The organism is Arenibacter certesii DSM 19833 (genome assembly GCF_000429545.1).
In the GTDB taxonomy this organism is placed as follows: Bacteria; Bacteroidota; Bacteroidia; order Flavobacteriales; family Flavobacteriaceae; genus Arenibacter; species Arenibacter certesii.
Genome location: NZ_AUCB01000035.1, coordinates 1 through 55,982, shown reverse-complemented (window position 1 = coordinate 55,982; position 55,982 = coordinate 1). Strand labels below are relative to the sequence as shown.

At 35.6% G+C, this 55,982-nt stretch carries 39 protein-coding genes and 1 pseudogene; all 40 read right to left on the bottom strand.

All coding sequences use genetic code 11. The features are described 5' to 3' along the window. Positions 1 to 75: 75 nt before the first annotated feature. Positions 76 to 216: pseudogene (locus G466_RS23560) on the bottom strand (transposase); the annotation flags it as partial. 275 nt (positions 217 to 491) lie between these two features. After that, positions 492 to 1,490, bottom strand: a complete 999-nt coding sequence (locus G466_RS0115510; RefSeq protein WP_034235903.1) for a metallophosphoesterase — start codon at positions 1,488 to 1,490, stop codon at positions 492 to 494. A 187-nt stretch (positions 1,491 to 1,677) separates the two neighbouring features. Next, a complete protein-coding gene (locus tag G466_RS0115500) occupies positions 1,678 to 2,214 on the bottom strand; it encodes an NUDIX hydrolase (protein WP_034235900.1) in 537 nt (178 codons plus the stop codon). Positions 2,215 to 2,227: 13 nt separating this feature from the next. Beyond that, the gene (locus G466_RS22280; protein WP_051315719.1) at positions 2,228 to 2,815 is read right to left on the bottom strand and encodes an RbsD/FucU domain-containing protein; all 588 of its coding nucleotides are present in this window, start codon (positions 2,813 to 2,815) and stop codon (positions 2,228 to 2,230) included. 1 nt (position 2,816) lies between these two features. After that, the gene (locus G466_RS0115490; RefSeq protein ID WP_026814475.1) at positions 2,817 to 3,776 is read right to left on the bottom strand and encodes a metallophosphoesterase family protein; all 960 of its coding nucleotides are present in this window, start codon (positions 3,774 to 3,776) and stop codon (positions 2,817 to 2,819) included. 1 nt (position 3,777) lies between these two features. Next, positions 3,778 to 4,794, bottom strand: a complete 1,017-nt coding sequence (locus G466_RS0115485) for a metallophosphoesterase family protein (RefSeq protein WP_026814474.1) — start codon at positions 4,792 to 4,794, stop codon at positions 3,778 to 3,780. A gap of 44 nt (positions 4,795 to 4,838) precedes the next feature. Further along, positions 4,839 to 7,556: a GH116 family glycosyl-hydrolase gene (locus G466_RS23275; RefSeq protein ID WP_051315718.1), complete on the bottom strand. Its 2,718-nt coding sequence runs from the start codon at positions 7,554 to 7,556 to the stop codon at positions 4,839 to 4,841. Between the two features lie 9 nt (positions 7,557 to 7,565). Beyond that, a complete protein-coding gene (locus tag G466_RS0115475; protein ID WP_026814473.1) occupies positions 7,566 to 7,934 on the bottom strand; it encodes a hypothetical protein in 369 nt (122 codons plus the stop codon). A gap of 101 nt (positions 7,935 to 8,035) precedes the next feature. Further along, complete coding sequence (locus G466_RS0115470) at positions 8,036 to 8,932, bottom strand: endonuclease/exonuclease/phosphatase family protein (RefSeq protein ID WP_026814472.1); 897 nt, start codon at positions 8,930 to 8,932, stop codon at positions 8,036 to 8,038. A 76-nt stretch (positions 8,933 to 9,008) separates the two neighbouring features. After that, positions 9,009 to 9,905: an endonuclease/exonuclease/phosphatase family protein gene (locus G466_RS0115465; protein ID WP_026814471.1), complete on the bottom strand. Its 897-nt coding sequence runs from the start codon at positions 9,903 to 9,905 to the stop codon at positions 9,009 to 9,011. Further along, positions 9,902 to 10,825, bottom strand: a complete 924-nt coding sequence (locus G466_RS0115460; protein ID WP_169720762.1) for an endonuclease/exonuclease/phosphatase family protein — start codon at positions 10,823 to 10,825, stop codon at positions 9,902 to 9,904. Before G466_RS0115460 ends, G466_RS0115465 begins: the two co-directional genes overlap by 4 nt. Before the next feature lie 120 nt (positions 10,826 to 10,945). Continuing rightward, complete coding sequence (locus G466_RS23270; protein WP_026814469.1) at positions 10,946 to 12,529, bottom strand: endonuclease/exonuclease/phosphatase family protein; 1,584 nt, start codon at positions 12,527 to 12,529, stop codon at positions 10,946 to 10,948. Positions 12,530 to 12,534: 5 nt separating this feature from the next. After that, complete coding sequence (locus G466_RS22265; protein WP_051315717.1) at positions 12,535 to 13,479, bottom strand: alkaline phosphatase; 945 nt, start codon at positions 13,477 to 13,479, stop codon at positions 12,535 to 12,537. After that, positions 13,476 to 15,965: an outer membrane protein assembly factor BamB family protein gene (locus G466_RS0115445; RefSeq protein WP_026814468.1), complete on the bottom strand. Its 2,490-nt coding sequence runs from the start codon at positions 15,963 to 15,965 to the stop codon at positions 13,476 to 13,478. Before G466_RS0115445 ends, G466_RS22265 begins: the two co-directional genes overlap by 4 nt. 81 nt (positions 15,966 to 16,046) lie before the next feature. Then, the gene (locus G466_RS0115440) at positions 16,047 to 17,714 is read right to left on the bottom strand and encodes an alkaline phosphatase family protein (protein WP_051315716.1); all 1,668 of its coding nucleotides are present in this window, start codon (positions 17,712 to 17,714) and stop codon (positions 16,047 to 16,049) included. An 83-nt stretch (positions 17,715 to 17,797) separates the two neighbouring features. After that, positions 17,798 to 18,844 (bottom strand): alkaline phosphatase family protein, encoded by a 1,047-nt coding sequence (locus G466_RS0115435; RefSeq protein WP_157373924.1) that lies wholly within the window; start codon positions 18,842 to 18,844, stop codon positions 17,798 to 17,800. Positions 18,845 to 19,031: 187 nt separating this feature from the next. Continuing rightward, the gene (locus G466_RS24735; RefSeq protein WP_169720761.1) at positions 19,032 to 19,202 is read right to left on the bottom strand and encodes a transposase; all 171 of its coding nucleotides are present in this window, start codon (positions 19,200 to 19,202) and stop codon (positions 19,032 to 19,034) included. A gap of 350 nt (positions 19,203 to 19,552) precedes the next feature. Continuing rightward, entirely contained in the window at positions 19,553 to 21,319 is a 1,767-nt protein-coding gene (locus tag G466_RS0115430) for a RagB/SusD family nutrient uptake outer membrane protein (RefSeq protein WP_026814465.1), read from the bottom strand. Between the two features lie 17 nt (positions 21,320 to 21,336). Next, positions 21,337 to 24,813 carry a TonB-dependent receptor gene (locus G466_RS0115425; protein WP_034235898.1) on the bottom strand — a complete coding sequence of 1,159 codons (3,477 nt, stop codon included), beginning with the start codon at positions 24,811 to 24,813 and terminating at the stop codon, positions 21,337 to 21,339. A 153-nt stretch (positions 24,814 to 24,966) separates the two neighbouring features. Next, positions 24,967 to 26,121 carry a FecR family protein gene (locus G466_RS22260; RefSeq protein ID WP_051315715.1) on the bottom strand — a complete coding sequence of 385 codons (1,155 nt, stop codon included), beginning with the start codon at positions 26,119 to 26,121 and terminating at the stop codon, positions 24,967 to 24,969. 342 nt (positions 26,122 to 26,463) lie between these two features. Further along, a complete protein-coding gene (locus tag G466_RS22255) occupies positions 26,464 to 27,066 on the bottom strand; it encodes an RNA polymerase sigma-70 factor (protein WP_051315714.1) in 603 nt (200 codons plus the stop codon). Positions 27,067 to 27,685: 619 nt separating this feature from the next. After that, on the bottom strand, positions 27,686 to 29,332 hold the full coding sequence (locus G466_RS0115405; protein WP_026814463.1) for a DUF4091 domain-containing protein: 1,647 nt from the start codon (positions 29,330 to 29,332) through the stop codon (positions 27,686 to 27,688). Positions 29,333 to 29,410: 78 nt separating this feature from the next. Beyond that, on the bottom strand, positions 29,411 to 31,189 hold the full coding sequence (locus G466_RS0115400) for a DUF4091 domain-containing protein (protein ID WP_026814462.1): 1,779 nt from the start codon (positions 31,187 to 31,189) through the stop codon (positions 29,411 to 29,413). A 1,003-nt stretch (positions 31,190 to 32,192) separates the two neighbouring features. Then, a complete protein-coding gene (locus tag G466_RS0115395; RefSeq protein ID WP_026814461.1) occupies positions 32,193 to 32,750 on the bottom strand; it encodes a helix-turn-helix domain-containing protein in 558 nt (185 codons plus the stop codon). A 482-nt stretch (positions 32,751 to 33,232) separates the two neighbouring features. Continuing rightward, complete coding sequence (locus tag G466_RS0115385; protein WP_169720760.1) at positions 33,233 to 34,453, bottom strand: NAD(P)/FAD-dependent oxidoreductase; 1,221 nt, start codon at positions 34,451 to 34,453, stop codon at positions 33,233 to 33,235. A gap of 77 nt (positions 34,454 to 34,530) precedes the next feature. Further along, on the bottom strand, positions 34,531 to 35,796 hold the full coding sequence (locus G466_RS0115380) for an MFS transporter (protein ID WP_026814458.1): 1,266 nt from the start codon (positions 35,794 to 35,796) through the stop codon (positions 34,531 to 34,533). 291 nt (positions 35,797 to 36,087) lie between these two features. Next, entirely contained in the window at positions 36,088 to 37,194 is a 1,107-nt protein-coding gene (locus tag G466_RS0115375) for a 2-aminoethylphosphonate aminotransferase (protein ID WP_026814457.1), read from the bottom strand. A gap of 55 nt (positions 37,195 to 37,249) precedes the next feature. Then, positions 37,250 to 38,677, bottom strand: coding sequence for an aldehyde dehydrogenase family protein (locus tag G466_RS0115370; RefSeq protein ID WP_034235895.1), 1,428 nt, complete (start codon positions 38,675 to 38,677; stop codon positions 37,250 to 37,252). A 9-nt stretch (positions 38,678 to 38,686) separates the two neighbouring features. Beyond that, the gene (gene phnA, locus G466_RS22250) at positions 38,687 to 39,913 is read right to left on the bottom strand and encodes a phosphonoacetate hydrolase (protein WP_051315713.1); all 1,227 of its coding nucleotides are present in this window, start codon (positions 39,911 to 39,913) and stop codon (positions 38,687 to 38,689) included. An 88-nt stretch (positions 39,914 to 40,001) separates the two neighbouring features. Further along, the gene (locus G466_RS0115360) at positions 40,002 to 40,961 is read right to left on the bottom strand and encodes an alkaline phosphatase family protein (protein WP_051315712.1); all 960 of its coding nucleotides are present in this window, start codon (positions 40,959 to 40,961) and stop codon (positions 40,002 to 40,004) included. Positions 40,962 to 41,045: 84 nt separating this feature from the next. Continuing rightward, on the bottom strand, positions 41,046 to 42,545 hold the full coding sequence (locus G466_RS0115355) for a SusD/RagB family nutrient-binding outer membrane lipoprotein (protein WP_169720759.1): 1,500 nt from the start codon (positions 42,543 to 42,545) through the stop codon (positions 41,046 to 41,048). A gap of 10 nt (positions 42,546 to 42,555) precedes the next feature. Then, positions 42,556 to 45,780 carry a SusC/RagA family TonB-linked outer membrane protein gene (locus G466_RS0115350; protein WP_026814453.1) on the bottom strand — a complete coding sequence of 1,075 codons (3,225 nt, stop codon included), beginning with the start codon at positions 45,778 to 45,780 and terminating at the stop codon, positions 42,556 to 42,558. Between the two features lie 491 nt (positions 45,781 to 46,271). Beyond that, positions 46,272 to 46,493: a phospholipase D-like domain-containing protein gene (locus tag G466_RS24730; RefSeq protein ID WP_394331702.1), complete on the bottom strand. Its 222-nt coding sequence runs from the start codon at positions 46,491 to 46,493 to the stop codon at positions 46,272 to 46,274. A 165-nt stretch (positions 46,494 to 46,658) separates the two neighbouring features. Further along, the gene (locus G466_RS0115340) at positions 46,659 to 47,864 is read right to left on the bottom strand and encodes an FN3 domain-containing metallophosphoesterase family protein (RefSeq protein ID WP_026814452.1); all 1,206 of its coding nucleotides are present in this window, start codon (positions 47,862 to 47,864) and stop codon (positions 46,659 to 46,661) included. A 37-nt stretch (positions 47,865 to 47,901) separates the two neighbouring features. Next, positions 47,902 to 50,382 (bottom strand): alpha-amylase family protein, encoded by a 2,481-nt coding sequence (locus G466_RS0115335; RefSeq protein WP_026814451.1) that lies wholly within the window; start codon positions 50,380 to 50,382, stop codon positions 47,902 to 47,904. A 260-nt stretch (positions 50,383 to 50,642) separates the two neighbouring features. Further along, positions 50,643 to 51,086: a DUF5110 domain-containing protein gene (locus G466_RS24725; RefSeq protein ID WP_051315710.1), complete on the bottom strand. Its 444-nt coding sequence runs from the start codon at positions 51,084 to 51,086 to the stop codon at positions 50,643 to 50,645. 3 nt (positions 51,087 to 51,089) lie between these two features. Beyond that, positions 51,090 to 52,796 (bottom strand): TIM-barrel domain-containing protein, encoded by a 1,707-nt coding sequence (locus G466_RS22240; RefSeq protein WP_051315709.1) that lies wholly within the window; start codon positions 52,794 to 52,796, stop codon positions 51,090 to 51,092. Between the two features lie 18 nt (positions 52,797 to 52,814). Then, positions 52,815 to 53,027 (bottom strand): peptidase associated/transthyretin-like domain-containing protein, encoded by a 213-nt coding sequence (locus G466_RS0115320; RefSeq protein WP_026814450.1) that lies wholly within the window; start codon positions 53,025 to 53,027, stop codon positions 52,815 to 52,817. Between the two features lie 677 nt (positions 53,028 to 53,704). After that, positions 53,705 to 55,588, bottom strand: coding sequence for a two-component regulator propeller domain-containing protein (locus tag G466_RS0115315; protein ID WP_026814449.1), 1,884 nt, complete (start codon positions 55,586 to 55,588; stop codon positions 53,705 to 53,707). A 164-nt stretch (positions 55,589 to 55,752) separates the two neighbouring features. Further along, positions 55,753 to 55,982: ATP-binding protein (locus G466_RS22235; protein WP_026814198.1), on the bottom strand; the 230-nt coding region annotated here is incomplete at its 5' end.

The following is a 55,982-nucleotide window of genomic DNA, read 5'->3' as shown; positions in this document are numbered from 1 at the left end:
ATCAAGCGGATCATGACCAATTGTTGTGTTTATACAAAAATCGGGATCAAGTCCAATTTCTGGGTATTTGAATATTTATGCAAATAGTTGAGTTAACCTAAAGAGGAAGAATTTCGTATTTCTTACGCCTCTGAACTGTGCCCTAAAAGCTTTTATTTTTGCGTTAAAGGATTCTGCCGATGCATTTGTACTCCTATTTATAAAATAGTTCAGAATCGACCTATTTAACGTGAACGGAAATAAAAGACGAAAGGCTTCCTATAAAGAGCTTCTGCTCTCGCCTATATACCGTTATAACATGCTACAAGTGGTTCCCAAAGGTCTAATAATTCGATTTGTATTTGTTTACCCTAAATTTACTTTAGGGAAGCATGAGAAACTAAAAGTGAAACTAGATATACTGAATGGTGATAGGGATGTGGCATTCAGAATAAAATAATATCTCCTAAATCAAACATTTATAAATAATGAATTTAGTAGAAATATCATCATTATATTTTCATTTTAAATCCTGAAATAGTTGGTACAATTGGCTCATGAGGATGAGATTTAGGCATTCCCAATTCATCGGGGCCAGGGCCAACAAACTCCGTTTTTCTTGGTTCGATTATTATTCTATTGTTCTTTATCGTCATAAATGTAAATAAGGATTCTTTATATGGAACCGTATACTTTATCCAGGGATGAGTTTTATCAACAGCCTCACTAAAACGTACTGTTTTATAATCATCACCCACCCAATAATAAGATGCACTATTAATTTGAACGTAATATATATCATTGATTTGCGTCATAAAATCGGTGTGATGATGTCCACTCAAGCAACATAACACTTTTTTGAATCCAGCGTTATTATTCGCATTTTCAAAAATATCCTGAATCTCTTTAAAATTAGCAACGCCTCCAGTTTCTTCTAGCTCTAATGTTTGATGACTAAATACAATAGTTGGTTTGTTTGTTTTTTCCAAATCTTTTATCAACCATTGTTTTTGAGCGTCGCCTATATAGCGCTTATATCCACTCCATGGTTTAGGATTTTGGTCATTACCATCCAAAACAATAAAGTGTACTCCTTTCTTATCAAATGAATAATATTTTTTAGGCATTCCCCAATAAGCCATAGTTTGTTCTTTACTAAAGCCGTGGTCCATGTCATGATTTCCAAGAATATGGTACTTCTCTCCTTGATAGTTATTCCACCGCGTCATAAAACCTTTATTATGGTCGTGGGGAACACAAAAATCTCCCATTTGCATAATAAAATCTGGATTACGTCTATTTGCAGCATCTAAAAAGGCTTGCAATCGTTCTTCCCCATCGTGCATAACATCCTGATGTATATCAGCGATTAAACCAATTTCTATTTTCTCTCTTCCTAGGTTAACACCAAGTACATCAACTGGTAACACCATTGCTGCTCCAGCCAAGGTTGATGCTTTTAAAAAATTTCTTCTACTATATTCTGATTTTTGAATACTTTTAGATTCCATATCGAATTTGATTTATTATTATATTTTTCAAGTACACTTTGTTTTAAACCAGCTTAGATCTGTTATAGGATAAATGTTATTATTAAAATCAAATAATATTGATGTAGTATTTAAGAATAGCACATTACTATTTCCTTCTTTATTCACTACCATTATGAAACTAATTTCTAATGAACTATGAGGGAAATTAAATTGCATTAAAAACCATGTCAAAATAATCTAAACCATACGGAACAAACTGAAATTCATCAATATCACAAATTAAGACTTCTTTTAATATGGAGATTGAAATTAATTTTAATTGAGAAACTTCCTCTGCCTGTAACGACAATTCTTCTATGGGTTTAATCAACTTCACTATATATACATGATGGTATTCTCTATCAATAAGAGACTGATTATGTATTATATCTGTTGCATAGTTTCCAATAAACTTTAGATCATTTATTTGAATATTGAGACCAATTTCTTCCAATACTTCTCTTTGAGCAGCTTCCAAAAAACTTTCTCCTGCTCTAACATGACCAGCAACGGAAACATCCCAAGCATTCGGAAAAGTTTCCTTAGTAGCTGTTCTCTTCTGAATTAGTAGATCACCATCTTTTGTGTAGAGCCACACATGAACACAAGGATGCCAATAGCCATTTTTGTGAGCTTCCGATTTCAGACAAGATTCCCCCGTCCTCTTTCCTTCACAATCAAGTATATCTACAAATTCATCCATGATATAAATAGCCTTAATTATTATTCATAGCTTCTCTCAATTCATTTTCGGAATCTGAATTCCAATAACCACATTCCAGTTGAAAGAAGACCGAGGTATATGGAATTGCTAGATTTGTTTTAAGAATTAGCACATTAAATAATTTTGCTGATGCATCTAGTTCACGAATAATATCTTCATGCATTATCGTTTTTACAGGTTTTCCTTCTAAAATGGAAAATAAATTGTTTCTATAGTCTGTAATTCCTTTGGCATTTTTTTCTGGAACAAAAGTCATTTCCTTATCCACAAAAATATTAGCATCTACATGGATGGATTTTGATATTAACTCACTAACATATTCTACAGTCTCAAGCTGGGAGGCATTAATTGTAATGGTCTCAACAGCTGGATTACTTTGTTGTGGGTAGGCAGCATCGGCAATAACTATCCAGTTTCGATGTCCATATAATTTCAATTTAGCCTCTAAATCTGTTTTCCAATTTGAGGTCTCCTTAACTTCTTCTATTAAGATTGTTTCCCTTTCAGGTCCTTTTCCCATATTGCAGGCACACATAAGCGCCAGGATAGTAATTGCTTTAACTATTTTTATATTCTTCATTTTAATATTTAATATTTCGTTCCGTAATAGTCGAAGTTATTTTGCCTTCATCATCTAAACCTGCCTCTTTAGGTGATGGAGAAATATATACAGTTGAACACCCTTCAATATGTATAGTATGATCTTCTGGATCAATGGTCAACATAGTATATAATGGGTCTCTGTACGGAAATGTTAGCTTTAAAATAGGATGTGCATGTTCTATATGCTTTGGAAAACGAATATTTGAATATTTACCATCACCTAAGGATTTATATGACATACTATTGATTTGTATGTAAGGAATAGTATTAATAACCCTTACATAATCTTCATGATGATGCCCACTTAAACAAGCAATAACCTTTGCTTTATTATCATCCATATTTGCTTGTCCAATAATCGATCTAATTTGATCCCCATTGGTCACTCCCCAATCATGTTCTCTTTCTAAACTTTGGTGACAAACTATAATCGTTGGACTTTTTGTACCTGCTAAATCTTGTTTTAGCCATTCTTGCTGTTCTTCATCAATATAGCCTATCCATGGAGCACCTTTTTTATTACCATCCAAAACCACAAAATGAAATCCATTACTATCAAAAGAATAATAACGTTCTTTCATTCCCCACCAAGCCATAGTTTCTTCCTTTGTAAATCCATCATCCATATCATGGTTACCCAGTACATGATAGGTAGGGTGTTTATAACTATTCCAGATGTCTAAAAATGGTTCATTATACTTATGAGGAAGGGCAAAATCTCCCAATTGAATTAAAAAATCAGGTTGGCGTTCATTCATATCATCCATAAAATACTTTAGGCGCTCATAGCCATCATGTATAGTATCTTGATGCACATCTGCAACCAAACCTATTCTTAGCTTTTTATGACCATTTGATTGAAACGCAGATAAGGGTAATGGAATAGACAATGCAATACCTGTTTGAATCGTGTTTTGTAAGAATTTCCGGCGTTCCATTCTACCTCTTTTTAAATTTTATTTTATAATCTGACATTTTAGCTGAATAAACCATCCCATCAATTCCTTTCTCCATACCCATATCATAAGGAGAAGGTGACATCCATGTACTTTTTACTCCTTCTATCTCCATTGTACCCTTTGCATTTAGTGTTGCAAATGCGTATAATGGATCTTTATAAGCACCTATTTGGGGAAGATTGCCGTATTGGTCATAAAACTCTTTTGGAAAACGCTGAGTACTTTTATATTTGGCTGACAACCATTGATACGACATACTATTAATTTCTATATAATCAATTCCATTTTGATGATGATGATAATCCAAATGATTATGACCGTTTAGGCAACAAATCACCTTTTCTTTATGAGCTTCCATTATTTTCTGAAGCGTTAAACGGTTTTTAACCCCCCATTGGTAGTGCCATAAACTTTGATGTGAAAACACTATGGTAGGGAGTTTTGTAGCCTCTAAATCTGCTTTAAACCATTCTATTTGTTCATTATCTATAAAGGTTCTAGCACTATCATCTACATAGAAATTGGCATTTTTATAGTCGATGAACTTCCCGTCTTGATATATAAAATTGGCATCTAATACTATAAAATGATAACCCCAAAAATCATATGAATAATAGGTTTTAGGCATCTCCCAGAAATCCAACATTTCTTCTTTCGAATTTCTATCCATATCATGATTGCCTAAAACATGATATTTTGGGCCTTTAAACTGTTCCCAAATATTTAAAAAACCTTTATTTTTTGTTTCTGCGAAACAGAAGTCGCCCATTTGAATTATAAAATCTACTTTCTTATCAATCGCCTTGTTAATAAAGATTTCTAAACGTTCATCGGCATCTGGCATTAAGTCCTTATGTACATCCGATACAATACCAATTTTCACTTGCCTTGCCCGTTTTTCAGAAAAAAGTGCTGGTGTAAATGATAATAATGTTGAAGGCATCAATGAAGCTGTTGCCCCTATCCCTACTCGATTAATAAATTCACGTCGTTTCATTTGTTTTCATGTATTGTTATTCAATGGTCATCTACAACCATAAATTAAATTTTAATGGTAATTATATCTCCAGCAACCAGGTTAAGGGTTTCAAATTCAATGGATAGTTTTCCTGCTTTATTTTTTGAAGTAACCTTAATGTCTTCTCCATTAATGGTTACACTTACCTCATCTTGAATCTCTCTTTCTAATGTTAAAATGATTTGTGAAAGGTTTAGTTTTCCGTATTTCAGAGTTATAGTATTTATTTGAGTGCTTCCATCTCGATTTTGAGAAAAATTACCCCAACCTTCTGCAGTAGAAAAGAATGATGTGTGATTTTCTGGTTTCCATTTTGGGTCAAATCCAATTATTTGCTCCGGTCCATTGTACTCAAAACCCTGAGCGTTTAATAGAACTGACCAAATAGAGAGCGCCCTTCCGTAAAACTGACCACATTCATCATCACCGAAAGGATTTCCGCTAAACCCAAAATTACCCCAGTCTCCTATATAACCTGTTCTTAATTTTCCATCATAACGGTTATAACCGGACCGTAAAATAGTTAGCGCATCTCGGATTTTATTATATTTAATTAAGGAGGCCCCTATGGTATATTCAAAAGTGGACCACACCTCACTAGAATACCCCGACGCGTATTCAGTTCTATCTTTGTTTGGCCACGTACTCACTACCATTCCCGCTTCCTCAGGTAAGGCAAAGGTTCTATGGCCTTGATCGTGATTTTTTAAATTACTTTTAAAATTATACTTTAAAATTGCCTCGTTTGCTGACTTAATTTTATAATCGGGATACAAACTTCCTAAAGCCAATTGATCTGCCCACCATTGCCCCAATAACTGATCAGAATGACAGGCATTTTCATAATCAGTTGCACGTATTGCACCAGGTATTTGGTAAAAATACTCTCCGTTCCACAGCTTTTCTGATTGTAATTTAGCTGAGTTATCGGCTATATTTTTCCATTCTTCTGCCTGATTGTTATCTCCCATTATAATTGCCATTTTTTCACTAGCTCTTAAAGCTGCTAAGTATAAAGAGCTTAAAAAGGACGGATTCCCTGACATTGAAGCATCGTATGTTGTGTGTTTGGCTGTATCGGATAGCCATCCATCTTTATCTTCATCATACCCATTCACCAGATAGTTCATCGCTTTTTTAATTGCAGGGTATTGGCTTTTAAGCCAAGTGTTATCTGGAGACAATAAATGCTCTCTATAAGCTCCTAATATATCCCCACATTGCCCATCAAACGCTACACTACCCGCAGGTTGGCGATATGGTATTTCACCGTTCTCCTTTATACTGTTAAAGGTTTGATTTCTGATCGATCTTCCCAACTCTGGGAATAGCCTTGCATGCGATTGGGCATAATGCCAAACATGATTACAATTTCCTGAACAAGAACCATCTACTCCCCCAGTTCCTTCCCATAGCCCTACATATCCATTTTTATCGTGAAAAATAGTTCGACTTTTAAGGATAGCCAACTGATTACTAATACGTTCAACTAACCAATACGGTAAGTTTGTTTCAAAAAACGAATTTGTAAAATTTCGGGTTCTACGGGTCAATATTTCATGGTTTTCTTTTAAATAATTAGTGAGTTCTTTGATACTTTTCCAATGATTCGCATAAAAATTACCATCACCTTCCCAATCACCGTTTCCCCAAGCATCCCACTTATCCGCTTTACCACCATTTCTCCCATTAGGAAAATACCAAACTAATGCCATTTTAACCGTACGAACTTCTCCAGGTTTCAATGTTAATGAGGTATTTAAAGCACCAGTAAATGTGCTACCTTCATCACTACTTTTAGCAATCAAATCGCCTTTTAATTTGCCGAACTTTTCAAATATGGAGTAGAGTTCTATTTCATTATTCCAACTAGCAATCCCTTTTGTTGTCCCTTCCTTATCAAAAACAACCATTGCCATTTCCCCAAAATGTTCACTATCACTGGGATCATTACCTTCCATTAACAAAATTTCGGCTCCTTTTTCAGAAACTATTGAGTTTGTATTCCCCTTGTAATACTCAAAATTATTACCGGTTACTGGCCTACGACTAATACTATAGTTAAAATTATCGGCAAATGATTTCTCGTGATTTACAAGTGGTAATTTTGAAAACCCCACTGCATTTTGTTGTGAAGCCAAAAGATTCACCGACACTTTATCACTTGATATATTGTTTATGGTGAACTCATAAAAAACAGCAGGAATACCAGATTCTTTACTATTAGTTGGTATAAATGGATTGAAGATTTCCATCGTAACTTTTACAGGAAGATCATCATCAAAAATATATTCTAAAAATGGAAACCTACCAATAGCTTCTAAAGATTTCATTGGTTTAAAAGAACCAACTTCTTTGGTTTGCAATGCTCTTACCTTAATCTTTTGTTTTTGTTTTGTGCGAATTGCAAAAAAACTATTTGGGATGAAATCATGCCCCATATTATTGAAAATTTGCCAATATCGTGGTACAGCCTGTCCATCGTATTGAATACTCCCTGTGCCAATACCCCCTACTGGGAATTGGATTGCGGTTAAATTTTCGTCTTTATACACTGTCTGGGAACCGCGCGTTAGAAGTCCAGCCTCATTGCTCAACTTATAGTAGTCCTTTAAAAGAGCATCTTTATTTTCTAAAGTATTGTTTATTACTGATTTGACCTTTAATTCTTCGGCAACCTGAGCCTGTAAACTGATACTTAAAGCCCCTATAACGATTAAAAAAAATAATTTCTGCGACATATTTTATTATTATTTAATTTCAAACTCAAGTTTATCACCTTTTATAATCGAAATAGGTTTAAATGATACCATTACTTCATTGTTTTTATTCTTCAACTTTGCTTTTACTTTTTCACCATTTAAAGTCACCATCACGTGCTTTGAGTCCGACAATTCATCCAAACTAACTTCTTTTAGTTTTAATGCACCATATTCAATCTCTAATCTAGCTCTCTGCTGTCCGTTCTTTACATTTTGAGAAAATGTACCCCAACTACTTCCAGTAATAAAAGCTGACCTAAAATTTTCAGGGGTGATTTTAGGGGCAAACCCTATTTTTCCATTCGGTTCATTTAATGTAAATCCAGAGGCTGTAATAAATGCACCATAACTAGACATTGCACGTGTATAATGATTGCCGTATTCAATTTCATTATATGGATTTCTTTTACTAGGTGCATAGCGGTCATATATAGCTTAGATCATTGTCATTCCCTCATCTACCATACAAATTCAGCTAAAATTGGATAATGGTCAGATAAATAGTAAGTTTCTTTTTTATTAAGCACCGTTGCGTTTACACACCTCTTTGCTAAAAAAGGGGAGCTTAAAATATAATCTATACGAGTAGAGTTTTTATTAGGGCCTTCTCCCTTTTCGGTTTCAAATACCTGTGTGGGACAGCTCAATCTATCCTCCCATGTGGTAGTAAACCTTTGAACAACATCAATTAAAGGATAGCCTAAAAGAGACCCAATTACACCGTATTCCAATTCATCATCTAATAAGTTTCTAACATGGTCGTGTTCTTTTTCCGAAGCTCTTTTCTCCTCCAAAAGCCATGTTTTATCCTTATATAGGTCGGCATCAAAAGGTGACAAAGCATTGAAATCCCCTAAAACCAAATACTTGTCTTGCCCAGTGGTAAATTTGGATAACTTGTCCAATATAATTTTCGCCTCTTCCCGTCTTTTTTGATGGCTAAATGGTGAAAAATGAATTATAAAAACATCAATACCATAAACCTTACAATGTAAGGCCCCGTGATGCATATCATCCAATATCCTTTCTTTTACTTCTATTGGTTCCTTAGATGTAATCCCAACCGGATACCCAGAAGTTTTTAAAATTTCCGCATAGTTATGCCCCCATTTCTTAGCATCCTCCAACAGTTTTTCCTGTGAATAGCCACACAATTCCTGCAGGGCAAATACATCTGGATTTTGGGCGTTTACCCAATCTATAAACTCCTTTTTTCGATCAGAATCTTTACCCCAATCAAAGCCGTTCCAAATGTTATAACTAATCACCTTTACCGATTTGGTACCTTGTGCGTTGACCAAGTGAACACTCAAAAATGATATAATCACAATCATTCCTATAATTGTTTTCCTCATTGATAGATATCTTTTAATTAGAATTTTTAAATCAATTTTTTTAATTCACAATGGTGTCCTCTAAAAACGTTAACGGTTATTCAATTACAAAATCGACCACTACCCCATTATGGTCTAATAAATTAATAGATTCCCACAGATTGCGTTTTGCAAAAGCATACGTTGGTTTTAAACCATTCCCTTTAAAATAAACTTGGTCAACACGTTTAATATAATCGTCTTGTCCAGGACAGGTTACTCCATTACCTTTTTTATTGTTATTCGGAAGAAACACCCAAGCATCATTAAATTTGGCATCAATTAAAAATTGTGTGGTTTGGGAACTATACGTGTAATCATCAATTTTTTTGGACGAATTAGGAAACTCTGCAGCAGGTGGACTATTGAAATCACCAGCGAATATAACCATATCGTTGACTGTCACCTTCTTGATAAAAGGCAATGCTACTCTACTAATTTCCTCATCAGTAGTATGGTTCCCAATATTTAAATGGGTGTTGAATATAAATAACGGCTTATCATTAACTCTTATTTTAATACCTAATAAACCCTTTCCCATCCTTTTTTCAGTTGTTTGTTGCGTCGTAAAGGTTTCTTCAATTGGAAATTTGCTGAATATAGCTAATGGATAACCACTATTTGTAGAATTAGGAACATAACCCGTAGTCCCGTTAGGTTTGTAAAAGGCAGAATAAATATATCCTTTCTTAAAAAGTTTATTTTTAATACTGTTGTAAGATTGATGATGAGGTGGTTTTTCCAAAGTTACTTCCTGGAACAATAAAACATCAGCATTATCTTCTGTAACGTAAGTTACCAATTTATCAACTGGGTAACCATTAGCGTGTTTTTCCCAAAATGGGATATCAGCAGGATCCCAAATATTAAAGGTTAATATCCGTAAGTTTTCTTGTGAAAAAACAATACTCGTAATACCAAACAAAAAGATTAAAATAGGATATCTTAAATTCATTTATTTTGATTTATTTGAAAAGTCGTTAATACCGCACCGTGATCGGATGGGAATTCTGGAAAACTCCTGTTTAAATTAGAACTATGATGGACAATGGTTTTAGAATTAATGGGGATTATATTTTCGCCGGTGCTATATATAAAATCTATTCTAGCAAAAGGATTTCTGTATTCAGGTTCAGGATGTGTATCCGTTTTAATGGGTACAAAGCCCAAGTCAGATTCATAAGTAAATTCCAACCCTACAGTAGTCCAAGTATATCCCAAAGTTTCTTGAGTAATTTTAGGGTTAGTTGATCTATATGTATCGGTAAAACCGGCCTTGTCCATAGCTATGGAAGTTTTATTGGCAACCAGCCTATTAAAATTGAGCCCACTAGCTTTTGTTTCCTCCGTGAAATCCAAATGAGAAACACAGTTGAAATCTCCAGCAACAATTAATGGAATCTGATCTTTATTTGCCAAATCCTTTTTAAAGTCCTCATGTTGAAGTAGCTGCTGAATATGTTGGTAACGATTTTCATCACCATCATTAAATTCAGCATCGGAGAGGTTATTATCTTTAATAGCTACAATATGCCTTCCTCCACTGGTTAGCCATAGGTTATAAACCCTAATTTTCTGATTACTTGGTAAAATAGCAGTCGCAACAATAAAGGAAAAAGGAGATAAACCGTTTACATTTCCAAAATCCTCTAAAGGATATCTGCTAAGAATGGTCAGGTTAGCATCTGGTGAAGGGGTATAATAGTAATAGTCCAATGCCTTTGATATGGCTTGTGCAGAACCATACGTTTCGGTCATGGTAATAATATCCGCACCACTATCTTTAATAATTTCAACAACCCGCTGTCGGGATGTTTTACCTTCCATGGTATAGCGTGGCTCCAAATTATATTCCCCCCAAATGTTCCAGGTCATTACTTTTAATGAAGAAAACTTGGAATTGTCTAAGGTATTAGACTTGTTTTTGCAACCTAAACATAGTAGTAACAATAAAATCGTCGCAATTTGAATATTATTTTTAAAGCTTTTTCTCATTTATTTCAATTGAAAAATAGTTAAAAAGGCGGCATGGTCAGATGGAAACATAATAGGGTGATAGTTCACTACTTTAGATTCTAAGGCTCTAATGTTTCTTCCTTTATAGAAAATATAATCTATTCTGCTTTCCACATAGCGCTGCCCAAAACGCCTACTGTATGGCCATGCAGAATACCCTGGATCAGTTAAGGGATTTGGGTTTAACTCTCTATAACTATCGGTAAATCCATGGTTATGCATAACCTTAGTTACGGGCCATTCCACCACATAACCTAAATGGGCGTCTTTGGTTGCTTCTGTCCAATCTAAATGTGAGTTGGTGTTAAAATCACCAGCCATAATAATTGGTGTTTTATCCGCATTGTCCAAAATCGGTTTTATTTCCTTTAATATCTGATTTATTTCATTTAATCGGGTGTCGGCCTCTTCTTTTACTAGTTCTTCCGAAGTTATCTCTCCTTTTATAATATTGCTATGGTAATCTGGCAAATAATGTAACCAGGTGTCTAAGACCACAACTTCTTTGTCTTGATCTACTTGTAATACAACCCCTCCAAAATTGAACGATTTAAATGCTTTTATTGTTTTCTTAATAGGAAAACGACTCATAATCGAAAGATTGGAACTTATTAGATAAAAATGATATCCTAGAGCGTCTGCAATTTCTTCACCAGAACCATAAGTTTCAATAAGTGTCACTACATCCGGGTTGGCATCTTTAATGATATTTATTACCCGATTTAAACCTACCTCTTTCCCAAATCGTTTTCCCCCTTGCCAAATATTCCACGTAAATAATTTTAGTTCATTTATTGGATATATGGGCTTATTTTGCTGAAAATACTTCTGATAGTTTTCAGATATTTTTGCTGTAGGTAGCACCGTTTCCCAAACAGAAATGTTATCCATAAACCCATTAAAGGCTTCCCATTGCCCAAAATATTCCCACCGTCCTGAAGTTCCAACAAAAGTAGTCTCTAGATCACTTTTTAAATCTTTTAGTCCACTTGCATTATAGATCGCTACGTTAACACCGTCAAAATACATCCATATTTCTTCATTAACCCTATCAATAGAAAAGGCTATTTGATGCCATTTACCATCATTAATTTTTTGACGCTTTATCGTGGGATTGTAAATATGTTGTTGCTTACCATCGCTAACCAAGAGTGACCAACTACCATCTTCTTCGGCATAAATTAACCAACCCTTATTTTCTGTGTTTTTATCCTTCTTATTTCCTGCAATAGGAGTCCCTTGCCCTGCATCTGCTTTGGTCTTTACCCATAATTCTACCGTTAAAGAAGTATCGGCATGGTATTCCAGTTCTACTTCTGGTTTCAGTTTTAAGGGCATTCTAATAGTACCGTCCTCAGAAAAATCTATAGCTCTACCTTCCAAACCTTCAGAAAATGAATGTTGTTGTGCAGCAAATAGATGCTCTGGGGTTTCAGGAATACTAATTCCTTGATATTGATTATCATGAATATCAAAATCAATTTGAACAACAGGTTCTTGAGCACGAATTATAATCGAAAATAGCAATGTAAACATTACCATAATCCTATTCCTTAAATGCATAGATCTTAGTTTTTTAAAGCTTCTAGGACAGGTTTTCCAGTCCATTGAATTGGAATGTGTTTATCTGCATCCAACAGCCGTAAAATCGTTGCAGGCGTATCATAGGTATTAATCGGTTGCTTAATGGTATGTCCTCTGTTCACATTTGGGCCAACCAAAATCCATGGAATGATTATTTCGTCCATTGTACTTCCACCGTGACTGGTGCCAACACCCCCGTGGTCTGATGTTACCAATATATTTACAACAGTACCTTCTTCTTTATTTAGCTTTTTCAGCTTTTCAAAAAACGAACCAAGTGCATTATCTATCATTTCAATTTCTTGATAATATTCGGTTGAACCGTGACCGAATGTATGACCGGCTCCGTCAACAGCATCTAAATGGATAAAGACAAATTTGGGACGCTCCTCTTTATAATACGCAAAAGCCTTATCCAAAGATTCATTCATATCACCGGTTTTTTCAATATGGTGCAAAACTTTGGTATTGAATAAATCTTTAATGGTTCCCCATTCATGAAATACGGCTAGTTTTGCTTTTGAATCCTCTTTTTTAATAATATCGAAAACCGACGGGAAAAATCCATCCTCATCTTTTATAGTAGCTTCAATGCTATATTCATTAACTCGCCAACCATTACTGGTTATACCATGTTGTTCAGGACCTGCACCCAAAAGCATGGAACCCCAATTTGGACCACTACTAGTTGGCATAACACCTCGTGCTTTTAAAGAACTGGCTCCCATTTTCATAAACATATCCAAAGTAGGCGTGTTAGCCTTCGTAAGTCCATCAACACTCAAACCATCAACACCAATAAAAAATACCGTTGAAGGTGATTCCTCTAATTTTTGTCCCTTTATAAATTTGGAATTTGATTGAGCAAAAGTTGAAACTCCCTGTAATAGAATAAACAATCCTAATAAATTTTTAATAATTCTTTTCATTTTTGGTCTGATTTAAAAAAGTAAATATTTCCGGCAAAGTCACATATAAAAAACCCTTTCTTAATTATTGCCGCCGAGGTAATCACCGGGGCTCCTAAAGAGGTTTTCCACACAAGCTGCCCCGTATCTGCCCGTAACACATATATTTTACCGTCCATTGCCCCAAAAATTAGGTTCTCTCCTACCAATATAGGCGTGGTTTCTACACTCTGTTGCTGATCTGAAAAATAGGAAGGAGTATAAAATAAGGCAGGATCTACTTGAAACTCCCAATTTTTATTTCCCGTCTTTAAGTCGAACGAGGCTATACCTGGATGAGACCCAGAGAGGATGGCCTTGTCTTGCAATACTATAGGTGCCGAGGTTCCGGTATGCTGCATTCCAGTTATAAAACTATGGACTGTCTTCCCTGTTTTTAGATCTAGTTGATGAAACTTGTCTTGTTCGGCAACCCAAAGAGACTTATCTTTATAACTTAAAACACCATCCCTAAAACGAAGACCTTCATCACTTCTAGACCATAATAATTCTCCCGTAAACCTATTGTGGGCATAAATAGCTCCCCAATGACGTGATGCAATAATCACATCGTCTGCAATGGTCATTGTGGGTGTAGTACCCTCCCCTCCACTCCAAGCAGTATTTCGCCATAAAACTTTTCCAGTATTTACATCCAATGCGGAAAGAGATTCAGAAAATCCAGTGTATACAATTTTCCCGTCGGTGACTAAGCCAGTAATAAACCCGGGAGCTCTGTTATATTTTAAATCATTCTCCCAAGCCAATTCTCCTGAAGCGATATCTATGGCATAGGTATGGCCGATCATATCCGTAGCTATCACTTTTTCTTGAGCGATGACCATCTGATTCTTAACACCATTTTTAGTCTTATACCTCCATAGCTCTTCGCCTGAAGTAGTATTCCAACAAACAATAAAGCAGTTCTCCGCATTACTATCATCAAATCCTGCTGTTAATACATAATTATCCATAATTACAGGTGAACTCATATAGATATTGCTCCCTACATTAGCTGTCCATTCCATGGTATAAGGAGCTTGCTGTTTAATATCTACCACAGGATGATGCTCCTTATTCCCCGCCATATTTGACCATATACCATTAGATGTTTCGTTAAAACTCTTGTCATCTATTCTAAAGTTTTGCTTTCTATGCAGTACTTCACCACTTTTCAAATATGCATCCACGACCAACTCAAAGTCCCTTCTATCGTTTGGGAAATAAGTTGCTCTCCAGTTCCAATCGGAAGTTTTGGTCATCAACTTCCACTTTGACTTATACAACAGGTTATCCCAATTAAATTCGTCCTTGCCCCATACACTATAACGAACACTATCTATAGCAGAACCACTGTCATAAACATTAACAGATATCTCTATATTCCCACTATCATTTAATCTCAGCTGGTTTTTTTGTGGGCTTACTATTTCAATTTCCCTTTCCAAATGGCTCCAAATTAACTCAGATTTGTGATTGCCATTTTTATCTACATCAATCACTCTAAAACTTGACGGCGAGTGGTCTATCCCCCCCTTCGCTAGGGTAGCAGTACTATAGGATACTACCCCTGAATTCCCATGGGTTTTCACCATGTTAATATGCCAATGCCCATATAACCAGGCTTTTAAATTATAGTCTTCCAAAACTATTGACTCATTTTTATTCTTCTTAAAAACAAAACTATCACCATTCGTCAATAGATCATGGTTAAAAAACATTTTAGGCTGATTCTTATCGTAAGCCTTCAATAAATTTTGAAGCCAACCACCAATATCCTCATGATTAAACCCAGGGGGAAAGTCACCACCCATCATAGGGGTAATAACAAATAAAGTATTGCCTTCCTCAAAGGCGTACCATGCAGGTCCAAATTTTTCTTCAAAAAACTGCTCTCCATAATCACCTTTTACTAAGTCATGGTTACCAAGACAATAATAAACCGGGATACCCATATCTTTTTCCGTTAAATTATCTGCATGCCATTCCATACCCGCCCTATAACAGATATCCCCGGTATGCACTACAAAATCCGGTTTATGGACCTTCACATATTTCTTTAGGTTATCTACCCAATCCCCATATTCATACGTTTCGGTATCGGAAATCTGTACGAATTTCACCTCTTCTTTCTTTATCTTAGGCTCAACTGGAAAATCATATGATTTTGATTTACCAGTAATGGGAATAAACCGCTTCTCCGATTTAAAATCGCCACTTGGATAAATCGTTATAAATCGTTGTTTTTCCCATCCCGGCAGTTGATAATTTCCATTTTTGTCAGTTCGTACTACATGATAACCATCAGAAACAACTGCATTTTGCACTCCTTTCTCAGAGGCTTCCTTTTTGCCATTATCGTTGTGGTCAATAAAAACTTTACCTTTCAATTGGCCGTAACCCCAAAAATTTACTCCTAATAGAAGAATTCCCGCAACAACAAGTTTTATATTTAATAAACAGTTCATGAATTATATTTTTAAAGTCATTTAAATCTACAGGCTCATTGCCTTTTACCAAAACAGTTAAATTTAATTTTATGAAATAAATTATTTTAAATACAAGCGATCCGAAGACAATACTTGTTTAGGAATCCCTGGCCCCTCAAAGTATGTATACAACCCATAACCTCCTCCACTATTATACCATTGAACTTCCAATTTATGCTTCCCCTTCGCTAGCATTATTCTTCCGTTTTTTTCTTTTACACCATGGTTTCCATCATTATCTACAACTATTTTATCATTGACATATAGCTTGCTCCCATCATCGGATGATATATAAAATGTGTAATTACCTGGAACTTCTACTTTAAAATAGGTCGTGAATACCATGGCTAACTGATCTACCCCTCTTGGAAATCTAAGGTCCTCCGAGGTTATCTCAAAAGTTTTAAAAGTTTCCCCAACTTGAGTCAATTTTCCAAAGTCTGGTAATTTTTTTAAATTTTCACCATAATAGTATTTAGCCCAAATCCCTCTACCTTCTGGATCATCCAACACCCGGAAATACGCTGTCTTACTATTACTGACTTCTTTATCTCCTATAAACTTACTAGCCTTTACCACTACTGAGTTACCAACTCGAAATGGAACCGTATAGATACTTGACCCTGCATGAGGTTCACTGCCATCTATAGTATACCTTATTTCTGAACCATCAGTTGGGAGGTCTATTCTAACCATAGGTTTCTCAGAAATATACAAACCTCCTGATGGTTTAAAATGTTCCCCAACTGGATGTATTCTTGGAGCTTGGATAAAACTTTTTGTCTCATAGATTTCCTCAGGTTCTTCAAAACCTTCAAAAGCACTTTTGACTGGCCACCCCACCCACGCTTCTGGAGCCGGAATTCCTAATGCGAATGCTACCGTTGGGGAATTATCAATTGTATTTACTGTTTCTTTAATTACATAATTCTTTTTTACACCAGGCCCTCTTATAATAAAGGGTATAGTCATTTCCTCTGGAGTACTTCCTCCATGACCATAATCGATTCCTCCATGGTCTGAAGTTAAAATGACCAAAGTCTTTCCTGCTAATCCCGCCTCATCCAACGCTTTCAGAACTTGTCCTACAAAGGTATCTACCTTGGCTACAGCTTTAAAATATGCTTCAGAACCATGACCATAAGAATGTCCGGCCTGATCTGCGTCATCAAAATGAACAAAACAATATCGAGGCTTCTTTTCCTTAATATAATTCACTGTCAAATCAGCAGTTTCTTTTAATGTCTCTGTACTTGTCCGATAATTCAAATGTTCAGGTTCATAGTATTTAGAAACACCATTCCATTGGTGTATGGTTCCTAACTCAGCGTTTGGCTCTGCTTTCCGGATGACTTCAAAAATCGTTGGGAATAATTTTTTATCACCGTCGCCACTAACCAAAGGTGGCAGTACCGGTTCTAGTGGGTCAGAATCATTACCAGTTATCCCATGTTGTTCGGGTCCTGCACCCATCAACACGGAGGCCCAATTGGGCCCTGAACTGGTTGGTAGAACAGCTCTGGCGTTCATGGTGGAAGCCCCTTCTTTTATTAGGGCATCTATATTTGGGGTGTGTGAGTTGGCGATACCATTTGGACTTAATGCATCAATTCCTATGACCAAAACGTGTTCTATACCATTGATTCCCTCTTTCTTGCACCCGGCAAATAAAATAATAGAGACTAATACAATTAAGCAAGACTTTCTTAAACCAACTATACTGTACATGATATCGCAATTAAAATATTTCATTTTGCACCAAAATATTGATTATGCTAATAGAAATACTTTCCCAATGATTAATACTCTTTCTATTTTAATATACTTTGTATACTTTCTCCTACTGGATGATTGGCTTTAAATGTAAAGCCTAGCAAATTAGCTGCTGTTTGAGCAATTTCATCCTGATAAATTTGGGCTGTGCCAGATACTTCACCTAATACAGGTATTCCAGGCCCTAGAGCCACTAGCCATGTTTCATCTGAACGTGGTGCTCCTTTTCCATGTCCAGTCCACCTTTCTCCGACTCCTCTTCCATGATCTGGGTAAACCAATATTGCTGTCTTACCTTTATATTTTGGATGATTTTCTATAGTTTCCCACAAATTGGCAAGCATACCATCAACAAAATGGGCTGCATCTAAATAACGACTGTAGTTTCCCGAATGACCATAATTATCAGTATCCGCAAAGTCGATATGTAAAACTTTAGGCTGTTGAGCCTGCAAATAAGCTTTAGCCAGACCAAATGTGAGTGCGTCTGGCCTACATTCCCCAAAATATTCAGGGACAAAATGCTGAATCTCATTGGCGATCTTTTGGGCATTGGTTAAATTACGACCTTCTACATTTTCCCCAGGAAGGTTAACCAACATCCCATTACGATCTCTATTCAATATCCTACCCAAAGCATTCCATGATGCAAAAGTGGCTACTTTTCCTTTATATCCTTTTTGATTGTTTAAAAACTCCAAAACGTTTTCATTAGGATTGTTGGGATATCCATTTGAATCCACCTTCGGGTCATAATAACCACATAATGTCTCACTTCTTCCTGGATATGAAAACCAATATTCATTTTTAAAATTTACTTTGTTTCCCAAATCACGATTCCCATAGAGCTGTCCCTGCTTCTTAATTGTTTCCCAGAAAAAAGGCATAAGCTTTTTGCGCCTTTCATCGGGAGATTCTGCCCAGTACTTTTTATCTTTAATCAACAAGGAATCGGCTCCTTGGAAAACCTCTTGCCAACGGAGTCCGTCAACGGAGATAAGAATAACATTTTCAATTTTACTTTTTTGAGCAAAACCGATGAATGATAACAATAAAATTGGTAAAAGCATTTTAACTTTCATCATGATTAAATGATTAAATGATTAAATGATTAAATAATAGTACTTAATAAAAATCACACCTTTTAAGACGGTCGTTTAGGATAGCTCTAATAGGGGGATACAAAATCACTCATCAAAAATCTAACTTTCGTTGATGATTCTCAACCCGCTTTCCTTCAATCTTATAATATTTGACATGTTTTTTATTCCTTTATTCATCCAATCCAACGATGCATACAAAATAACCAACGGCCCAAAAGTGAAATCGGCAATAAAGTTTCTTTATCAATTTCGCATAACTCTTGTAAAATATTAAGGTAATTTTATTCTTTAATATACCTATTCTCATTGAGATAGAAGTTTTCGGAGGAACCGAAACCAATAAATGAATATGATCCTCATGAATATTCAGCTCAAAAACCTAACATCTCTTCCATTTACAAAGCATTCTTATATCCTGCACAGCTAATTCCTTTATTGTTCCATTCAAAATCTAAGAAGACACTTTGGAACCCAAACAATATGATAATCACAATTGTAAACAACGTGGTTAAGTATCTTATATTTAATCATACCTAAAAAATAAGGTATATCCATCAGAACATTACCACCTGCAAAGCAGGTGGAATATTAAGGTAAATTAAAATTATAAGCCGTTATTATAGAAAGGATCAGATTCAATGAAATAATTGTATTGGACTTTTTAATCTAATAAAACAAGATTACAACTAACTACCAACCTAATGGTTGGGTCAAATTTGGATTTAAAAGAATCTCCTTTCTCGGAATCGGCCTATAATAATATTTAGGTTCCTCAAAAATCTTAGGATTATCTCTATCAGTATTAAACATTATTCTTCCAGAATTTCCATTTTCCAAATAAAATGCATTATCGGAAATATAAAACTTCGATAATTCCGCTGAATTAGGAAGATTATCTATTGGATCCGTTTCGTCGGGGGAATTTAGAACTGCTACATCTTCAATTCCGTCTCCAGTAACATCATATGCTCCTAATGCAGGAATATAGATTCCTTGCTGTGAATCTTCAAGAATTTTGCCCAATCTCCATCGCATTAAATCCTCAAAACGAAAACCTTCAGTAGCTAATTCAACTCTCCTTTCCCTACGGATCTCTAACAACACACCATTATTATTGACATTGTGATATCTATTAGCCAATACAGGATCGATGGTGTTATTAGCAACAGCCAAATTCAAGTCGGGCATATTAACCCTAGCACGTAAGTGATTAATAGTTTTATCCAAGTCATCTTGAGAAATTGTACCCAATTCGGCCAATGCTTCGGCATTGATAAGTAGAATTTCAGCATATCGGATAATTGGAAGATCGTTATATGAGCCATTCCAAGTAATTCCATCTTCGTTGGTTGGGAAAAACTTGGTCTGTACATATCCTCCTAAACTAAGCTTTATCCTATATGGTTTTTCATTACCAGGTTTAACGAATCCGGGCGTCAAACATGTTTGTGCTAATCGCGGATCTCTTCCTTCAAAAACTTCGTCAAAAGTTTTTGTTTCATTTCCTGGTTCACTTGTAAATGGTAATCCATCAGTTTTTAAATAAGTGTCTACCAAAGATCGGCTTAACGCATATTCATAATCCATTACCGTTTGGGAATTATGAAAACGTTTTAACACTTTATCATAGTCCGCGTATAAAATTATTTCCTCATTTGAAGATAAGTCTAGATTTGAGAAAAGATTTTGATAATCATTATAAATATCCCCAGTGGAATGTATAGAGAAATTTCCGCTTTCGATAATCGCTGAAGAAGCACTGGCAGCCCTTTTCAAAAATTTATCCCCATCATTGAGTCCTAAATCTACATGATATTTTCGAAATGTCCCCTCGTGCAAAGCAGTTCTTGCCAAAATAGATAGTGCAGACCATTTTGTAATTCTTGTTTTGCTTGGAGAATCCTTAATATTGGCCGCTGCGAATTCCAAATCGGCCATAATGGAGTCTACTACCACAGATCTGGGATCTTTGGGCTTTGAAAGAAGTACTTCGTCATTGGTCTGTAAATCCCGTGAATACCAAGGCACATCTCCATAAGTTTTAACCATATTATAATAAAGTATAGCTCTAAAAAATCGTGCAATACCAACATAATGTTTTATATCTTCTGGATTACCTTCAACATTCTTGTAACGATGCATTAAAAAATTAACATTTCTTATTGCTCCCCAATTCCATCCACCTATATTATCTTCATTTATATCTCCCCTAAGCAACCTTTCAATATCGCTACCTGAATTGTAATGGGAAATGTTATCAGAATTCAAGTCGTTGTAACTTGCACTCAAATATCCATATAGTCCATTGGTATATGCTTCCAAATCTTGAACAGATTTAAAAAAGTCTAGTTCAGTGACAGAGTCGATAGGTGTTCTATCTAAAAAATCATCATCACAACCAAGCGTTAAAAAAATGGCTGATAATGTAAAACAAAAATTCTTTATAATTGATTTCATTTTTGTGTATTTAACAATTAAAACATAATATTTATACCCATAGAATATGTCCGTTGGAAGGGATATGACCTTCCGTCTAAAGCTTCAGGATCTAGCCTTTTTACCAATTTTGTGAATTCAAAAAGATCCTCCCCACTCAGGTAGAACCTAAGTCTTTCAATACCAAATTTATTTGTCACATCATTCGGTAAGGAATACCCAACTGTAATATTTTTCATTCTAAGATAGGCTGCATTTTGCATATACTTAGTTTGATTGATCCCTAGGTCCCTCCCTGATTCGGCCGTATAAGATTTTAAACGAGGAAAATAAGCATCTCGATTTTCCGGCGTCCAATTATCTAAATGGGCAGCATAAATATTCGACCATGGTTGCGCATAAACACCCCAAAAATAATGTTGTCCTGGTCCAGGATAAAAGTCTTTTTTACCTATACCTTGCATATACATTCTAAAATCAAACCCCTTCCAATCACCTGATAAATCCAAACTATAGGAATATCGATTACTACTATTGCCAATTACCTTGTAATCTCCGTGATCGTCCAATGTCCAATCTCCCCAGTTTACAATACCATCGCCATTGAGATCCTCAAACTTTAAATCTCCAGGCTCAATCGGCCTTGTTCCAGGATAACTAGTAACTGGCGTTTGATCTGCATGATTATCTATTTCATCTTGTGACTGGAAAAAAGACGGAGCATTTGTTAGGCCCCATATTTCCCCTAATTCCTTTCCCACATAATAATCGTCCAATGTTCCAGTAGGATTTTCAAATTTCGTTATGAAGGTTTTGTTGTCTGATAAAATGAATTTAGCGGAATAATTAAATGGCTTTCCAGAAATGCTTACGAAATCTTTATAATTTAAACCAAATTCGAAGCCTTTTGTTTCCAAATCGGCTGCATTTTGCAACGGTACCCCAGCCCCTAAGACGGCTGGTAAGGACTGTCCTTTTGTTAGCATCCCAATAGTTTCCCGCTTATAAAAATCAAAAGATGCGTTCAAATTGGATTTTAGAAAATATACATCGATGCCGTAATTAGCAGTTGTAACCTCCTCCCATGTAATATTAGCGTCAACCAAGCCTGGAGCACTAACGTAGACTGGTTGAGTTCCATCTAGTATGGGACCTGTCTTGCCGCTTCCCATACTTGGAATATAAGAGTATTCCCCCACATTCTGGTTGCCCAATGTCCCGTAAGACCCTCGTAATTTAAAGTGGTCTATCCAAGGTAAGGCATCCTGGAAGAAGGATTCGTTTGAAACTATCCAAGCTCCAGAAGCTGAAGGTGTAAATGCCCTCCTATTTCCTACTGCAAATCGGGAAGAGAAGTCTTCTCTTGCATTAAATTCAAGAATATATTTAGATTTTAAGGTATAGTTTAATCGGTAGAATAAACTGTTTATAGCCCATTCTCTAGTGCTCGTCCCTACTGTGGGATCATCAGTTGCAAGACCAATGCTTGGTATGTTGTTGTTTAAAAGCCCAGATCTATTCATAGAATTACTGCCAAATCGATTAAATTCTCTTGAAACTCCTACCATAGCTCGTAAATCATGTTCATCAAAGGTTTTATTATAATTTGTGTAAGCATTAAATACAAAATAATTATCCCTAGAATCATATTCATTTACAGAGGAATTCCCATTGTTAAGTTCTTTTGTAATGTTTGGACCTTCTTTGTACTCTACAGGTACTCTATATCCTTTTGTGTAATTATTTCCGGATTTAGTGGAAAAATCAACATTAAAGGTTAATTCATCCTTCAATAATTTTGCTTTTAAACCAGTTGTCAATTGTAAAAAATTTCGCACCTCCTTACTACGACCACCCTCCATTAATCTTCCAAACGCCCATGCCCCATCATAAGTCCAAGAATCATCGGGGTTTTTAATTACGGATAAAGTGGGAATTCTATTTATACCATGGAAATAATCCCAAGTACCATCTACAGGTTGCTCGTACCTACTATTAAGATAAGAGATGTTAGAGTTGACTTCTAACCAAGATGTGAGGTCTATATCTAATTTTGCTCGAAAGTTACTTCTAGTCAATACATCAGCACCATACCTAAATGCGCCTTCTTGATTAAAAAATTGTCCTGATAAATAATAGCGCACATTATCGCTCGAACCAGAGATGGAGATATTAGCCGTTTGGCTGAAGGAAGCCTTTTTATAAGCTTCTGACATCCAATCGGTAGTTCCATAATATGACCAATATTCAGGATCTTGTGGATTTAAAATAACAGCGGGAACGCTTGGGTCGTCTGAACGCAATTGAGCGTAGTTTAATTCATCAGTATTGTATAAATTATACCATGGCCTTGCCATAATGTTCTTATAGCTCATAACAACAAAAGGATCGGTTTCAAGCTTTGGCAATCGTCTTATAGATCTTACAGTATTAAAAGCGTTAACAGATATTGTAGGTTTCTTTATTGTACCAGATTTTGCTGATTTTGTGGTAATAAGAATAACACCGAAAGCTGCACGTGCGCCATAAATTGCAGAGGATGCAGCATCCTTTAGCACCGTTACACTCTCAATATCATTAGGGTTTAACCAAGAAACCTCTTGTTCACTTATGGCAACATTATCCACCAAAATTAAAGGATTCCCTCCTCCACTCAATGTGCCAAATCCTCTAACATTTATTGAAGGGGCATCGGTTGCTCTACCACTTCCTGGCGATATATTTAAGTTGCCAATACTTCCTTGCAAAGCAGCTGCAACATTTGAAACTGGCCGGTTTTCAAGAATTTTTGAATCTACTCCACCTACTGCACCTGAAAGGTTTACTCTTTTAGTAGTTCCATAACCTACCACGACGACTTCTTCTAATTCGTTAGAAGCTGTAAGAACCACGGTAAATTCAGTTTGATCCGTTACTGTTATCTCTTTTAAGTTATAACCAATATAAGATACCACAAGGATATCACCCATTGATGCCTGAATATTAAAATTCCCATCAAAATCGGCAGCTACACCAGTCGTACTACCCTTAATGACAATCGAAGCCCCAGATAATGGAATATTTTCTTCATCCGTTACCGTACCAGAAATAGTTTTCTGTGGCAATTCTATTTCGGTTTTGGAATTATTAGGTATTTGAGGAGTATTTCTTTTTGAAGGATCTGGCTTTAAAACAATTTGTTTCCCAACGACCTTAAAAACAATATTGGTATCTTTAAATAATTTTTCCAAAACGTTAGAAATTCGCTTTTCCTTTTCAGTTACAGAAACTTTTTTCGATAGATCAATAATATCCGTATCTACGAAAAATTTAAATTCTGTTTTAGATTCAATTTCATCCAAAACACTTTGAATAGTAACATCATTTAGACTCAGGGATATTTTGGTATTTTGCGAATACGAATTTGCTTGACCCTGCATCAATACAAGCAAAAATAAAAATGTAGTTAATTTCACCTTTAAGTTGAATTTAGGAATGCCGATAGGATGACACTCCTGTTTTAGTAGTTTTTTCATACCTTCGTTTGATTTTTTTGGTTAAAAATTTAGGTTTTTAGCTATTTAATTTTCCAGGGAATGTTGCAAGCGTTTCCTGGTTTTTTAATGATCAAATAGTTTCATGGTCGATACTCATTTTCTTTTCAGTTCTTCATTTCATTGGTTTTAAGGTTATTCAATAATTAATTTATTGTTCTCGATTGTGTATTTAATACTAAAGCTTTCATCCAAAGTTTGCATAACCTCCCTTATCGTCTCAATATCAAAGACAGCATTATAGGTTTTTTTATCAAGTACTCGGTTATGATTAATAATTTGGATATTGTAGTGCCTTTCCAATTTTTTGCGAATTACTTTAAAGGGAGTATTTCGAAAAACCATCTTTCCTGACACCCAGGCGGTATACATTTCTACATCAACTGTTTTTACAATAACGTCCTTTTTCTCCTTGTTCCATACTGCCATCTGATTTGGCACTAAAACAGTGGAATGTTCCTTTGAAAATTGCTCTTTATTTGGGTAAATACCCACCGACCCCTCTACCAAAACTGTTTCAACATCAATTTCTTCAGAATAGGCACTCACGTTAAATGCAGTACCTAATGCCCTAATATTGGCATTATTGGCATTTACAATAAATGGATCTTTATCTTTAGCTACTTCAAAAAATGCCTCTCCAGTTAAAAATACTTTTCTTTCTAAACCGGAAATAAAATGAACTGGAAACCTTAAAGAACTTCCAGCGTTTAAATAAACTAGGGTACTGTCTGAAAGTAAAACTTGGATTTTTTTACCATAGGGCACGTTTATTTCATTATAGACTAAGTCCTCCACCTTGGAGTTCACATCGGATATTGTGTGATTTATGTTTGTTTTAACAGCATAATTTAACGTGTCACCTTTCTGCATACCAATAACCTGTCCATTATTATCTACTATAGCCTTATCACCAGAACCGTCGATCATTTCCAATTGTCCATTTCCAATATCTAGTGTAATTGAGTCCTGAGAATGTTGTATAGGACTATTTTCAATGGTGTTGTGGATCACATAAAAATAGGTACCGCACAAAATTCCAATAAATATCGCAGCGTACTTTAATAGTTTAATCTTCGCTCTTTTTTTATGTTTATCAATAGACTTTTGGATTAATTGCCATGCTTGCGCTTTATTCTGATTTGATTCTGAAGTAATTGCCCAAACCTTTTTGAAGTCTATATACCTTCTCTCATTTATTGGATCAGCATTTATCCACTCAAATAATGCTTCAACTTCATCTTCCGTAGCCTCTCCTGATAAATATTTTTCTATAGCTGCCTGATCCATATATTTATGTTTGCATTTTAGGTACGTATTAGTTTAAATATACCCTATATGATATTATTAATTTATTTAATATTCTGTGAGGAGTAGTTTGTTTTTATTGAAATAATTGAGAAGTTGGTATAAAATTAGAATTGCAAATTATGGTTATTTTTCTTTTTCAGTATTTTATAAGATATATAGTAAACTCCTAAATAATAGAGGTGGGTAGGTGTTTGGTTAAAATTGACTGAAGTACCTTTTAGAATGCCAAAATCTTGTAAATGGATATCATTTTCAAAATTTAAAAATGAAGGGTATTCAAATTACTTTAATATAATGTAGATAGATCGCAATACTTAAATATTACAATAAAAAACTGCTTATGCTAAAAAGTATAAATATGAGGTAGTTAGAAAGTTCTATTCTGAAAATTTTTAGGGCTCGCGTTATATTACCTTCTACAGCTTTAATCGATATATTTAATTCATTCGCTATTTCCTTGTTCTTCTTGGACTCATAGCGACTCAGAAGAAATACAGTCCTACATTGTGGCGGCAATTTTGAAATCGTTTTATCAACTAGAGCTTCTAATTCCTGAAAAGAAACATCATCAAAATTCATAGCCTTTAATATTTCAGCATTCAAATTATTTTCTTTTTCGTGCAGTTTCAGATTCCGATATTTTGCAGTTACCGTTTGGTGCCTTAAAACATCCAAGCATTGGGTTTTAGCAGCTGTGTATAAAAAAGATTTTATACCATTAATTTTCTTAACCTTCCCCCTATTTAACCATAGTTTTATAAATGCCTCCTGTGCTACACTTTGAGCTTTGTCATGATCACCTAAAAATTGAATACAAAACCCTATTATGCTTCCATAATAAGTATCAAAGTAACTTTCAAAGGCCAGCCTATCACCCCTCTTAAAAGCAAAGAAACGTTGTTCCTCTAAGTTTAATCTATCCATATTAACTTATTCTTACTAAGTAATTTTAATATCATATTCCAAAAAGGATTATGTGCTGATAGTAATTTGTAAATAGTCCACCAAGCAAAATTTTCATCAAACGTTCTTCACTTAAAACTGCAAAATATTTAGTATATGTCAATTTTATTAACTAATATATCAAATTTATTTTAATAAATAATTAAAGTTTTAACAATATATTTACTTCTAATTCCACTATCAGCAAGAACAAACTAAACAGGTCCTTCCATCACAAATTCTTCTTTAATCCAGTAATATAAAATTAAAATCAGGGAACAATTCAGCATAATATTGGGAGTAATAATCACCTTCTCAAACGCCATTTATAATCCCATTAGTTAAAACTTCAATTATCAGTTTATACACTTGCAGAGAAATGTCATCACTATTTAAGGCTCTCTTTAATTCATCTATTTTCACTTTCTGAAAATCAATAATAGATTAGATGATCTCATCCTTTAAAGGGAAATTTACTTCCGTTAAGAATGAAATACCGCAATTGTTCAATCAATGAGTTTCATTGGAAAACTACATTAATTGTTTTCCCAATTTCTTCAAACTTCCAGGAGGTATATAACAAATAGGGCTTTATCCAAATTCAATACATCAACAATTGCAATAGCTCCTTCTTTACCTCCCTATACACCATAATATTTACATTATAATCCGTATAGCTACGAAATATTTTTTGCATTAAATTCTTATAAGCCACTAGATTTTTTCCTTTTATTTGTTCTAATAACTCATAGTCTTCTATTCCAATCCTATGCGCCTCAAAACGGAGCGAAGATAAGGGTCTGTTATCTCCAGGGTAAATTATATGGGTATCACCTGCAGGTAAATAATTATTAGGTCCGGCAGCAGGAGAGGGGTGTTTTACAGTACTAATTTGATAAGGGTCTGCTTGGTACTGATTCAAACCCCAGTGAAGATAACCGTCAGTATTATAATGAGCTGCCCCCCATCCGAAATAAACTTGACGAAGTTTCTCCATATCCAAGGTTCTGTTTAGCCATTTACCCCCTGGAATTAGGCAGGTATAAACAAGGATTTGTTCTCCTTGCTCCTCCCTACTCCTAAAGAAAGCTTCATTATCTTGAAAGTCATTAATAATCGGACACCAAATATCAATAGCACCTTTCAAATTATCCCGATCATTGGTCGCCTCCATAATTCTCACCTGGGGAAAAATACTTTTCACCTGCTTAGAAACATCCCTGTAACATTCAGCATTAACCGCTGTTGGCTCATCCGAAATATGCTGCAACCAATTGTCTACCAAATTGTATTTCTCAGCGAAATCACGGAAAAGGATCATGATGTGTTCAATATCTTTTATTCCACCTTCAGTGTAATAACGCTTACCGGTTAATGCCACTTTTAGCTCTGGATCTCCCCAGTCATCATTTGCTCCACGATTCATCAGATGGGGAGCTTCGAAAAACTGAAATCCATGCTTCCTAAATATCTTGAGGAATTGCCATAATTTATCTTCTTCTAATTTTAGAATCCCGTTTTCGATATAAAGTAATTCATTTGGAATTAAAATTGCATTTTGTCGACCATGGGCCATCAAGGCTGCATATTTATCCAACATCTTAAACCAATCCGAGCTCCAACGTTCCAAACCATGGTGATACTCCATTTTGGATAAGCTAAACCAGTTTGTGTAAAAAAAATTGCTCTCCGAAGCAGAAGGAATTTCAATTGGATATATCTTTGCATTAAACAGTCCGGAATAGGTAGCATCATTAAAAGTTAACTTAAAATTTACGGTAACTTCATCTCGTAGTTTCCAACCTTCGGGGAGGCTGAAGCGAAAGGCTTGGTAATTTCCATTCCCTACATATAAACTCGTTTCGATTGGTTTGATTACTTCAAAAATACGAAATGGCGCTTCTCGTATAACATCCGGGTTTTTTACTCCTTTATATTTTTCGGTACGACTATCTATACCAGTGTTCTGTTCTACTGGAACATCTATGAGTTCTGAAAAAGCTCCTAATATTTGCTTACCTTCAATTTGAGCCGATAAACTAAAGGCGGTGTTTTTTGGAACTTTAACCAAGACATGAGCAGCGATTTCAGTTGCAGGTATAAAATCGGCAGACCATTCCTTTGAGAAAGACGCAATATTGTTCTCATCAGGGTATATCGCTTCCAAAGGATCTACCACCCATATTTGCGCATGAAGCGCTACTATTTGAAAAATATATAACCCAACAGATAAGTAAACGTTTTTCATTAATAAAATATTTTATTTCCAAATAGATTGCTTATACTAAAGACTAAAATTTCATCCCTAATCACTAGTGTTATTTTACTATTTTTCTAATTTTTCAGCTAAACTATTTAATACGTTTTTGCCATTTTCGATCATAGCTTCTACTCCATCTTCAGGACGAGTTGTAATATTAAATTGAGCAACCACTTTATTCAAATAGTCTAGATCATCAAGCATGTTCTTATCTTTTAACACCTTTCTTAGTATTCTGATTTTTTCGGCATCTTGAATACCTTCACGTAAGGTTTCAAAACGAATTGAGCTTCTATTGTCTGGATACACAATATACGTATCTCCAGCAGGCCAAGCTCTAAAGCGCGAATCCTGCAAAGGGTTTTCTACCCAACTGTTATACGCCCAACGCAAAAAACCATCAAAATCTGCAGCCATAGTGTACCATCCAATAAACACCCCTTCCGCAGGGGGTGAGAAAGTGAAGGTGTTTGGAAATCCATCTGAACAACATACATAAAGTGTACTTATAAAGTCATTAGCTCTTCTTTGTATTAAATCTTCGTGATCTACAGGGTGACCAAAAGCGACCGACATATCTTTTAGTTCATCGGGGTACAACTTGTAACTTTTATGATTATCAGCAAATGACACCCCAAATTCTGGAGCGTGTTGATTAAGCAATGTCAACATGGCATTCATTTCTTCCGGACCACGCTCATCCATAGCAATTCTCGTAATCGTATTCCATCCTTTATCAACCAAATGTTTTTTAAACTCGGTTAAGAAGGGAACCCATAGCTCCTCATATTCTTTTGATCCTGGAGCTGCTTTAATCTTTATTTCCTTATTTTCAGCCTCATCAAAATAATAAAATTCGTTACCCCAAGGCACCATGGAATAACAACTTATTTGCTTTTTTACTCCAAGACCCATCATAAAATCTACCCAATTATCAAATTTGGAAAAATCGTACTCCCAAGTCCCATTGGATTTCTTTTCCCAATCGACCATAGCTTCAAATTGGTCAAAAGTTTGTCCGCCCCATGGACGTTTGTTAAGCGATACAGTGATAACTTTTTGACCTGCATCTGCCAATCGTTTCATTAAAGGCTTCAACAAGTCCCAATGCTCTTTCGACCAAGGTTCAACATTATGAAAACGCGCAACAGCATATGGGTTTTGCCATAAGTCTAAATGAAAATCCCATTCGGTTCCTGGCGGGAGAATCATATCAATAACATTTAGGGTGAATTCAAAGGTTTTTGATTTCTGTCCTTCAATATCAATGGTTACTGTACTTTTATAAGTTCCAGATTCAGCATCAATGGGAACATCTATGGTAATCCATAATGGCCTAGTTTCTCGTGCTTTTACAGCATACGAACTCACATCATCTAAGGCATCGGCAGCCAGAGAAGATGCAAAGTCCTCCGGTTTTCTGTAACCACAACCTCCAGCAAACTCATCTGTAATTACATATTTCACGAAACGTGCCTTTGCAATACTAGAAGGTAAGGTTTGTCCTGTATCTGATTTAAAATCTGAAATTTCAGTTTTAACAAGATTAATGGAATCATTACTCCATAAGACCAATTGACTAGAAATACGCTCCCCTTTCCAAGCATTACCAGTCCAAGTTGTTTTCTGCTCCAATTTAGGAATCACACTTTTTACAAATCGGATGTTGGTTGATGTTACTGAAGCTTGTAATCCTTTTGGAACCGCATCCCAATTTTCATCTTTATTTGGTGAAGGATCTATAGGTTCCTCGAAGGTTGAAGCAATAGTAAACTTATTTTCTTTTTGACAGCTAACAGAAAAGACGAAAACAAAACAAAACAATATAAATTTCAAAACTTTCATTTTCTTATATGCTTTTTAATACATTTTTTTAAAGTCCATTGAATAATTAATCTCAAAACCTTCTAAATTATATAGTGCTTTTTTTCAGCACTATCTTATAGCTACATTGTTTTTATTTTTCAAGTTGCATCTAATCATCTTCTGCATTTATTACAACAACAAATGCCTTAACTGCTCAACATTATTTATATAAAATTTGATCGGAATACCTGTTAATACTTTAGGTACGTGTAAAATAGATTTTACCCTATATTTACTATTAGATTTTTATAATTTAGATTATAATAATACAGCCTCAAAGTCCAAGAACTATGAAAAAGTTAACCATGTCATTTATTTATTTCCAATGATTCCCATTTAAAAGGTTGTACTTTATATATTAATAATTATTAATATAAATTTTGAGAATTTTATTTATAAGTTGTAATTAATCCAAAACTAAGATGTTCGGTAGAAAGAAATTTTAAGAAATAATGATTTGCCACTAAACGAACGATTCGGAAAAACAAATGGTGGCTTTTTTCATTCTTGGTATAAGAAACATATTGGAGAATGGGGAATTTGATTTTCTAGAGGTTTTTTAGGTCCATGCTAAATTTGACAATGTTAAGGCAATGAAAAAATATAAAGCCGAATTTAAAAAATTTCGGAATTTCATTATTAGAAGAATTAAGTGATTGGGAAAAAGCGTCAGATAAAAGGGGTCGAAAAGAAGAATTCACTTATATCGATGAAATATTTAATTTTAATATAGTCGACCTAACTGACTAACCCATCCAATCGATATCAGTATCAGTATCAAAAGATATTTTGAGAAAGAAAAAATTCAAGAAATAAAATAAAGAAAGACCACTTACAACATGAGGCTTATAAAAAATCATTACTGTGGGAGTTTTGCAATCATACAATTCCAGATTATAATATTCATTTGGTTTTAGGATATGGGTAAGAAATTATACACAGAACGTTATAAAGGATTGATCTTGTCACTATTTCAAAACCTCTAATGTAAGAAGTATATTTTCAACATTATTGCTTCCTCACTAAACTCATTAGAAACACCGTGGGGAATGGAGCCGTCAAAAAATAATAGATCTCCCTTTTCCAATAGTACTTTTTCTTTTTTTAGTAAATAATTGACCTTGCCTGAAAGTACATAAATCAATTCATTAGCATTAGTTGAAATTGGTTTTCTGTAGGCACCCGTAGTAACGCGCACAATATATACTCTTAAGCTTTTGTCTGTAGACGGAGTAGATAACAAATGGGTATATTCCAAATTAATAGAATCCTCGCGCTCCTCTTTTGTTCCCATTCCGTTTTTTATAACAACAAAATCTCCTTTAACGTTTGAAGCTAAATCCAATTCAGACAAATCTATATTAAGTGTCTGCATTATTTTCAATAGCACAGGTAGAGAAGGCGTTGTTCGCAAATTTTCGATTTTAGAAATCAGCCCAGCACTAACGCCAGTTCTTTTGGCTACTTGTTGCAAGGTTAATTCCCTTTTCTGTCGTGCTAATTTTAATTGTCTACCAATATTTATAAGTATATCGTCCATTTTAACACTATTGGTTTTATGCTAGTATAAAATTTATCGCAAAGATGTTTAATTTGTAAAAATAATCAATAAAAATCGGCAATTTAGTCACTTCAAAAGATAAATTTAAAGTACGCAATTTCATATACATCTTTTCTTTGGTTGTGATCCCATTCCAATCTCGATAAAATTACAAACTATAAACTTTAACTCCTTCAATTGTGCAACTAGCTGTATTATTAAATCTTGAAAATTTTCCCCATTTATCTTTATTTAAAAAAGTTCTTATCTCATGTCTAAAAACTCTTAAGTTGGTTTTATCAAATATCTCATCTCTGTCCCAAAAGTGATACTTTTCTCTTGAATAATCCTCATAGTCCGATTTCATAAAATAAGGATTTCATATACATATCCATCCTTATAAAAGCCGCTTCACGGTTGTGCTATTGTAGTAGTATATGAATTAAGAAATGACAGTTTAGAATGATAAAATGTTCAAGAACTTAACCACTCAACTTTTTGGATCTGGCAGAAGCACATCTGTTGAGCCAATCTTGTTCAAAAGGATTAATTTCTCCGAATCTAGAAATTCCGAATTCCGAAAAATCAAATGGATTTGATCTACCGGAAGCCATTTCGGCAATTCCTAGACCCACTCCCCCAGCCACTGATATACCTGCTCCACAACAACCCGAAGCCACCAAGAAACCTTTTATTCCCGGTACGGCTCCCAATACCAACTGGGAATCTGGCGTATACCCAGAAAATCCAGCTACATAATATTTAATTCCGATATCATAGAATTCAGGGAAGAATCGCGCCAGTTTCTCCCCGTTTTCCAGAAGATCGTTCATACCTTCATCTTTGCTAAAAACAAAATCTGTAATATCGTTAGGAACATCTTTTGGCGAAGCTACCAACGATTTTTTTTCACGTATTCCAAAAAGTAAACTTCCACCTTCTGGACGGGCATATGCCTGTGCGTCGGGCATTAGAACCATGGGAGAATCGACCGGGAAAATATCGGAGCGTTCAGTGATCCAATATTGACTTCTTACTGGAGCCATTGGAAGTCCAGCCCCCATTTCCATAGCAAGTATCGGAGCCCAAACTCCGGCGGCATCAACTACTGTTTCTGCTATTATCTCTCCATGTGAAGTTTTCACCCCTTTCACGGTTCCATTCTCATGAATTAGACCAATTACCTCAACTCCTTGGCGAATTTCAGCACCTCTGAGCTTGGCACAACGGGCAAAGAAAGTCCCCAACATATATGGGTCACAATAGGCTTCATTGGGTACAAACCCAATTTTCAAGGCCTCATCCACTTTTAACCAAGGAACTCTTTTTTGCGCATCCTCTTTAGTGATATAGTAGGCTTCCTGGTCATATTCGCTAGCAATTGATATAAGTTCCTCGAGGTCCTTGAGGGTTCCTTCACTTGCAGCAAGGTGCATCATTCCGACCACTTTAAAATCAAGTGATTCCCCAAGTTCTTTCTCCATTTCCTTGGCCACTTTAAAGGTCTCAATAGTCAGTGGGATATAGGAACGTTTGGAACGCACCATAGTCATAAGCGCTGCTGCCCTACTGGTTGCTGCATTATTAAGTTCATTGCGCTCCAATAACATAACATTTTTGCCTGGATTATTTTTTGAATAATAATATGCTATTGCACATCCAAATATTCCACCCCCAACAATCACTAAATCAGTGTGTGTCATTAAATTCATTTTTAATTTAGCTACTATTTAACCTTCTTTAAGCTACTATTTCAGTTATTTTCTTTGTCTTAGAATAACTAATTATCACTTGACTTAAGGTTCCATTTAAGTATGCCCAACCCACCCCCGATAAAAGACATAATTACAAAAAAGTAAAACAAATTATTCCACCCAAAATGTAAATTAATCGCCATAACTATAAATCCGGAGAACATTTGGCCAATAGAACCCATTCCATTAATTATACCTGCAGCCATGGCAGCACCCTTAGTTCCTCCCACATCCATGGATCCAGCTGTACATATTAAAGAATCTGGTCCATAAGTAGTAATCCCAATAAGAGCAATGCTTATAATGGTGGCAAATTTACCATAAGGTACAAGTAGCGGATGAATAAGACAGGCAATACCTAAACCAAACATCATGATGGACACAGTACTAAATCGGTTCGATTTAAACAATTTATCCGAACTATAACCGGCAAGGATTACACCAAAGAAACCAATTAGTTCGAATACAGAAGACATGTATCCTGCATCGCTTATTCCATAATTCAAGGCCTTTTCTAAATAAATCGGAAGCCAGAATAAAAAGGCGTATCGAATCATTTTAAGAATCATATAACATGCAGAGTAGATCCACAGCGTACTATTTCTAATCAGAATTTTTAAAATAATTAACTTTTCAGCTTTAGCACCTCCCGCAAATTCGTACTTATTATCTACTATCTGAGGCAAACCAACATCTTTAGGATCGTTTCTGGTAAGCAACAGGTAAAAGCAGGCTACAATAAACAGTATTAAGGATGGAAAGAAAAAACCTCTTTTCCATCCTAATTCAGAAAGGAATTCCATATCAAAAGCAACGTAAGTAGCAAAAATAGTAGCCAGAAATCCTCCCGTAACATAACATGTAGACCACCAAGACATAACTATTCCTCTTTCCGTCCTTCTGAACCAAGGGGTCATATTCTTAATTAGGCCACTCCAGCCAGTTGATTGTCCATATCCGTTGGCTGCAATTAAAAAAACAATAATCCCTGCAGAAAACGACATACCCAGAAAAAAGTTTCCAATCGCAGCTAGGAACAATCCAAAGGAGACCACTTTACGGGCACCAAAAGTATCCGATAAGTACCCATTAACAAATTGTCCGATGGTATAAACTAGACTATATATAAAGATTATGGAAGCATAATCAGCGTTGTCCAGCCCCAAATCCCTTTCCATGGAACTCCAAGTGACCGATAAGTTTTTCCTTCCAAAATAAAACCCAGCATAGGCAAGCCAAGTAAGTACAAATATTCGTTTCCTCCAATATCTCTGATCTGCGGTTAAACTCATTATGCTTTTGGTTTGGTTGGTATATGGATTGGTAGTAAAGAAAAGACAGACCACCTACTATTTATCAATTGGTCAGTTTTATCGTATAATCCAAAAGATATTAGAAATTGATCGGTTTAAAGTTGATAGTTTAAAACACCTGTAATATTTATCAATAAAATAACTCAGAATGATTATATTTTTTGTCACGGAAAAATCAAAATCTTCTTCTATGGTGTTATTGTCCTTTTTATTAAAGTGAAATATTTCTGTTCTTAGGGATGAAGTAATCTATGCAAGTAAAAGATTACATTACAGGTGATCTATCTTTCTGAGATACTCTTTCAACACCTGAAGAAAATTTTGAATATCGGTATAATCTATCTGCCCTATATTAGATATTCGGAATGTATCGAAGTTATTGACTTTTCCCGGATATATAGTGAATCCTTTTTCGAAGAAAAAATCGTGCATTTCCTCAAAATTATATTTATCATTCTTTGGTTCTATGATAGAGGTAATAATTTTAGAATGATACGCTTTATCTATCAAATATTCCAATCCCATTTCTTCTAAACCCACCAATAATGTTTCCCAAGACTTTGTATACCTGGCATAACGATTTGCTATAGTTTCTTCCTTGGTTTCTATAATAGCTTGCTTTAAGGCATAAAACGTTTGTACTGGAGGGGTAAATCTTGTTTGATGTGTTTTTTCAAAATAGGCATGTTGGGCGAATAAGTTTAAATATAAGTTTCGCATAGGAATAGCTTCTGTTCCCAACAACGCAATTCTATTACATATAGCAAATCCAATTCCGGCCATTCCCTGAATATTTTTATTGGAGCTCGCTGCCAAATAATCAATATGCATAGCTTTCATATCTACTGGTATTGCAGCAAAACCGCTCATGGAGTCAACTATAAAACTGATATTATAAGTAGAACATAATTTCCCTACAGCACTAATATCGTTCAAAAGACCGGTAGTGGTCTCATGATGGATCATGGCCAAATGAGTCAATCCTTTTTCACCCTTAATTACATCCTCTAGTGCTATTAAATCAATTGGCTCTATAGAAGATGAATCAAAAACTACGGTATCGAGTTTATAGATTTTAGTAATCTGGCACATACGCTTTCCGTAAGCACCATTATCTATAATGAGGATACGTCCATTTTCAGGAACAACCGAACTCAATATGGCTTCCACCGTCGCTGTACCCGAACCTCCGAACATTACCGTAGTATACTCCCTTGGATCACCTACGAATTTTGTAATCTCTGTAGCGCAATAATCCATTAAATCCCCGAATTCCTTTTCCCTAGGACAAATATCTGGAACAACTTGCGCTAACTTTACGGAATCTGTTGTTGTTGCAGGACCTGGGTTCAGCAGCACATTTCTTTTTACTTGCATTTTTTATTTTATTTGGTTAACAGATTTACACTCGATTATTACTTTAAATTTATGCCTAGGCAATGTCCCATGGCAAGGAATATGTTTTTACGTAGGTGTAGCCTTTCATGGTTTCTATAACCCCCTCTTTGTATCCCAAGCCAGAATCTTTCACCCCTCCAAAAGGAGTCCATTCCAAGCGATAACTGGGAGCTTCATTGACATTTACCGTACCAGTATCCAATTCTGTAATGACTCGTTGAATGGAAGGCCAATGATTACTTACCACACCTCCAGACAGGCCATACGGGGTATCGTTGGCGATTTCTATTGCCTCATCCAAGGTTTTAAAACGTATAATTGGGGCTACTGGACCAAAGGTCTCCTTGGCAACTACTTCATGAGCGTTATCAACATGATCTAAAACAGTAGGAGAATAAAGGGCTCCATCCCGTTTATGTCCAACCAATAGAACAGCACCATTGTCAATAGCGTTTTGAACGCGAGTTTCCATTTCTATGGCTGCCTCTTCCGTAATAACGGTTCCCATATCATTTTCAGAATCATAGGGATCCCCATATTTTAAGGCTTTTACTCGGTTTGCTAATTTAGAAGCATAAATATCGGCAATATCTTCATGAACCAAAATCCTTCTAATAGCGGTACAACGCTGTGCCGAATTTTTAAATGTCCCTGACATGGTAACTTCTACCGCTTCATCTATATTTGCATCTTCGAGTACCAGCAATGCAGAACTTCCTCCAAGCTCTAATACGATTTTTTTATAACCAGCCTTGGAAGCAATAATTTTTCCTACTTTAGAACCTCCTGTAAACGAAACCATAGTGATATCTGGATGTATCGTCATCATTTCCGCTATAGCCTGAACATCTGCTCCGTTGATGACATTCAACATATTTGGAGGCAACCCGCAATCCAAGGCTAATTGAGCAAAATAGTATGCCGATAAAGGGGTCTTCTCTGATGGCTTTAAGACCACTGTATTATTGGTCGCAATTGCCGGGGCAATTTTGTGCACCACTTGATTCATGGGATGATTAAAAGGGGTAATACAACTAATTAAACCTAAGGGCACCCGCGTTGTGTAAATCCTTCTTGGCTTTCCATTTTTTGAAACATCACATGGGAATACCTCAGAATCATCATCTAAAGTTTTCATAGCCGAAAATCGCAGTACATCAGAAACTCTACTGGCCTCATACCGAGTGTCTTTTAAACACAGCCCAGTTTCATCTGTAATCATTTTACTTACCTCATCTACCCGATCCTCCAGGGCGTTTGCAATTTTATTAAGTATATCATAGCGTTCATAACGGGTAAGTGTTATCTTAGTATTTCTGGTGTCGGTTAAAACTTTATCCAAGGTTTTTGTATCTATAGAAGATACACGTCCCACCTTTTTATTGGTATATGGATTGTATACATCAATCCAATTACCACTTTTGACTTGTTTTCCGTTAACTATACTTCCAAATTCTATCATAACAGTTATTTAAATGGTTTCGTTTGAAAATCCGTTACTCAAGAAATCGAATAAATCGAAATTCCTACTTGTTCCAGACGCTAATTTCTTACTGTATTCCGCATTCAACTTTCTATTAAATATCATCGGTACCTCTTGACAATGTTCCCCACCATGCGAACGCAAACCTTCTTTAACCTTATCGAGTTCGTGCCAATCCGGGGTTCTACCAATGGTAGTTGAAGAATCTGCTAAAACTACCAAATCACCTATTCTATCACCTGGAAGTTCAAATTTTTCAACAGCTTCTGCATTGGTAAGTACTTTTTCAATTCCCTCCAACGATAACAAGTAGTCCTTAGCCGTCTTTAATTGTGATTTATCTTCTAAATACAAGGTTCCATATCCCCCTAAGGCACCATGATGAACGACATACGGATCAGTAATTGGCAGGATTACCCTCGATTTAATATTTTGAGCATTCAATAGTTGCTCGATAAACTGAACTTTTGGACTACCATCTGGATTAGTTTTGGACTGCATACCATGATCAGCGGTAACACCAATAATGGCTCCCAACTTGTCTAGCTCACCAAGCCAAATGTCAATTTTTGATAAAAAGTCATTAGCGTCTGGGCTTCCAGGTGCATATTTGTGTTGCACAAAATCTGTTGTTGTCAGGTACATAACATCAAAATGTTCTCGCTTTAATAACTTAGCCCCTGCTTCAATACAATAAACAGAGATATAAGGATCGTAAATTCCAGGTCTTTCCTTTTCCATTAATCCTTCTTCCACATTTTCGATACCGTTTTCTTCTAATGTAGCTAGATTGGCAAATTCGGCCGAAAAGCAAATTCCGTCTAGATTATGAGCCAACATCTTTCTCAATTTATCCTTGGCAGTCACCACGGCTACCTTTCTACCATTCTTACTGAATTCGGATAAAATTGTAGGGACTTTTAGATACTTTGGATCGTTCATCATAACCTCCTCTTGAAGCTCGGTATCCCAATAAAAGTTTCCACAAATCCCATTTACTTTTGGCGGAACTCCAGTAACAATAGCCATATTATTAGGGTTTGTGAAGGATGGGATCACACTTTTTACAATACCCATGGAACCTTCTTTTATAAACCTTTGCAAATTGGGCATCATCTCCTTAGCACCTTCATAGTAAGAATAGGACGTTCCATCCATACATATTCCAATAATTGTCTGCTTTTGCCTTGGATAGTTTCTATTATTAATGTTCATCTCTTAGAATATATTTATTTACACAATTAAACTTGCACTAAAGTATAAAAATTTTACTTATATGCAAATTCTTGTTATATAAAAATTGTTAATAGTTACATGATTCTTTAATAAGTGAGGTACCTTCCAAACCCCACTCAGGTTGGACAGGAATACATAAATGGGCCAAAGCTGTTGGCACAAGATCTACCGTTAATGGGGTATATAAGCTATCGGAAGTTGTTTTAGATAAATTCACTTTGGGTACCTTATCCCCGCTGACAATCATAAATATGGTGCGTTCCTCATCGGTATCTCCTCCATGGCCGGTACCTATACCACCATGGTCTGTACTTACCAAAATGATCCAATCCTCATTTATATAGTTATTACGCCTTTTAAGTGCCGTCATAATCTCCCCTATTGCAGTATCCACTGTTTCTATTGCTTCTAGATATTTTGGATTTTCAATACTATAGCCAGACCCATGACCTGCATGGTCAACATCATCAAAATGAACGAACATGGCCGTTATATCTTCCTTTTTAAGTTCTATAATTGCTTTATTTTTAGTATCCTTACTAGAGTCTCGGCTATTGACTTTTACATCTGCCATTGTTGCTATTTGATCATTAATTGGATGCCACTGGCTTACAGATACCGTTCGATATTTTGAATCAGCATCCTTTATTACCTTAAAAAAATGGGGATATTTGGTATAATTTGATCCAGTAAAAGAATTGTCTGTAACTCCGTGTTTTTCTTCCCAAACACCCGTTAGCATGGCAGACCAACTTGGTCCACTTATAGTTGTACCTGTATTTCTCGCTTGCAGGGAATAAGTGCCATCAGCCATCAGGGTATCCAAATGAGGGGTTTTGGCTGCGGTAATTCCAGCTGGCATGCAGCCGTCTATTCCAATGATCAATACCTTACGCTCTTTCTCTAGAAATTTTTCTCTCTCATCGGTATCCTTATCACGGGATTTACAGGAACAAGCTAAAATCATTAAAGCAAAGGCTCCCAATAAGGAGGATCGCATTAGGCTAGAAACATGTTTTGTATACATAAGATAAATTTATGAGCCCGGCAGCTTAATTAAAGCAGACCGGGCTTTGATTAAAAAATCAAAAAACTTTAATAAAACTGGATATTAATCCTTAAGCAACCACATAACTTGGTTTCTGTCATCTACTTCTTCACCAAATTGTCTTCTAAGCGCCTCCCTATAGTTAACATTGTTATCTGTGTCTTCAGAACCAGGATATGCCCAGCGTACCGGAAACTGATCAACGTTGTTATTTCCAGAAAACTTTAAATTAGGAACCCCTGTTCTTCTATGCATAAACCAAGCTTCCCAACCAGAGTTTTCAGCAAGTGCTAAATACATCTGCTCGTGAATTAAATTTAATCCAGCATCTCCATTAACATAAGGCGCATTGCTAGATAAATACGTGGCTATATCTTCTGAATCTACATTATAAAATTCCATTGAAGCACTTACACCATTATCATAATATTCTTTAGCGCTACCTCCAATCCATCCTCGATGCGAAGCTTCTGATAAATTTAGTTCTTGTTCGGCATAACCAATAAGTATTGAGGGTTGACCTACAAAGTTGAGAAAGCGTTCTTTATTCGGCTGCGAAAATTCACCATTGGCTTTCTTTGCTCCATTTACTTCTAGATTTTCAGAAATATCCGATCCTGCGTAAGAATCAAAATCCATTCTTACCATCGCCTCGTTTCCTGGGTTGCCCTCTAATGCCATAGGTGTAGGCTCTGCCACTTTAAATAGTCTAGGATCATTATACATTTTCAGTAGATTAATATAAGTATCTGCATATACTATTGATTCAACATCAATTTGCACATTTGGATTATATGCACCTCTAAATCCATCCTCATCCCTATGGGATAGCTGCATATTATCTGCTATACTTTCAAACAATGGATATTGCGTTGGATTGTTAACTATGCTCGCCATCCTTCCTTTTACATTAATATCAGCATCATCCGCTTTTTTTGTCAGAGTGAGCAAAATTCTTATGGTGTATGCATTTATCGCTTTCTGCCATTGTTTAAGATTACCATTATAATAAATATCCCCATTAAGATTTTCACCGGGATTTGCTAAAATGAATTCTCCCAATTCCCTATTAGCCTCGTCCAACCAATTCAAACATTGAATATAAACCGATTTTTGTGTATCATATTTTGGATTTGGATTGTCAATTCCCTGCATGGCTTCGGACAAGGGAATATCTCCCATTCTACGCGTCATTTCAATATAATTATACGCCTTAATAAATTTAGCCAAAATGACAAACTGTTCGGCACCTACTGCTTGGGCTTCTTCAATCATTTTATCGACATTACGTAGATTATTATAGGTATAACTAGCAGAACCATATCGATAATTAACCGGTGGTGATACCCCAAGATCTGCCGCAATGGCATTATGGTACTGTGCATCTCGATATAAACCTGAAAAAGATGAAGCAGGTGTGGGTGTTACTTCAGTAAACAATAGGCTTGGTGCTACCGAGGTGGGATCATTTGGATTCTCTCTTAAATCGTCATAATTTAAGCAACTACCTAACATGGTTATGAGAATTATACAGAAACTTGATTTTATAATTATATTTTTCATCGTTTTTATATTAAAATTGAAAATTAATGTTAAAACCATAGGTTCTTTGTGCGGGCATTTGCAATCCAGCATCACCGGTAGAGAGTGAATAAGTATCCATGTCACCAAATGTATCATCATCCTTGGTCCAATAAATTAAATTTCTACCTACTAAGGATATCGAGGCACTGTTCAGAAAACTTTTTTCCATCCATTTAGTGGGCATATCATATGTTAAAGTAATTTCTCGCAATTTGATGAAGGTTTTTTCTATCAAAACATTTTCCCAAGCCCCTTTGTAACGGCTAGCCCAGGTTTGATACTCTGCCTTAATATCATTAGGTTCGAAGACTCTGGTATCCTCTACAATATTTCCCTGCGGGTCATAGCTTAACTCACCGCTAACAATTTTAACTCCAGGGATTAACATGGTACGTGCGTCTCCGCCATTAGCATACGCTATATTGGACTGTTCCCTTTCTGGATGTATAGCATCTGGATGTGAACCCGATCTCCATAAATCCCTTTCATAAGCATCATAAGTTATACCCCCGAAACGACCATCAAATAAAAATGATAGAGAAAGGTTTTTATAACTAATATCATTAAATATACTTGCCGTAAAATCCGGTTGGGTACTCCCCTGATCCAATCGTACATCGGTACTTTTAGGAGCGCCATTAGATTGAATAACCAATTCGCCTTCCGGGGAACGCTCCCATTCATTGTACCAATAGTGGTATAACTCGTCGCCAACAAAAGTTCTACCGTCTTGCAATTGTGGACTACCATCAGGAAGAGGTGGTAATGAAGTAAGATAATCGTTATATGCACTGAAATTAAATATTGTGGACCAATTAAGTTCATCAGATCGAATAGGCACTAAATTGACTGTGAAATCCATCCCCTTTCTTTGGGTAGTTCTACCATTCAAGCGAATACCATCATATCCAGAAGTCTCCGAAAAGCGTTGTGTAAATATCTCAGGGCCGTAATTGTTTTCAAAATAGGAGAAATCGAACCCTACTCTGTTATTAAAAAATTTTCCTTCAATACCATATTCGTAGGAAGTATTAAACGAAGGGGAAAGATTAGGATTATCCAAGACACTTGGATAACTGGCTATTGGAAGGTTTCTTAATCTATCACCGGTACTATACGAATTTACGGCGGAATAAATTCCGTTGGTTCCTCCCGCCCTGTCATTACCTAAATCTCCACCAACCTTTGCGTAGGCTGTTCTCAATTTTAGAAAATTAATAGCTTCCGGCAAAGAAAACACATCGGTTAACACTGTACTAAAATATAGGGAGGGGTAAAAGAAAGAATTATTTCCTTTAGGTAATGTTGTAGAATTATCAACTCTCCCGGTCACACCAAAATAAAACTGATTCTTATAAGCCATATCCAATGTGGCATATCCACTGTACACTCCTTTTTTTTCTTTATAACTTGTTGGTGTTACCTTATCAACAGAATTACTTAACTTAAAAACATCTGGGACAATTAATTGGGTGGTAGTAGCATAAAAATCATCGTAACGGTATAAACGTTGATTACCACCCAAACCTGCATCGACAGTAAATTCCTCATTGAAAAAGTTATTGTTATAATTAATCAAAAAATCGGTATTCGATTCAAACAGGTTATCTGCTGAATGTCGGTATCTTCCTCCCCGATCGGATATGCTATAATCATAAATACTCACAGCAATCTCCTGGTCTTGAGTACGGCTCCAAGAATTTAGACTTGTTCTAGCAAACGCGCTAAGATGGTCGTTCAGTTTATAATTTAGCTTTAAATATCCAAGAATATCATTTTTGGTATAAGGCCGTTTCCATTCATGGGCCAATGCATATAGGTTATTATATCTCCAGTTCTCAACCCAATGCTGTTCTACTCCTTCTTTTCCAGGCACCCAATAATCCTTGAAGTCTCTAATGTCAAAATGCGTGCCTCCCCAAATGTTCAATAGATATATAGGCGAATGTGGCCCATAGTTAGAACGGGGCAAATTACTTGCATATTGATAGTTGTATTGCAATGAACCATCTAAAGATAAGTCTTCGGTTATATTTAAAACACCTTGGATCCTGGTTGTATTGACATCCAATTTGGCACCAGGTACGGTTGCTTTTGAATGCTTATACGTGTTTGAAATAATAAAATTCCCTTTTTCCCCATTAGTTTGTACAGTAACATTATTATTACTAACTATACCTGTCTCCATAAAATGCCCTAAGTTATCGCTTGCTCTGGAAACCCAAGGGGTGGGGATTCTCTCGCCTGTATCGGGGTCAATGGGAGAATCATACTGTGGCAGCAACCTACCATCAAATTTTGGTCCGAAAATAGAATAGTCAAAATCATTAATCCCGCCACCGCCAGCCGCACCCGTGCCAAATTCATAAAGTCCGGCGTTACCAGGACCATATTGATTTTGAGGAATAGGATATCGAATAAAATCGCCTTGAAAAGTAGTAGAAGAATTTACGGATACAGATGTGCCTCTAGGCGCATTAGCACCAGTCTTCAAGGTTATTTGCACTGCACCGTTTAACCCTTGTGAACCATAAAGAGCGGAAGCAGAAGCTGCTTTCAATACAGAAATGCTTTCTATATCATCCGAACTAATATTCCACATATCAGTACTTGGACTAGGCACCCCGTTTATAACAATCAATGGTTTGCTACCTCTGAGGTAAATGCCAGAATTCGAAAAGAAGTCATTGTTGTTAGTGATTGTGAGCCCGGCAACTTTTCCGGTTAACGACTCTACCACGTTTGGGGCGACAGCTTTTTGTAAAGACTCGCCGTCAACTTCTTGCACGGCATATCCTATACGTCTCTTTTCCTTTTTTATACCAAGAGCAGTTACTACCACCTCTTCTAATTGGCTACTAGATATATTAAGAACAACTGTTAACTCCGTTTCGTCGGTAATTGTGATTTGTTTTGTTTCATAACCTATATAGGAAACCATGATTACGTCACCCTCCGAAGCTTCAATATTAAATTTTCCATCAAAATCAGCAACTACTCCTTGAGTAGTACCCATCAAGACAACTGAAGCTCCTGGTAAAGGCATATTGTTATCATCAATGACCACTCCAGAAATTGATTGTTGAAATATATTAAAACGCGAATTGGTATAATGGTGTGATCCATCATTGTTAAATGCAATTAAGTTGCTTGGAATTGCAAGGAGAATGCAAATGGAGAATAGCAACAATAACTTGTTTTTCTTTTTCTTCATTGGTTAAGGTTTAGTTGATTTAAATGGAAATTTAATTACTTATAGTTAAATTTAATTACTAAAATAATAATAATTATAATATTAGTTACTTTTATTTACTTAAAATAAACAATCCTTATACTATAAGTTAAATTATTATCTTTAAAATTTTGATTGTTTTATGAAGATTGGTAGAAAGTAAGGACCAAAAAGTTTAGAAATAGTGCATTAATTCCCTTTTTATTCAATTGGGTTAACTAAGACGCTAACAACTGTTCTTTTTTTCAAAATTGATTACTGCTCTATTCTTGTAAAACTGTATTGACTATTAAGTGGATGAAAATTTTACCTAAAGCTTTTGTAATTTAATTATTAAAACTAGTTTCAAATAGAAAGGGTTCATCGTTAAATTTAGATAAGTTCCATAGGGAACTATTATTAGATTTAGACTTGCATAGTATTATTTAATATAGAACATAATCAAATCTTAAATGAACCACCCCCCACCTAATTCACGCGCTCTTCATACAATTCCCTCCCCATTCACTAAGCTCCTTTTCCAAGTAGTTTTCATTGTCAAATAACGTGTCGAATTCAGAATTCAGTTCTTTAATAGCTTTCCGATCTGCAATTCGAATACGGGTTTCGTAGTTCTTGTGGGCTCCATTGTAAATGAAGTTTAAGGATCCTAAATAGGCAATCTCATGATCGACCAAGTAAATCTTACTATGAATAATTAGATGTGAATAGGAGTTGCTTTCAAGGACAGTAAGAACGGATCATGACCAATTGTTGTGTTTATGCAAAAAATTATTTTCAATCTGTAAAGAAAGAATTCCACATTCTTAACCCCTTTAAAATGGAATTATTAGGGCAAAAGAAAAAATTTTGATTAAACACTAAATTTCCACACTTCCCACTTCAGTTCCATCATCCCGAACCATATTAAGTGACAAGCTGCTAGAATTTGCCTTAACAGAGATTATAGTCCTATTACCTTCAATAGGTCCACCTCCAATAATAATAGGATAATTATGCTTTCCTTTCACGGGTTTATGTATTCCATACTTATGAGTATGACCACTAATACATATATCAATGCCAGTTTTATTAAATTCGGAAGCAAATAGCGCTCTTAAATGTGTGGTACCATGCCAATTCCCCGAATAATAAATCGGAATATGCATTAAAACCACACGAAATTTGGCTGTCTTAAATGCCTTAGTTTTGGACACTTCTTTAAACCACTCAAGTTGTTCTACCCGGTAAGGATCAAAATTTACGATATCCCCATATTCTTCATGATCATCATTTTTATCTTCCCCAGTGTCCAATACTGTAAAATGAACACTTCCCCAGCGGTAGTCATAATATTGACCACCCCCTGGGTTGGAAAAATAATATTGTAACTTTCTAGCATATTTTCCCCTAGTCTCATGATTACCTCTCAAAAATAAAAAAGGGGTTTCGGTTGCAAACGTATTACAACTGGGAGCTAGCAGATGTTCAATTATTTGTTCCTCATCCTCCTGATGATCAAAGACATCCCCATTATAAAAAACGAAATCACTACGTGTATTCCTATATAGATTCATAAGATGTGGAATTGTGTGTGGTCTATCGTGAATATCGTTCATTACCAAAAATGAAACATGGTCTGCTGTTGCAGAAGGTGTTTTAAAACTATATATATCACTTTTAATGGTCTCCCCGTAAACAAGGTCATAGGGGTCAAACTTCACAATTTCCTTAGACACCACCCTATAATAATAGGTCGTTTCTGGTTTTAATTCATTAAGTTTTACTTGATTTATCCTATTATAGGCTACAACTAAACCATCTTCAACCTCACGAGCAGTATGTTCCATTTTGGAGTTTATTCCATATTCCACATAACTATAGGAGGGCATGTTTACAATCCACATAATAGTCATACTATTTGATGTGGGGTTTTGAAGGTAAGGCTTTGTTAAAAAAACATGTCCATTATCTGGGTTAGGTGAGCTAAGCAAAGAAGACTTACCCATGCCCATTAATGGGGATAAGGCGGATAAAACAGTGATTCCAGCAGTTTTCTTAATAAATTTTCTTCTATCCGTTTTCATTTGTTACCATTTTATGATCAATTTGCATCATTTTTGATTAGAAGGTAATGCTAACCGTACTATTTTGAGCTTTAGTATTTTTAGGGTTAAGCTCAACAATCAAACTATCTCCATTTTCAATAACTTTAACTCTGGCATTGGACGCCTCTATTTTCTTTTTTTTATAATCCATATTGGAAGGAAGTGCTATGAAGATTTTCATGGTTTCTCCCTTTACCAGCTGAGAATCAAATTTTAGGACCTTATCCTTTTCACTCCAACTAATATTGCTCAATTCCATCATTCCTCCCATAATATGCCTATTAGTACCAATTATCTTTGGGTGCCCTGTTACCTTATGAATTGAAAAGACATTTGCTTCTTTTGGTTTTAGCTCCACTTTGAAAGTATCACTCCCTTTATATATCCCTAAAAACTTCTGATTCCAAAAATCAAAAGCGTAATACTCCGAGTTTTCATCCAAGCCGAAAGAACCAGTTGTAACTTGATTCCCGGACAAAGGTGGTGTAAGTACGGTTGAATTTTCCGTGTCATTGTTAACTAATAAGACTTGCTTCCAATCTTCATTTACGTCATAGGTATAGATCTCAGGGTGATCTTTTCCAATGAACATATCAACGGGTTTAAACGCCTGCCCATTTGGTAAGACTGGAAAAATTCTAGAAAGATCATATTGCATTTCCTCTGTCATACTTCCAAAACTAGTTCCTAATTCAAGACGACCAGACAGCAGACCAATTAACGTTAAAAACGATCTTCTTTCCACTTGTGGCAGGGCCTCACCGTTATAATAAAAACTCTTGCCATCCGGATAGTATATAAAAGCTTTTCCTTGTTTAAACCATCGGAGACCAATCTTTGATGCCATTTCTGGCTCAAAATGACTAGCATCCCACCATACTCGTTGAAGATCTACAATTCCAATAGTACAATCTAACATAGGTGTATTGGTCTCTCCTAAATTTCTTTCATGCAAGAAGGCATCCTTTCCCATCCCCTCCCTACTTAGCTCAAATATCTTTCTATAGGCAGCGGTAGTAGTATAGCTTTTATCATCAAATCCTCCATTCCGCTCCCATCCTGTCTCAGGATAATCAAATTTAATCCCTATAACACCATCCTCTTTTAATCTTTTCCACATATCTAAAAGATAAGCTTGAAAATCAGAATTAGTATAGTCATATCTAACCAATGGTCTGTGATGAGGGTGGTCTACGTGTAAAAGTGAAATATCATCATTGATCATCCAAGTGGGGTGTTTCCTAGCAAAGTCATTACTTGGTAGGGAAACTTGGAAATAAGTAAACACCATACCTCCTGATTTTTCTATTGCATTAGAAAACTTTTTAAAAGAATCATAAGGTTCCGTTAGGGCACCATATTTAGACCAGTATTCATCATTCCACCAACCTTGTTGCGTATCTCCTTGATTACCATAACAATAATAATCCGGCTCCAATCTCAACGCTACAAGTGTATAATTCAAGATACCGGATTTCTTGGCTTTCTCCATTTGATCTACCAATGCGGTGGAGTGATTAATATGCATTCCCTCTCCTAAATTTTTAGTGGATACCATCCAACCACATAGGGTAGGGAAATCATATGCATTTGGATTTGCATCATTGGCTTTAGCTAGATTCTGACCATAAGTTTCTAGGGAATCAAATGGATCAATTGTTATAAAATCTAAGTAATAACTATCTAAAGATTCCCAAATTTCTCCTGGACCAACCTCCTTACCATACGGATCCCATATGGATAGGGTGATATATGGATCTTCACCTTCAAATTGTTTTTTATTTAACCCCATATCCTCTTTTATTCTGCCTTTATGCGTTAGAAAGGATTTGGCGAACTCCTTATAGACTAATCCTCCAGCCACTATGGTCTGGCGTGCATCTTGATTGGTATTTTCCTGATAGGTGAGCATAGCGCCGTTATGTGCATCTATTTCCCAGGTATCCTCTACCACATTCCGCTCATTTCCTGCCCCACTCCTCAGTACCTTCGAATCCCTAGGGATTTGGCCGTCAAAAAGCAAACCTTGCTGGAGTACTTCTGCATGTCTGACACGAATAGTATAGTCATGGATATTTTTTACCCCCCAACCCAGTACAACAAAGTCTTTATCTCCATATAGCGTAACATCAAGGAACCTATGTGGGTCATATCCTTTTACAGGCATATACCATATCCTTAGTTTTTGTCCTGTTCCCAATTTATCGTGGACAGATCCTATTTTTTCCGCCTTGTACTTGTGTTCTGGGTCTTTCCATGCAACTTCTCCTGGATCTAATCTAAACCAAGCATCTTGTATCATAACCTTTCCTGACACCTTATCTACGCCATTATAACGGCCGGTACTAAGGTCAAAAATGATAGCCACACGGTCGTTACTTATGGAGGCATTGTTTTTATTGATGTTTAACTGCACGTTCTGTGCAGATAAGAAACACCCATGATGGAAAATAACGGCTAATAAAATAATGCCTTTTCTAAAATTCCGTATTATCATTAGATTTTTAATTTTAACTGATTATCATTTTTATTTTTTTATCTTAACTTTTACCTGCAGGCTAATCAGCTGATTAACAGATGTTTATTTACAAATTTAAAATAAGAAGCCCTAAAATTACTAAAGGGCTTCTTTACCAACCAGCTTACTTTTTAATTTATATGATTGGTTTTTAAGAGTATTATCCAAAAGCAAACTTGCTTTATTATTTAGAGACTTCACGAAGTAATGAAATTTATAAACAGGTATTATTTTCTCCATTATTGATTAGTCATCCAACGCCAAGAAATAGTATGGTAATTAAATTTATTGTTTTTATATTTTTTGAATTTCCCGTCAAGTTTTCCATTCTTTTTTCTCTCAACATTTAATTCCATTAGTGAGAATTCTCCCTTATCATAGTCGAAACTTTCTCCATCATCATTATAAAGATGGTATCTATTTTCTTTATTACCATAATGCCTAACTTCAATTGACTCCATATCCTTTTTATTATCGCTATTAACTGTAGATAGCATAGGGATTATTCCGCCATCTTTTACAAACAAGGGGATACGGTCAAGAGCGGTTTCAATATTTATGGTTTCTCCGTTTCCAACATATTCCCCGGTATAGAAATCAAACCAGTCCCCATTCGGTAGCACCACATTTCGTTCCTTCTGCCCAGTAAAAACAGGTGCAACAAGAATGGATGGCCCCATCATATATTAGTCAGTCACTTCAATTCTATTTTGTTCAGCGTAAGGATTTTTTGAATCATCCAATTTACCGTCTTTAATTTGTTCTGATGACCTGTATCCGCTTTCTAATACCATCGCTCTAAAAGGGGGAATACCTTTTTGATTATATTCATAAAAAGCAGTGTAGAGATATGGTAAAAGCTTTTGTCTAAGTTCAACAACATCCCTAACCATATCTGTAACTTCTGGAAAACTCCATGGTTTGGTACTGGAAGCCCATGCATTTAGCTGCATCATTGGAGAAAAACTAACGGTCTGAAATCTTCTTATCCACTCCTCTGCCGATTTTGCACTTCTAATTTCAGGAGTCCACAAAAGACCTGACAATGAAGAGTTTACCAATGCAGTAACGAATCCTTCATGCCCGTAATAGTCACTGTAAAGCACAAAGTCTTTATTACTTGCACCAGTGTATGAAGATCTTACTAAACCATAAGTCCTTTTGTTTTGTTTTTTAAAATGATCAGAAAACATCTCTTGCATTATAAGACCATATAGTTGACGCATCTCTACAGCGTCGTTTCCTGAAGGGAAGGTAGCATGGTCCGGCCATAGCCAAACATCATAACCGTCAACCTCATCAAATTTATAACCACTAACACCTATATCTATATGATTTTTTTGATGATGATGTAATATAGCTTTTTGCGCTTCCTCCATCGTAAAATCTGGAACTTCTCCCAACCACACTGTGTGACTTCCAGTATATGGACTAATATCATTATACAATGTGGAAGTTGGCGCTACGTACGGATTTTCCCATAGGTTCACTCTAATATCTTTATCCAAAAGAGTTTGGACAAATTCTTCAGGATTGGGAAAACGCGTTTTATCCCAATCGAATGAGCAGGGATAGGCAAAATCTTGCCAGCCAGGTTCTAACCCAATAACATCTAAGGGAAAGTCATATTTCTTAAAATCCTCAATCTCTTTATAGACATCATTTGCGCTGCTATGCGTATTCATTCTGTGCCAAAAACCTAACCCCCATTTTGGTGGTAAAACTCCCCCACCATTAAATAAATTATACCTTTGTACCACCTCAAGGAGGTTTCTACCGCCAAAAACGTATATTTCCATACCTTTTCCCTCTACACTAGCTTCAACGGCATCTGATAAAGGGCGTGCAGCCCAATTTTTTCCTGTAGTCCGGTCTATTGGAATAGGTAATTTTCCATCCTTTCTATTACCAACTCCTACGTGAATCTTCACCCGTTTTGAAGAGTTAATTAGTACTCCATATCCTTTACTAGAAATATAAAATGGAACTGGTGCATGTGTATAACCTTGAACGCCACCGTAATGATCTACCTTTAGGGTGTAAACATTTCCACGCCTGTTAATTCCTTCGAACTCCAATCCTAGACCGTATATTTTTTCAGTTTCATCCAAAGGAAGTCTTATGCTTGCTCGTGAAGACCCTAATAAATATTGGGTAGATTCCCTATTTAAAGGAAATGAAGTTTCTCCTAATTTCTCTATCGCTTCAATTTTAGGAGCTGTCGCATAATCTAAAGCATTTAACTGAGTTTCACCAATTGAGGCCTTCCATATCCCTGGCATTATCTTTTCCCATTCCAAATTATCCATTCCTGAAATTGGAGGGGTTTGGGCATGCGAAGATAAACAGCCTGTTACAATTGTAAGAATTAAGAGTTTAAGTGTAATTTTCATCGAAATACTTTTATTAAGTTAGATATAATCCGTTTGCGTACCAGTTACCGTACCCACCAATAAGATATTTACTCCAGGTATAGGAGTTCCCGAAGCGTCCTTAACGCTACCTGAAATAGGGGTTTGCTTAGCACCCCAAATAACAGCAGCCGACTTAAGGTTATTACTATTCGAATGAGGATATACTTTAAGGGAAAAAATCATAAACATTAGTGGAAAAACACGTAACATGATAAATGAAATTGAACACTTGCGATAATCCAGCGTTTCAAAGACACGATAATAATAATTCAACTTTTTTCTCATGGTTTCTGGTTGGTATTTAGTTAAAATAATTAGTTAAATAAACAGAGGTACTAATCAACCATACCTCTATTAGTATGTATCGATATTATTTTATGTTTTCATGTGATGATTTTCAATTTTAAAATATCTGATTTCACTTAATTAAAAAAAGATGGATGCTAAACTTTCTAAACAAGTCTAGATAAAAACACTAAATGAATCGACCCAAAAACGTAAATGAGACAAAATAATAATGTTTCTATAAGTACCAATGCCCATTGGCACGTCTTTATAACTTTCTAATATATTCCTGATTTAAAGACTATTAGAAAACATAGGTTTATTATTTTAAATTATAATATAGAAGTGAAGGCTATAGTTATAAATTAAGGTGAAATGTTGAAATTGAAATAATCTTGATATTGCACCTCATTGAATTAAAGAACAACTCATTCTTAGCCTATAAATAACTAATTATGAGTGCAAAATCAATAAATTACCAATAACACGCTATTATAAAACAATCAAACTAACTGTAGTTGACGTCTAGGTTACAATGATATGAATATAACTTCTTTGTATGGTTTCAAAAATTAAAACCCTTTATCCTATATAAATGCATATTACCTTTTGGCGTCTAGATTCCTCTTAAATTGGCTAGGGGTCATCCCTGTTGTTTTTTTAAATACTCGATTGAACGATGATTTGGAATTAAATCCACAATCACCTCCGATTGATGAAATTGTGAAGTTCTTATATTTAGGGTTAACCAATCGTTTCTTAACCTCTTCTACCCTATACCCATTTACGTAGTCATAAAAATTCTTCCCTATAAAATCGTTTAAAAGGATTGTAAGGTTATTAGGTGTTATGTCAATCCTACTTGCTAAATCCCCAAGACTTAATTCGGGATTCAAATAAAGGTTTTCGGTTCTCATAATTAATTCTAGCTCCTCAATTATTCTTTGGTTTTCCAATTTTGTCAGAGGATCTAAATTTCTGTTATTTTTTTTCCTTTGATTTCTATTGCTAAATAATTTAAAAGCTAACAAAACGGTCAAAGTTAAAAACAAGGGTATCAAAATCCATTTTAAGTTAGCAGTTAAGGAATTAGATTTGACGTTAATATCCAAAATTATAGGGTCTCGATTCCATAGTCCATCGCTATTAGAAGTCATTATTTTTAATTTGTAATCACCCGATGGCAGTGAGGAATATTTTATAATAGGGTCGCTACCAGAAATACTTTGCCATTGGTCATCAAATCCCTCAAGTTTATAATTGTACTGATTTCTATAGGGAGATGCGTATGATCCAGCTGTCAGTTTTAACTCGAATCTATTGTGAGAATATGGGAGTGTAATGGTTTTACCAGAACTCAAGTGTGAGGTAAAGACCACATTACCGTTTATTTCCTGCCCCATTGTTATTTCTGCACCATCAATAGTTAATTTAGAGAAATTTGGGACTGGCAGCACTTTATTTTCAGTAAAAGTATTTGGATTAAAATAATTAATTCCAGCGGTACCACCGAAAAACATGGTGCCATCTTTGGATTTCCAACTGGCATTTTTTCTAAACTTACCTTTTAATGTTCCATCGTAGGTTGTATAATTTGTAAATTTTTCTTTTCGAATATCAAACTTGGATAAACCCATATTGTTAGCCACCCATAAATAACCTGCATCATCCTCCAAAATACCATTTATTTCATTATCGGAAAGGCCATGCATTTCGGTATATCGTTCAAAATAATATTCCTGATGATTGCTGCTGATTGGATCATCACTTAATAATTTATTCAACCCTCCTTCAGAAGTACCAATCCAAATTTGATTTTGAGAATCTTCAAATATTACAAACACCTCATTATTACTCAAGGAATATGGATCTTTTGGGTCATGTAAAAACCTTTGGTATACAATTTTGTTGTTTTCTTCTTTAAGTAGCGCCAGCCCACCTCCATTCATCCCCAACCAAATTCGTTTTTTGCTATCCTGAAAAACAGCATAAATATTAGTAAGGGGTAGCTTTTCCCCACTCTCTTTTGAAAATTTATAATTTTCAAAAGTATATCCTAACTGTTCGTCTTCTTGTAATACTGATAGACCTGTATTAGTTCCAAACCACATACGTCCAGAATGATCTTCCATCACTGAAAGAACAGCATTAGACGCTATACTTAATGAATCCCCGTCTACATTAGAAAAAAGGTCTAAGTTCCCTGTTGACCGTTGGTATAGGTACAAACCGCTAGAAGCCGTTCCAATCCAAATTCTATTATTAGAATCCTGGTGAATGAAGTTAATATATTTTTTTCTTAATTCACTTAGAGCTTTCTCCCTAGATTCAATAGGGACCACCTTTGGATTTAAATACCCCTTAGTAAAAGTTACATGATCAATTCCCTCCCTCGTTCCAACCCATAGGGTATCAGAAGAAATCTCATATATACTCTGTACAAAGCTACTTCTAAGACTATGATCAACATCGGTCCCATGAACCAAACTTTTAAACCTATGCCTTGTACCGTCATAATAATCAAGCCCCTCTTGAGTGCCAATCCAAACAATATTATCTTCATCTGGATATTCTGGTGATGTTGACCCCCTATTCTGGCCATACTGACCCCCCTAAGGATTTTGGTCAAAAAGATAAGTTAATGACAATATTACAGTTTTTTTCTTAGACTTTCTCCCTTTAATTCTATCCGGTGAGAGGTGTGTACCAGTCGGTCCAATATCGCGTCAGCGATGCTTGCTTCTCCAATAATATCGTACCAGCTTCCCACAGGAAGTTGACTTGCAATAATGGTAGATGATCTTCCATGCCGGTCCTCAATGATCTCCATCAGGTCCATTTGCTGTTTTCTATCCAAGTGAGCCAGTCCAAAGTCATCCA

Excerpts from the sequence above, each read along its gene's own strand:
- G466_RS0115510 (WP_034235903.1), bottom strand. The coding sequence starts at position 1,490 with ATGGAATCTAAAAGTATTCAAAAATCAGAATATAGTAGAAGAAATTTT.
- G466_RS0115500 (WP_034235900.1), bottom strand. The coding sequence starts at position 2,214 with ATGGATGAATTTGTAGATATACTTGATTGTGAAGGAAAGAGGACGGGG.
- G466_RS22280 (WP_051315719.1), bottom strand. The coding sequence starts at position 2,815 with ATGAAGAATATAAAAATAGTTAAAGCAATTACTATCCTGGCGCTTATG.
- G466_RS0115490 (WP_026814475.1), bottom strand. The coding sequence starts at position 3,776 with ATGGAACGCCGGAAATTCTTACAAAACACGATTCAAACAGGTATTGCA.
- G466_RS0115485 (WP_026814474.1), bottom strand. The coding sequence starts at position 4,794 with ATGAAACGACGTGAATTTATTAATCGAGTAGGGATAGGGGCAACAGCT.
- G466_RS23275 (WP_051315718.1), bottom strand. The coding sequence starts at position 7,556 with ATGTCGCAGAAATTATTTTTTTTAATCGTTATAGGGGCTTTAAGTATC.
- G466_RS0115475 (WP_026814473.1), bottom strand. The coding sequence starts at position 7,934 with ATGTCTAGTTATGGTGCATTTATTACAGCCTCTGGATTTACATTAAAT.
- G466_RS0115470 (WP_026814472.1), bottom strand. The coding sequence starts at position 8,932 with ATGAGGAAAACAATTATAGGAATGATTGTGATTATATCATTTTTGAGT.
- G466_RS0115465 (WP_026814471.1), bottom strand. The coding sequence starts at position 9,905 with ATGAATTTAAGATATCCTATTTTAATCTTTTTGTTTGGTATTACGAGT.
- G466_RS0115460 (WP_169720762.1), bottom strand. The coding sequence starts at position 10,825 with ATGACCTGGAACATTTGGGGGGAATATAATTTGGAGCCACGCTATACC.
- G466_RS23270 (WP_026814469.1), bottom strand. The coding sequence starts at position 12,529 with ATGCATTTAAGGAATAGGATTATGGTAATGTTTACATTGCTATTTTCG.
- G466_RS22265 (WP_051315717.1), bottom strand. The coding sequence starts at position 13,479 with ATGAAAAGAATTATTAAAAATTTATTAGGATTGTTTATTCTATTACAG.
- G466_RS0115445 (WP_026814468.1), bottom strand. The coding sequence starts at position 15,965 with ATGAACTGTTTATTAAATATAAAACTTGTTGTTGCGGGAATTCTTCTA.
- G466_RS0115440 (WP_051315716.1), bottom strand. The coding sequence starts at position 17,714 with ATGTACAGTATAGTTGGTTTAAGAAAGTCTTGCTTAATTGTATTAGTC.
- G466_RS0115435 (WP_157373924.1), bottom strand. The coding sequence starts at position 18,844 with ATGATGAAAGTTAAAATGCTTTTACCAATTTTATTGTTATCATTCATC.
- G466_RS0115430 (WP_026814465.1), bottom strand. The coding sequence starts at position 21,319 with ATGAAATCAATTATAAAGAATTTTTGTTTTACATTATCAGCCATTTTT.
- G466_RS0115425 (WP_034235898.1), bottom strand. The coding sequence starts at position 24,813 with ATGAAAAAACTACTAAAACAGGAGTGTCATCCTATCGGCATTCCTAAA.
- G466_RS22260 (WP_051315715.1), bottom strand. The coding sequence starts at position 26,121 with ATGGATCAGGCAGCTATAGAAAAATATTTATCAGGAGAGGCTACGGAA.
- G466_RS22255 (WP_051315714.1), bottom strand. The coding sequence starts at position 27,066 with ATGGATAGATTAAACTTAGAGGAACAACGTTTCTTTGCTTTTAAGAGG.
- G466_RS0115405 (WP_026814463.1), bottom strand. The coding sequence starts at position 29,332 with ATGAAAAACGTTTACTTATCTGTTGGGTTATATATTTTTCAAATAGTA.
- G466_RS0115400 (WP_026814462.1), bottom strand. The coding sequence starts at position 31,189 with ATGAAAGTTTTGAAATTTATATTGTTTTGTTTTGTTTTCGTCTTTTCT.
- G466_RS0115395 (WP_026814461.1), bottom strand. The coding sequence starts at position 32,750 with ATGGACGATATACTTATAAATATTGGTAGACAATTAAAATTAGCACGA.
- G466_RS0115385 (WP_169720760.1), bottom strand. The coding sequence starts at position 34,453 with ATGACACACACTGATTTAGTGATTGTTGGGGGTGGAATATTTGGATGT.
- G466_RS0115380 (WP_026814458.1), bottom strand. The coding sequence starts at position 35,796 with ATGAGTTTAACCGCAGATCAGAGATATTGGAGGAAACGAATATTTGTA.
- G466_RS0115375 (WP_026814457.1), bottom strand. The coding sequence starts at position 37,194 with ATGCAAGTAAAAAGAAATGTGCTGCTGAACCCAGGTCCTGCAACAACA.
- G466_RS0115370 (WP_034235895.1), bottom strand. The coding sequence starts at position 38,677 with ATGATAGAATTTGGAAGTATAGTTAACGGAAAACAAGTCAAAAGTGGT.
- phnA (WP_051315713.1), bottom strand. The coding sequence starts at position 39,913 with ATGAACATTAATAATAGAAACTATCCAAGGCAAAAGCAGACAATTATT.
- G466_RS0115360 (WP_051315712.1), bottom strand. The coding sequence starts at position 40,961 with ATGTATACAAAACATGTTTCTAGCCTAATGCGATCCTCCTTATTGGGA.
- G466_RS0115355 (WP_169720759.1), bottom strand. The coding sequence starts at position 42,545 with ATGAAAAATATAATTATAAAATCAAGTTTCTGTATAATTCTCATAACC.
- G466_RS0115350 (WP_026814453.1), bottom strand. The coding sequence starts at position 45,780 with ATGAAGAAAAAGAAAAACAAGTTATTGTTGCTATTCTCCATTTGCATT.
- G466_RS0115340 (WP_026814452.1), bottom strand. The coding sequence starts at position 47,864 with ATGAAAACGGATAGAAGAAAATTTATTAAGAAAACTGCTGGAATCACT.
- G466_RS0115335 (WP_026814451.1), bottom strand. The coding sequence starts at position 50,382 with ATGATAATACGGAATTTTAGAAAAGGCATTATTTTATTAGCCGTTATT.
- G466_RS24725 (WP_051315710.1), bottom strand. The coding sequence starts at position 51,086 with ATGATGGGGCCATCCATTCTTGTTGCACCTGTTTTTACTGGGCAGAAG.
- G466_RS22240 (WP_051315709.1), bottom strand. The coding sequence starts at position 52,796 with ATGAAAATTACACTTAAACTCTTAATTCTTACAATTGTAACAGGCTGT.
- G466_RS0115320 (WP_026814450.1), bottom strand. The coding sequence starts at position 53,027 with ATGTTACGTGTTTTTCCACTAATGTTTATGATTTTTTCCCTTAAAGTA.